General features: G+C 33.5%; 61 protein-coding genes (1 of these 61 only partly in view). 28 read left to right on the forward strand and 33 right to left on the reverse strand.

What is annotated here, in order from left to right:
- Positions 1-141: 141 nt before the first annotated feature.
- Positions 142-345, forward strand: a complete 204-nt coding sequence (locus tag AAGU07_RS14390) for a DUF2795 domain-containing protein (RefSeq protein ID WP_069584377.1) — start codon at positions 142-144, stop codon at positions 343-345.
- 204 nt (positions 346-549) lie between these two features.
- Positions 550-924, forward strand: coding sequence for a hypothetical protein (locus AAGU07_RS14395; protein WP_342459781.1), 375 nt, complete (start codon positions 550-552; stop codon positions 922-924).
- Positions 925-965: 41 nt separating this feature from the next.
- Here AAGU07_RS14395 and AAGU07_RS14400 read toward each other — a convergent pair whose 3' ends face one another.
- Both AAGU07_RS14400 and AAGU07_RS14405 read right to left on the reverse strand, forming a co-directional pair.
- Entirely contained in the window at positions 966-2,330 is a 1,365-nt protein-coding gene (locus AAGU07_RS14400) for a radical SAM protein (RefSeq protein ID WP_342459782.1), read from the reverse strand.
- 303 nt (positions 2,331-2,633) lie between these two features.
- Positions 2,634-4,220, reverse strand: a complete 1,587-nt coding sequence (locus tag AAGU07_RS14405; protein WP_342459783.1) for a thiamine pyrophosphate-binding protein — start codon at positions 4,218-4,220, stop codon at positions 2,634-2,636.
- A 427-nt stretch (positions 4,221-4,647) separates the two neighbouring features.
- On the opposite strand from AAGU07_RS14405, the gene AAGU07_RS14410 reads away from it, so the two are divergent.
- Complete coding sequence (locus AAGU07_RS14410) at positions 4,648-6,171, forward strand: LytS/YhcK type 5TM receptor domain-containing protein (RefSeq protein WP_342459784.1); 1,524 nt, start codon at positions 4,648-4,650, stop codon at positions 6,169-6,171.
- A 417-nt stretch (positions 6,172-6,588) separates the two neighbouring features.
- Entirely contained in the window at positions 6,589-8,541 is a 1,953-nt protein-coding gene (gene acs, locus AAGU07_RS14415) for an acetate--CoA ligase (protein WP_342459785.1), read from the forward strand.
- A gap of 15 nt (positions 8,542-8,556) precedes the next feature.
- Here acs and AAGU07_RS14420 read toward each other — a convergent pair whose 3' ends face one another.
- Entirely contained in the window at positions 8,557-9,393 is an 837-nt protein-coding gene (locus AAGU07_RS14420; protein ID WP_342459786.1) for a hypothetical protein, read from the reverse strand.
- 153 nt (positions 9,394-9,546) lie between these two features.
- Positions 9,547-10,002 (reverse strand): deoxyuridine 5'-triphosphate nucleotidohydrolase, encoded by a 456-nt coding sequence (locus tag AAGU07_RS14425; protein WP_342459787.1) that lies wholly within the window; start codon positions 10,000-10,002, stop codon positions 9,547-9,549.
- A 333-nt stretch (positions 10,003-10,335) separates the two neighbouring features.
- Here AAGU07_RS14425 and AAGU07_RS14430 point away from each other — a divergent pair, with 333 nt between their 5' ends.
- Positions 10,336-11,127, forward strand: coding sequence for an ion transporter (locus AAGU07_RS14430; RefSeq protein WP_342459788.1), 792 nt, complete (start codon positions 10,336-10,338; stop codon positions 11,125-11,127).
- 11 nt (positions 11,128-11,138) lie between these two features.
- On the opposite strand, the gene AAGU07_RS14435 is transcribed toward AAGU07_RS14430, so the two are convergent.
- The 3 genes from AAGU07_RS14435 to AAGU07_RS14445 all read right to left on the reverse strand — a co-directional run bounded on the left by AAGU07_RS14435 (position 11,139) and on the right by AAGU07_RS14445 (position 13,648).
- Entirely contained in the window at positions 11,139-12,221 is a 1,083-nt protein-coding gene (locus AAGU07_RS14435; protein WP_342459789.1) for a type I restriction endonuclease, read from the reverse strand.
- A gap of 387 nt (positions 12,222-12,608) precedes the next feature.
- Positions 12,609-12,968, reverse strand: coding sequence for a hypothetical protein (locus AAGU07_RS14440; protein WP_342459790.1), 360 nt, complete (start codon positions 12,966-12,968; stop codon positions 12,609-12,611).
- 476 nt (positions 12,969-13,444) lie between these two features.
- Positions 13,445-13,648 carry a hypothetical protein gene (locus AAGU07_RS14445; protein ID WP_048080964.1) on the reverse strand — a complete coding sequence of 68 codons (204 nt, stop codon included), beginning with the start codon at positions 13,646-13,648 and terminating at the stop codon, positions 13,445-13,447.
- 162 nt (positions 13,649-13,810) lie between these two features.
- Between AAGU07_RS14445 and AAGU07_RS14450 the strand changes: the two genes are divergently transcribed.
- Positions 13,811-13,963 carry a hypothetical protein gene (locus AAGU07_RS14450; RefSeq protein ID WP_342459791.1) on the forward strand — a complete coding sequence of 51 codons (153 nt, stop codon included), beginning with the start codon at positions 13,811-13,813 and terminating at the stop codon, positions 13,961-13,963.
- Between the two features lie 37 nt (positions 13,964-14,000).
- Here the strand turns inward: AAGU07_RS14450 and AAGU07_RS14455 are convergent, their stop codons facing one another.
- Positions 14,001-14,699, reverse strand: a complete 699-nt coding sequence (locus AAGU07_RS14455) for a phosphoribosyltransferase family protein (protein WP_342459792.1) — start codon at positions 14,697-14,699, stop codon at positions 14,001-14,003.
- A gap of 437 nt (positions 14,700-15,136) precedes the next feature.
- Between AAGU07_RS14455 and AAGU07_RS14460 the strand changes: the two genes are divergently transcribed.
- The gene (locus AAGU07_RS14460; protein WP_342459793.1) at positions 15,137-15,850 is read left to right on the forward strand and encodes a hypothetical protein; all 714 of its coding nucleotides are present in this window, start codon (positions 15,137-15,139) and stop codon (positions 15,848-15,850) included.
- Between the two features lie 148 nt (positions 15,851-15,998).
- On the opposite strand, the gene AAGU07_RS14465 is transcribed toward AAGU07_RS14460, so the two are convergent.
- Positions 15,999-16,904, reverse strand: a complete 906-nt coding sequence (locus AAGU07_RS14465) for a DMT family transporter (RefSeq protein WP_342459794.1) — start codon at positions 16,902-16,904, stop codon at positions 15,999-16,001.
- 252 nt (positions 16,905-17,156) lie between these two features.
- On the opposite strand from AAGU07_RS14465, the gene AAGU07_RS14470 reads away from it, so the two are divergent.
- The 7 genes from AAGU07_RS14470 to AAGU07_RS14500 all read left to right on the forward strand — a co-directional run bounded on the left by AAGU07_RS14470 (position 17,157) and on the right by AAGU07_RS14500 (position 21,927).
- The gene (locus AAGU07_RS14470) at positions 17,157-18,251 is read left to right on the forward strand and encodes an FtsX-like permease family protein (protein WP_342459795.1); all 1,095 of its coding nucleotides are present in this window, start codon (positions 17,157-17,159) and stop codon (positions 18,249-18,251) included.
- Positions 18,244-18,912, forward strand: coding sequence for an ABC transporter ATP-binding protein (locus AAGU07_RS14475; protein WP_342459796.1), 669 nt, complete (start codon positions 18,244-18,246; stop codon positions 18,910-18,912). The genes AAGU07_RS14470 and AAGU07_RS14475 overlap by 8 nt, the downstream gene beginning before the upstream one ends.
- A gap of 100 nt (positions 18,913-19,012) precedes the next feature.
- Complete coding sequence (locus AAGU07_RS14480; RefSeq protein ID WP_342459797.1) at positions 19,013-19,423, forward strand: hypothetical protein; 411 nt, start codon at positions 19,013-19,015, stop codon at positions 19,421-19,423.
- Position 19,424: 1 nt separating this feature from the next.
- Positions 19,425-19,763, forward strand: a complete 339-nt coding sequence (locus AAGU07_RS14485; protein WP_342459798.1) for a hypothetical protein — start codon at positions 19,425-19,427, stop codon at positions 19,761-19,763.
- Positions 19,764-19,885: 122 nt separating this feature from the next.
- Positions 19,886-20,092 (forward strand): helix-turn-helix transcriptional regulator, encoded by a 207-nt coding sequence (locus AAGU07_RS14490; protein WP_342459799.1) that lies wholly within the window; start codon positions 19,886-19,888, stop codon positions 20,090-20,092.
- Positions 20,093-20,183: 91 nt separating this feature from the next.
- A complete protein-coding gene (locus AAGU07_RS14495) occupies positions 20,184-21,275 on the forward strand; it encodes an FtsX-like permease family protein (RefSeq protein ID WP_342459800.1) in 1,092 nt (363 codons plus the stop codon).
- Positions 21,268-21,927: an ABC transporter ATP-binding protein gene (locus AAGU07_RS14500; protein WP_342459801.1), complete on the forward strand. Its 660-nt coding sequence runs from the start codon at positions 21,268-21,270 to the stop codon at positions 21,925-21,927. The genes AAGU07_RS14495 and AAGU07_RS14500 overlap by 8 nt, the downstream gene beginning before the upstream one ends.
- Positions 21,928-23,451: 1,524 nt before the next feature.
- Here AAGU07_RS14500 and AAGU07_RS14505 read toward each other — a convergent pair.
- Positions 23,452-23,913, reverse strand: coding sequence for a MarR family transcriptional regulator (locus AAGU07_RS14505; protein WP_342459802.1), 462 nt, complete (start codon positions 23,911-23,913; stop codon positions 23,452-23,454).
- A gap of 443 nt (positions 23,914-24,356) precedes the next feature.
- On the opposite strand from AAGU07_RS14505, the gene AAGU07_RS14510 reads away from it, so the two are divergent.
- The 3 genes from AAGU07_RS14510 (at position 24,357) to AAGU07_RS14520 (ending at position 28,127) form a co-directional block, all read left to right on the forward strand.
- Positions 24,357-25,448, forward strand: a complete 1,092-nt coding sequence (locus AAGU07_RS14510; RefSeq protein WP_342459803.1) for an ABC transporter permease — start codon at positions 24,357-24,359, stop codon at positions 25,446-25,448.
- The gene (locus AAGU07_RS14515; protein WP_342459804.1) at positions 25,441-26,100 is read left to right on the forward strand and encodes an ABC transporter ATP-binding protein; all 660 of its coding nucleotides are present in this window, start codon (positions 25,441-25,443) and stop codon (positions 26,098-26,100) included. Before AAGU07_RS14510 ends, AAGU07_RS14515 begins: the two co-directional genes overlap by 8 nt.
- Positions 26,101-26,438: 338 nt before the next feature.
- Positions 26,439-28,127, forward strand: a complete 1,689-nt coding sequence (locus tag AAGU07_RS14520) for a SulP family inorganic anion transporter (protein ID WP_342459805.1) — start codon at positions 26,439-26,441, stop codon at positions 28,125-28,127.
- A 33-nt stretch (positions 28,128-28,160) separates the two neighbouring features.
- Here the strand turns inward: AAGU07_RS14520 and AAGU07_RS14525 are convergent, their stop codons facing one another.
- Genes AAGU07_RS14525 through AAGU07_RS14535 form a run of 3 tightly spaced genes read right to left on the reverse strand, consistent with a single transcriptional unit; the run spans position 28,161 to position 30,217 of the window.
- Positions 28,161-28,880 (reverse strand): CDGSH iron-sulfur domain-containing protein, encoded by a 720-nt coding sequence (locus tag AAGU07_RS14525; RefSeq protein WP_342459806.1) that lies wholly within the window; start codon positions 28,878-28,880, stop codon positions 28,161-28,163.
- Positions 28,881-28,937: 57 nt separating this feature from the next.
- Entirely contained in the window at positions 28,938-29,339 is a 402-nt protein-coding gene (gene tsaA, locus AAGU07_RS14530; protein WP_342459807.1) for a tRNA (N6-threonylcarbamoyladenosine(37)-N6)-methyltransferase TrmO, read from the reverse strand.
- Between the two features lie 41 nt (positions 29,340-29,380).
- Positions 29,381-30,217, reverse strand: coding sequence for a UbiA family prenyltransferase (locus AAGU07_RS14535; RefSeq protein ID WP_342459808.1), 837 nt, complete (start codon positions 30,215-30,217; stop codon positions 29,381-29,383).
- A gap of 135 nt (positions 30,218-30,352) precedes the next feature.
- On the opposite strand from AAGU07_RS14535, the gene AAGU07_RS14540 reads away from it, so the two are divergent.
- Positions 30,353-30,637 (forward strand): hypothetical protein, encoded by a 285-nt coding sequence (locus AAGU07_RS14540; RefSeq protein ID WP_342459809.1) that lies wholly within the window; start codon positions 30,353-30,355, stop codon positions 30,635-30,637.
- Positions 30,638-30,853: 216 nt separating this feature from the next.
- On the opposite strand, the gene AAGU07_RS14545 is transcribed toward AAGU07_RS14540, so the two are convergent.
- The 15 genes from AAGU07_RS14545 to AAGU07_RS14615 form a co-directional block, all read right to left on the reverse strand.
- The gene (locus AAGU07_RS14545; RefSeq protein ID WP_342459810.1) at positions 30,854-31,618 is read right to left on the reverse strand and encodes a hypothetical protein; all 765 of its coding nucleotides are present in this window, start codon (positions 31,616-31,618) and stop codon (positions 30,854-30,856) included.
- Between the two features lie 263 nt (positions 31,619-31,881).
- Complete coding sequence (gene ftsY, locus AAGU07_RS14550) at positions 31,882-33,114, reverse strand: signal recognition particle-docking protein FtsY (RefSeq protein WP_342459858.1); 1,233 nt, start codon at positions 33,112-33,114, stop codon at positions 31,882-31,884.
- Between the two features lie 42 nt (positions 33,115-33,156).
- A complete protein-coding gene (gene pfdA, locus AAGU07_RS14555; RefSeq protein ID WP_069581860.1) occupies positions 33,157-33,591 on the reverse strand; it encodes a prefoldin subunit alpha in 435 nt (144 codons plus the stop codon).
- 4 nt (positions 33,592-33,595) lie between these two features.
- Positions 33,596-33,820, reverse strand: a complete 225-nt coding sequence (gene rpl18a, locus AAGU07_RS14560) for a 50S ribosomal protein L18Ae (protein ID WP_069581863.1) — start codon at positions 33,818-33,820, stop codon at positions 33,596-33,598.
- Complete coding sequence (locus tag AAGU07_RS14565) at positions 33,817-34,491, reverse strand: translation initiation factor IF-6 (protein WP_342459811.1); 675 nt, start codon at positions 34,489-34,491, stop codon at positions 33,817-33,819. Before AAGU07_RS14565 ends, rpl18a begins: the two co-directional genes overlap by 4 nt.
- A 9-nt stretch (positions 34,492-34,500) precedes the next feature.
- Positions 34,501-34,746 carry a 50S ribosomal protein L31e gene (locus AAGU07_RS14570; RefSeq protein WP_069581870.1) on the reverse strand — a complete coding sequence of 82 codons (246 nt, stop codon included), beginning with the start codon at positions 34,744-34,746 and terminating at the stop codon, positions 34,501-34,503.
- A gap of 12 nt (positions 34,747-34,758) precedes the next feature.
- Complete coding sequence (locus AAGU07_RS14575) at positions 34,759-34,917, reverse strand: 50S ribosomal protein L39e (RefSeq protein ID WP_048080993.1); 159 nt, start codon at positions 34,915-34,917, stop codon at positions 34,759-34,761.
- Positions 34,918-34,945: 28 nt separating this feature from the next.
- On the reverse strand, positions 34,946-35,542 hold the full coding sequence (locus AAGU07_RS14580) for a 7-cyano-7-deazaguanine synthase (protein WP_342459812.1): 597 nt from the start codon (positions 35,540-35,542) through the stop codon (positions 34,946-34,948).
- Positions 35,539-35,874: a DNA-binding protein gene (locus AAGU07_RS14585; protein WP_342459813.1), complete on the reverse strand. Its 336-nt coding sequence runs from the start codon at positions 35,872-35,874 to the stop codon at positions 35,539-35,541. The genes AAGU07_RS14580 and AAGU07_RS14585 overlap by 4 nt, the downstream gene beginning before the upstream one ends.
- A gap of 42 nt (positions 35,875-35,916) precedes the next feature.
- Positions 35,917-36,354 (reverse strand): 30S ribosomal protein S19e, encoded by a 438-nt coding sequence (locus tag AAGU07_RS14590; RefSeq protein WP_342459814.1) that lies wholly within the window; start codon positions 36,352-36,354, stop codon positions 35,917-35,919.
- Between the two features lie 15 nt (positions 36,355-36,369).
- Positions 36,370-36,603, reverse strand: a complete 234-nt coding sequence (locus AAGU07_RS14595; protein WP_342459815.1) for a YhbY family RNA-binding protein — start codon at positions 36,601-36,603, stop codon at positions 36,370-36,372.
- Positions 36,596-36,967 carry a ribonuclease P protein component 4 gene (locus AAGU07_RS14600; RefSeq protein WP_342459816.1) on the reverse strand — a complete coding sequence of 124 codons (372 nt, stop codon included), beginning with the start codon at positions 36,965-36,967 and terminating at the stop codon, positions 36,596-36,598. The genes AAGU07_RS14595 and AAGU07_RS14600 overlap by 8 nt, the downstream gene beginning before the upstream one ends.
- A gap of 331 nt (positions 36,968-37,298) precedes the next feature.
- Positions 37,299-37,838, reverse strand: a complete 540-nt coding sequence (locus AAGU07_RS14605) for an adenylate kinase family protein (protein ID WP_342459817.1) — start codon at positions 37,836-37,838, stop codon at positions 37,299-37,301.
- An 8-nt stretch (positions 37,839-37,846) separates the two neighbouring features.
- Entirely contained in the window at positions 37,847-38,626 is a 780-nt protein-coding gene (locus AAGU07_RS14610) for a sulfide-dependent adenosine diphosphate thiazole synthase (protein WP_342459818.1), read from the reverse strand.
- 34 nt (positions 38,627-38,660) lie between these two features.
- A complete protein-coding gene (locus AAGU07_RS14615) occupies positions 38,661-39,758 on the reverse strand; it encodes a GTP-binding protein (protein WP_342459819.1) in 1,098 nt (365 codons plus the stop codon).
- A 371-nt stretch (positions 39,759-40,129) separates the two neighbouring features.
- On the opposite strand from AAGU07_RS14615, the gene AAGU07_RS14620 reads away from it, so the two are divergent.
- Positions 40,130-40,510, forward strand: a complete 381-nt coding sequence (locus AAGU07_RS14620; RefSeq protein ID WP_342459820.1) for a CBS domain-containing protein — start codon at positions 40,130-40,132, stop codon at positions 40,508-40,510.
- Positions 40,511-40,591: 81 nt separating this feature from the next.
- Here the strand turns inward: AAGU07_RS14620 and AAGU07_RS14625 are convergent, their stop codons facing one another.
- The gene (locus AAGU07_RS14625) at positions 40,592-42,964 is read right to left on the reverse strand and encodes an STT3 domain-containing protein (RefSeq protein WP_342459821.1); all 2,373 of its coding nucleotides are present in this window, start codon (positions 42,962-42,964) and stop codon (positions 40,592-40,594) included.
- Positions 42,965-43,211: 247 nt separating this feature from the next.
- Positions 43,212-45,347, reverse strand: coding sequence for a DNA topoisomerase I (gene topA / locus AAGU07_RS14630; RefSeq protein WP_342459822.1), 2,136 nt, complete (start codon positions 45,345-45,347; stop codon positions 43,212-43,214).
- Positions 45,348-45,706: 359 nt separating this feature from the next.
- Between topA and AAGU07_RS14635 the strand changes: the two genes are divergently transcribed.
- The 3 genes from AAGU07_RS14635 (at position 45,707) to AAGU07_RS14645 (ending at position 47,532) form a co-directional block, all read left to right on the forward strand.
- A complete protein-coding gene (locus tag AAGU07_RS14635; RefSeq protein ID WP_342459823.1) occupies positions 45,707-46,231 on the forward strand; it encodes a metallophosphoesterase in 525 nt (174 codons plus the stop codon).
- A gap of 51 nt (positions 46,232-46,282) precedes the next feature.
- Positions 46,283-46,888, forward strand: coding sequence for an RlmE family RNA methyltransferase (locus tag AAGU07_RS14640; protein WP_342459824.1), 606 nt, complete (start codon positions 46,283-46,285; stop codon positions 46,886-46,888).
- A 410-nt stretch (positions 46,889-47,298) separates the two neighbouring features.
- Entirely contained in the window at positions 47,299-47,532 is a 234-nt protein-coding gene (locus AAGU07_RS14645) for a hypothetical protein (protein ID WP_141705138.1), read from the forward strand.
- A 101-nt stretch (positions 47,533-47,633) separates the two neighbouring features.
- Here the strand turns inward: AAGU07_RS14645 and AAGU07_RS14650 are convergent, their stop codons facing one another.
- The gene (locus AAGU07_RS14650; RefSeq protein ID WP_342459825.1) at positions 47,634-48,071 is read right to left on the reverse strand and encodes a hypothetical protein; all 438 of its coding nucleotides are present in this window, start codon (positions 48,069-48,071) and stop codon (positions 47,634-47,636) included.
- Positions 48,072-48,193: 122 nt separating this feature from the next.
- Between AAGU07_RS14650 and AAGU07_RS14655 the strand changes: the two genes are divergently transcribed.
- From AAGU07_RS14655 to AAGU07_RS14675, 5 genes are all read left to right on the forward strand, one after another.
- Positions 48,194-50,197, forward strand: a complete 2,004-nt coding sequence (locus AAGU07_RS14655; RefSeq protein WP_342459826.1) for a minichromosome maintenance protein MCM — start codon at positions 48,194-48,196, stop codon at positions 50,195-50,197.
- Positions 50,198-50,436: 239 nt separating this feature from the next.
- Positions 50,437-50,844 (forward strand): translation initiation factor IF-2 subunit beta, encoded by a 408-nt coding sequence (locus tag AAGU07_RS14660; RefSeq protein ID WP_342459827.1) that lies wholly within the window; start codon positions 50,437-50,439, stop codon positions 50,842-50,844.
- Positions 50,845-50,908: 64 nt separating this feature from the next.
- The gene (locus AAGU07_RS14665; protein WP_342459828.1) at positions 50,909-51,967 is read left to right on the forward strand and encodes a 60S ribosomal export protein NMD3; all 1,059 of its coding nucleotides are present in this window, start codon (positions 50,909-50,911) and stop codon (positions 51,965-51,967) included.
- A 217-nt stretch (positions 51,968-52,184) separates the two neighbouring features.
- The gene (locus tag AAGU07_RS14670) at positions 52,185-53,141 is read left to right on the forward strand and encodes a tyrosine--tRNA ligase (protein ID WP_342459829.1); all 957 of its coding nucleotides are present in this window, start codon (positions 52,185-52,187) and stop codon (positions 53,139-53,141) included.
- A gap of 8 nt (positions 53,142-53,149) precedes the next feature.
- Positions 53,150-53,347, forward strand: a complete 198-nt coding sequence (locus AAGU07_RS14675; protein WP_342459830.1) for a hypothetical protein — start codon at positions 53,150-53,152, stop codon at positions 53,345-53,347.
- 171 nt (positions 53,348-53,518) lie between these two features.
- Here AAGU07_RS14675 and AAGU07_RS14680 read toward each other — a convergent pair whose 3' ends face one another.
- Together AAGU07_RS14680 and tmk are read right to left on the reverse strand one after the other, a co-directional pair.
- Positions 53,519-53,962, reverse strand: a complete 444-nt coding sequence (locus tag AAGU07_RS14680; protein WP_342459831.1) for a hypothetical protein — start codon at positions 53,960-53,962, stop codon at positions 53,519-53,521.
- A gap of 158 nt (positions 53,963-54,120) precedes the next feature.
- A complete protein-coding gene (gene tmk, locus AAGU07_RS14685) occupies positions 54,121-54,696 on the reverse strand; it encodes a dTMP kinase (RefSeq protein WP_342459832.1) in 576 nt (191 codons plus the stop codon).
- 484 nt (positions 54,697-55,180) lie between these two features.
- On the opposite strand from tmk, the gene AAGU07_RS14690 reads away from it, so the two are divergent.
- A protein-coding gene (locus AAGU07_RS14690) for a U32 family peptidase (RefSeq protein WP_342459833.1) crosses the window boundary here: on the forward strand, positions 55,181-57,671 show its 5' portion. It continues 170 nt past the right edge of the window; only the first 2,491 of its 2,661 coding nucleotides appear in the window; it begins with the start codon at positions 55,181-55,183; its stop codon lies beyond the right edge, outside the window.

Genomic DNA, 57,671 nt, shown 5'->3' on the forward strand with positions numbered 1-57,671 from the left:
CAACTTATTTTAATACTATATAACAACATATTAATAATTCAAACTTCAAAAATAACTGTAGACTGGTAATCACCGATTATAAATGTAATTTCAGTCTACAATCCCCATTAAATTATAATTAAATGATAAAAGGTGAAAATTATGCCCTGCGGGACGATTGATGAAGTAGAACCATTTTTAAAGGGTCTCCTGTATCCTGCAACTAAACAGGATATAATGGAACAAGCTAAGAAAAATAATGCAGATTATGTGGTTTTAGAAACATTAGATAGTATGGACGAAAAAACATATTATGATCGTAAAGGTTTAGTGGGAGTACTTAGGAAAACAATTGCAAAAAGCTGAGAAACAATCATTCCACATTATAAAGCATCGTTAAATAGCCTATAAACATATTTTTTTATATTTTAAATAAGAGTTGCTAATTTTAAACACACTTTTTAAACGCTTTTTAATCACTCCAAGCCAGCTTCTATTTTAGATCAGTTACCACAATATTTATTCATATTAATAACAGACTCATAAAAGTAGAATATTAATGGTGAAATTATGGGTTATCTTGTATGTAAAGATTGTGGAGATTATTACGAGCTTCAACCTGGAGAAACTGCCAACGATTACCATCGGTGCCAGTGCGGGGGAAAACTCATATATAAAAAATATTTAAACAGTGGTATTGATGACTTTAATGTTTCATCTAAAAAAAGCTCTAAAAGCAAACTGCATAGTTCAAAAATGATTAAACCTTTAGGACTGGGTATATTGTTTATATTTGGATTATTGATTAAATTTCATGCCTTTAATTACATAATATACTATTTTATGCGTTCTAATTCCAACTTTTTATTTTCGTCACCGGTTTATATGGTCCTTTTAATAGTTTTAGGGTTCTTTTTAAGTTATCTGGGAAGATACGTCCGGTGATAATCACCTAAAATAAAATAGTTACTGTAAAAACTTACAGCCTATTTATGTTTACTAACATCCTTAAGAATAGCAAGTATTGTCTTTAAAATAATAGGACCATCCATACGCGTCTGGCGTAAAATATAACCTGGCCTGAGATAAAATTCCCTGAAAGCCTTTCTTTGCATTTTTCTAAGCTCTTCAAGAGAACAGTCCACAGTTTCAAGGACAGGTGTCATTAAGGAATATTTAGACCAATCATTTATCTTAATTAAGTTCTCTTCCTTTGCTTTCATGTAAAATCGAGTGCCTGGATACGGTGTTGCCAGTGAAAAAATAGCATAAGACGGGTTTAAGTTTTTAACGAAATCTATTGTATTTCTAATGCTTTGTTTAGTATCACCCGGCATTCCAAGCACTGCAGATGCTATGGTCCGGACATCAAGTTCCCTTGTAAGTTCAAATGTCCTTTTAATTTTTTTAATTGTTGTTTGCTTATTTAAATTATCTAACTGCTGCTGATCTGCAGATTCAACACCTACAAAAAGGGTTATGCACCCTGCATCCTTCATTTTTTCCAGAATACCCCTTGACAGAGTATCTACCCTGGCTGTACATCCCCAATATACATCTAAACCTCTTTCTTTCATGCCCTTGCATATCTCTTCAACACGCCTCTTGTTTACGGTGAATGTATCGTCCATAAATGCTATCATATCTGCATCATGGTCGTTGATCAGGTGTTCCATTTCATCGACAATATTTTCAGCAGACCTTAATCTCAACTTATGGCCGTGCATAGCTGCTGATGAACAAAATGAACATTGAAATGGGCATCCCCTCCCGGAAATAAGTGTGCCTACAGGTAATTTTGAATTTAAAATTTTATACTTGTCCATAGGGAGAAGGTGCCTGGCAGGAAATGGAAGTTCATCCAGGTTTTGAATAATTGGCCGTGGAGGTGTCTTAAAATCTTTAGTGGCTATTCCTTTAACTTTTCTTAAATCACCGCCGCTTTCAATAGTTTCTGCAAGTTCAAGCATGGTATATTCACCTTCACCACAAACTACAATATCTACAAAATCATTTTTTAAAACTTCATTATAGGTAAAAGTAGAATGATATCCTCCTAAAACAATATATGCATCAGGACACACCTTTTTTCCAATTTTAGCAGTCCTGAGGCCCTGATCAATTGCAGGTGTCACTGCAGTAACGGCTATAATATCTGGTGAATACTTAGGAATTTCTTTTTCAAGTTCTTCCCAGCTCATTTCAAGGGCAGAACCATCTATGATCTTAACATCAACACCATTTTCTTCAAGAACAGCTGCTATATATGCTATTCCAAGTGTAGGGGCGACAAGACCTATGAATTTATATTTTGAAGCAGTATCTGGCGGATTTATTAATAAAACTTTCATTGTATCACCATTCGCCTTTTGTGTAAAATATTATAAATTTAAATCAATTCATTTAATATCGCATCATTCTAAATAATATTATTGTTTTAAGTAAATCAGTTAGTCATTTTACATAATAACTTAATAAAACATTTTTTTCTACTTCTTAGGTGAAGTCATTCTTTTACAACTATTCAAATAATGCCAATAATTATGTTACACTTCAATAATTAAATTAACGATATATAAAATTGCTTCAGAAGATAATTTGAATAATCTACCCTTTTGAACATTACAGGTAATATAAAATAATTAATTAATAAGTTAAGGTTTTACTTTAGGTAAAATTATGCCTTCTTCCGTATCTACCATGATATCAATTAAATAGGGTTCATTTAAATCTAAAGCATTTTTAACTGCATCAAATATTTCACCCGGAGCATTTACACGTTTTGATTTGATCCTGTATGCATCTGCAATCTCACAGAAATCAGGATTTTCAAGTTCAACTTCATATCTCTCCCTGTAATGCATGTCCTGCCACTGTTTTATAATTCCAAGGCAGCAGTTGTTTATGATACAAATTAAAATAGGAAGATTCTCCTGAGCAATTACTGCAAGTTCCTGTAATGTCATCTGGAACCCGCCGTCGCCGACCACCAGAACTACCCTTTCAGCAGGGTCTGCAAGTGACGCACCAATTGCTGCAGGCAGACCATAGCCCATAGGCCCAAAACCTCCTGAAAAAAGCAATGAGGAAGGTCTCGTTACTTTCTTAAGTAAAGTAACCCACGTGGTATGTGTTCCTGCATCACTTATTATTGTTGAATCATTTGAAGCATCCAGTATCTCTTTTACAGCCCTTTGAGGTTTAACTGGAATATCATTATAATTAGTTTTAATTTCATAGGTTCTTTTATGATTATCTAATTCCTGAAGCCATTTGCCAGTGTTTTTAACAGTTATACCTTTCATTTTATCTAAAAACTGGCCAACATTTCCCTGAATCTTAACATTTCCTTCTAAAACTTCGCTGTCAAGATTTACATGAATTATTTCAGGGTCTCCAATTCCGAGTACAGTCCTTTCTGAGAATCTACAGCCAAGTGCTATCAGCAGATCACAGTTTTTACCTGCAAAATTTGCAGCGGTTGTGCCTCTAAGTCCAATCATTCCAAGACAAAGTGGGTGATCTTCAGGCAAAACACCCCTGGCAGAATACGTTGTCGCAACTGGAATGTTGTAGTTTAAAGAAAAATCTCGCAGTTCATCTACAGCATGTGCCCAGATTATCCCAGTTCCAGCAAGAATAAGTGGTCTTTCAGACATTTCCATCAATTTAATTGCATCATCAACATCAGTTAAGGAAATATCTTTATCTTCAACATTTTCAGCTGTGGGTGCGGATGTATCAACATAAGCATTTAAAACATCTTTTGGAAAGTTTAAATGAACCGGTCCAGTTTTCCCATGCTTTATCATTTCAATTGCTTTTTTTAATTTCAACGTACCATCGTCTGGGTCTTCAATATGGAATGTTTCCAGCGTAATTGGCCTGAAAACACTTTCAATGTCAATATCCTGAAATACATTCGTTCCTTTAAGATCAGTTTCTACATCCCCAGTGATTACAATCAGTGGTATCGAATCTTTAAAAGCAGTTGCAACGCCCATTACTAAATTTAAAGCTCCAGGACCGGCAGTTGAAACACATACCCCGAACTCACCAGATACCCTTGCATAACCGTCTGCAGCATGCACTGCTCCCTGTTCATGGCGCATTAGAACATGTTTAATCTTGGAACTCCGCAGTGCATCGTAAAAAGGCAAAATCTGCTCTCCAGGATGCCCAAAAATAAATTTAACACCATTTGATTCTAAAATTTTAATCAGTGCATCTGCACATCTCATTTTATCTTTCCGTAGATTCATCATGAATAAATATGGTTTTTATATCTATTATAGTTGCTGTTAGCGTTATTATTCCCATTAAATTCTTTTCCAGCCACTATATTACCCCCATTACTGCAAACATTTTTATCTTGACTATTTTCATGTTTAAACAAAATAATTGTACAATTTTACTAAATTCAAAACTTAAGATTATTTAATTTATATTCTACTTTAAAACAAGCCTCCAAAATATTCCCATGTTAAAGTCCACTATACGTTTGAAACTACATATTATAATATTAATTTTCATTCCGATTAACTAAATTAATTATTTAATTAATTAAATTTATATATTCTAATTATGAATATCCTTAAATTGTAGCAGGTTTATTTATAATTACAAACCCCTAGAAATAAATTTTATGTTAATATAAGGTGCTTATTAATGTCTGAAATTCCGAAAAAATACATACAATTTGATTTTTCAAAAATTAAAAATTATTTAAGAGCTAATGAAGAGCATAATATATTGTATCTCCATGCATTAATTGCAGTAATAGGAAGTTTAAGCGCGTTGCTCATTTTAGAAGGTGGAAAAGAATCATTACCTTCCACCATACATTACTTACTTGTACTTATAGAAAAAACATGCGTAATTATCGTAATTGCTTATATTGTTTCACGTATTAAATATTTCCAGGAGATACTGGCAGGTAAATTCACCATTAAAAATCAAGCTGTAGTTATTTTATTATTTGGAATAATTTCCATTTTTGGTTCATATTCAGGGATAGATGTATTCGGCGCCATTGCAAATGTTAGAGATCTTGGCCCAATGATAGCGGGTTTAATTGGCGGGCCAATAGTAGGTTTAGGAACTGGACTTATTGGCGGGCTTTACAGGTACTTCTTTTTAGGAGGACCAACCACAGTACCCTGTTCAATAGCTACAATTCTTGCAGGATTATTTGCAGGAATTATATTTATAGCAAACGGGCGTAAATTCATCGGAATCCTGGGCGCGGTGATCTTTGCAGTTTTAATGGAACTGTTTCATATGTTACTGGTTATTCTCCTTATACATCCCTATTCACAGGCACTGGCAATTGTTGGAGAAGTCAGCGTCCCCATGATCTTCGCAAATGCCATGGGAATACTTGTTTTTTCGTTTATAATATCAAACCTGCTGAGGGAACAGAAAACTACAGAAGAACGCGACCTGTATTTTGACGAACTGGAGCGGAAAAAGAATGAGCTAAAAGTGGCACAAAAGATTCAGCAGACTTTTATACCAGATACAATTCCGTTATTAAATGATTATGACATCTCTGCTTTTAATATACCTGCAAAAGAAGTTGGAGGCGATTTCTACGATTTTATTCCAGTTACAGATGATAAACTTGGTATTGCAATTGCCAATGTTTCTGAAAAAGGTGTCCCTGCAGCCCTGTTAATGGCCCTCTCCAAAACTATTGTCCAGACAAAAGCCAGGGAAACTCAACATGTTTCTGATGTAATGGAGTATTTAAATAAACTTGTAATGATTGAAGCGGACTCTGGAATTGATTTAGCACTATTTTATGCAGTGCTGGATATGAAAAATAAAACTCTGCGTTATATCAATGCAGGTAACGATTCTCCACTGCTCTTTATAAAAGACAGTGAAAGTATTGTAAAGCTCATAAATGAGAACTTCCATTTAGGTAAAATAATAAACAGGGAATTTGAAGAAAACGAAATAGACTTAAATTCTGGAGACATACTTATTTTCTACACAGATGGTGTTATTAATGCTTTAAATGAAGAAAAAGAGCATTTTGGAATTGAAAGACTTAAAACCATCCTCAAAGAAAACTACAATCTAAAACCAGAAGAGATGATCCAGAAAATAAATCAGGAAATTTCATCTTTCAGTAAAAATAAGTTTCAAATCGACGATATGACCCTAGTTGTCCTGAAAGTTAAATAAATCGACTTTTGATAAATTCTGGAAAACATTATTTCAGCTTCTTAACTCAATTCTTATTTTTAAATTTTATTTTAAATAAATGACAGAAACACCTTGTTTTGTCTGCAAAATCAAATATTTACAGTTCTGAAAATCCTTGATTTCCCGTAGCATGCAAAAATTTCTAATTTTGCAATTACGAAACACTGGTTTCGTAAACATTGAAAATCATAGATTTTTGACATAAATTTAACATTACAGAGACTAAGTTTGCGAAAGTTAAAAGATCGGAAATTTTTAACATTGAGGAAAATCTTTTTCAAGATTTTCTGAAGGTTAAAAATGGGAAATTTTTAACCATCTATAAAACAAAAATAGTATTACTGTAAAATTGAGGATAAATTTAATCACATGATTTCAAAAATCTTGAGGGATAAAATGCCAAAGGATTTAGAAGCTTTACTCAAAGAAGAAAGGATATTTAAGCCTACAAAAGATATTGTGGAAAAAAGCAACATCAAGCAGTGGATGAATAAATATGAAATAAAAAATTATGATGAATTACTCAAAAAAGCTAATGATAATCCTGACTGGTTCTGGGATGACCTTGCAAAGGAACTTGAATGGTTTGAACCTTATAAAAATGTATTAAAATGGAATCCACCCCATGCAGAATGGTTTCTAGAGGGCAAATTCAACATAGCCCATAATGCATTAGATAAACACATTAAAAATGGCAAAGGAGATAAATTAGCTTATATTTGGGAAGGAGAAGACGGGAAAACCAGAAAAATAACTTACCGTCAGCTTTGGCGTGATGTAAACAAATTTGCCAATGCATTAAGGGAGTTAGGTATTGGGAAAGGAGATACTGTAAGCATTTATCTGCCGATGATACCTGAACTCCCAGTGGCAATGCTTGCATGTGCCAAAATTGGAGCTGTGCACTCAGTTGTTTTCTCAGGGTTCTGGGCAAAGGCATTTCAAGAGAGGGTAAACGATTCAAAATCAAAAGTGGCTATAACCACAGATGGATTTACAAGAAGGGGAAAATTAATACCTCTTAAAGAAAATGTGGACGATATACTCCAGAATACACCTACAATTAAGAATCTTATTGTCATCAACAATGCAGGCATAGATGTTGAAATGCAGGAAGGTAGAGACCTCTGGTGGCATGAAATTACAGAAAATATGAGTGAAGAGTGCGAAACTGAAGTTATGGACTCTGAAGACCCATTATTTATTTTATACACCTCTGGGACCACAGGAAAACCAAAGGGAGTTGTACACGTTCACGGGGGGTACGCAGTTGGAATTTATACCACTTTAAAATTCGTTTTTGACCTTAAAGAGGATGATATATGGTGGTGTGCTGCGGATATTGGGTGGATAACAGGCCACAGTTATATAGTCTACGCACCGCTTTTACTTGGAGTGACATCCATCATATTTGAAGGCACCCCCAATTATCCAGACCCCGGAAGACTGTGGAAAATGGTAGAAGATTATAAAGTAAATGTCTTCTATACTGCCCCTACAACAATACGAATGTTTATGAAATACGGCCCTAAATGGCCCCAAAAATATGATTTAAGTTCAATAAGGCTCCTTGGATCTGTAGGTGAGCCTATAAACCCTGAAGCATGGGTATGGTACTATAAATACATAGGCCGGGAGAAATGCCCCATAATGGACACGTGGTGGCAGACAGAAACTGGAATGCACCTCATAACCCCTTTACCAATATCACCGCTTAAACCCGGCTCTGCAGTTATGCCTTTCCCAACGGTCCAGGCAGATATTCTGGATGATGTAGGCAGGCCTTTGACTGAAAAAGGAGGGCACCTTGTAATCAAAACTCCATGGCCTTCAATGCTTCGAACCATTTACAGGAACCCCCAGAGGTACATCAAAACATACTGGAGCGCATTTAAAAACATGTACCTGAGCGGGGACGTGGCAAGAAAAGATTCTGACGGTTATTTCTGGATCCAGGGACGTGAAGATGACGTTTTAAGTGTTGCAGGGCATAGGATAGGTACTGCAGAAGTAGAATCCGCCCTTGTAAGTTATGAAGGAGTGGCAGAAGCTGCAGTGGTGGGGAGACCAGATGAAATAAAGGGCGAAGAAATTGCAGCATTTGTTATACTCAAGGATAATTTTAAACCCACACCGGAACTCAAAGACACCCTTAAATACCATGTTAGAGTCGAAATAGGCCCTGTTGCAACGCCCAAATACATAAGTTTCGTTGATGACCTCCCAAAAACAAGGAGCGGAAAAATAATGAGGAGGGTCATAAAAGCCAAGGTTAAAGGTGAAGATGTGGGAGACACAAGCACCCTTGCAAACCCTGAAGCTGTTGATGAGCTTGACAGGGCATTGTAAATTTTAATTCAAATTTCAATAACCATAAACATCAGTATTAGAATCATGCTGACCAGGTTTTACCAGGTAAAGCCCTTTAAATCCTTGCTCAACAAAATTTAGACCGTTGACTTTAATAATCTGGTAAATTTCACTATTTTTTAGAGTATTTTCATCTAAATATTTTTCAAAGTTTTCCACCGCTTTCTTTTCAATACCTAATGCCATTCCATAAACCAAAAACTGGTTAACCTCATCAGGAGAAATATCCGCATTAGTTATATCCCTGCCAGAAACATACGACTTAAAATCATCCAATTCATTCATAAATTCAGTTGAATCTCCCGAAAAGAATTTATTATTCAGATATTCATTTTTAAGATGCTTTTCCCAGCTGTTGTATCTGCTTTCGAATTTTTTGGAAGCTTTTAAATTTTTTAAATCATTCTCTATAAAGTATAATGAAATTACTCCTTTTTTATCATACCGCTTCAAAAAGTTAATTACATCTAATTCATAGGGTTTAAGTTTATTTATGCTCTTTTTTTTATTTATTTTAACGAAAGGGCCGGAAGAATGATTATTTTTTTTAGCCGAATTAGAATTAGTTGGATTTGAGAAAATAATATAATTTTTATTTATTAAATCAAGTAAAGTTGCCTTAAATCCATCTTCATATCCATTTAAACCTGTTTTTTCATTTAAATAAATATTTAACAACCCTGGAGAGTAGTTAAACATGTTTTTTGGAGTAAAAATAAAATTTGAATTATTTGATGACGCTTTCTTTATATACTTTGTATAGACCATGTAAATAGCAAAAATAATTATCAATAATACGAAAAAAACCTCTAAAAAAACACTGAATTCCATTTAATACACCTTTTCATTTCAATTATCTAAATATTGTGATAAGGCACTATTTGTAAAATAAGTAATATAAAATTATCTATTTTTGTTATATTCAAAAAAAAGGAATTTAAAATGTATCCAAATAAAAAAGGAACTTAAAATATTTAAAAAATGTTATTCTTCCTCTTGATAACTTCCGTTATATTCTCCAGAACCGCTGACCTTAAATACAACTGCCTGGGCAATCCTTTCCCCTTTTTTAATCTGGTAGTCAAATTCACCGTAGTTGTAGACCATGAACTGGAGTGTTCCATAAAATCCAGGGTCACCTACTGCAGTGTGGACTGAAATAAAGGACCTGTTAAGGGTGGAACGCGGGCGGTAAAGCATTGAGTATCCCTTTGGGATTTTAACCTTGGGCGCCACTGTAACTGAATAAGCTGTTTTTGCTTTTAAAGTGTAGATTGGACCTTCAAGCTTTTCTAATTCAGGTAAATTTTTTTCATTGTCAATTAGAGAGCCTGCACTCTTTTGAATGAACACGTCTTCTAACGGTAAATCGATCCCTGAAGGCTGTATGAGCCCTTCAAAATCTGGAAATAGTTTGATTAATTCTTTTTCGCCTAGCATGATTATCGCCTTTTAAAAATATTTGAATATCTTATAATTATCTTAAAAACTAATAAATACTTTGTTTCAGTCAGATCTAGAGCATGCCTGCTGTAATTAATTAAAAATAGATTAAATTTAATAAATTCATTTTAAACTTCCAAAAAATAAGCACTTTTCAAATTTTCCAACTCAAAAACATTGAAATTTAATACAAGCAATTAACTGAATCACTGAAAATAAAGTAGGTGTATTCTAATAATCATGATAACTTTCTTCGACAATTATAAACTCGTTCACTGTCATAACTGTGATTAATTATATTATTATAATAGAATATACTAATAAAAATTTATGTCTGAAAATAACATAAAATCACAATTAAATATAAATTTTAAAGTTATAGCAGACTTTATTATCATTTGTTTAATTATATCTGATACATTTTTACTTATATTATCTGATTTTTCTACTTTAAGCCCAAATCTTACAGAAGATATTGTTTATTTTGATTTATTTGTTTGTTTTGTTTTATTTTGTGAATTTATGTTCAGATTTAAAAATGCTGAGAATAAAAAAGATTTTTTTAAGGATAAATGGGTATGGCTAGATATAGTCGCAATGATTCCCCTTAATTTCTTCGCATTTAGATTATTCCGTTTTGCAAGATTAGTCCGAGTATTGAGGCTTTTAATGTTATTAAGGTTCTTTGCACTATTTAGAAAAAGCTTTACTAAGTTTAATAAGTTTATTAAAGAAAGCCATCTTGATTGGAGTTTTGGAGTACTTATTTTTTCAGTTTGTGCAGGAACAATCATATATTGTATTGTAGAATTTGGAAATAAAGCTAATACATACGATATTTGGGAATCTTTCTCCTATGTAACACAAAATATCATAAATACCGGATCTGTAGATGTAGCTCCACACACATTAATAGGTAAAGTACTTGGAATTATTTTAATGGTAACAGGTGCAATATTCTTTGGAATGTTCACTGCTTCTTTAGCTACATGGCTTGTAACAAGATCAAAAAATGATCAAGATGCTAAAAATGAATCTGAACTTAATGAATTAAAAGAATTAGTTATAGACATGCAATCTGAAATCAAAGAATTAAAAGATTTAATTAAAAAAAACAAATAAATTAGAGATTATTATGATTTATCATAAAATTTTATAGTATCTTTTAATCTTTCTGAGTAATTATAGATATCTTTAATATTTTCAATAGGTATCTTCTCTTCTTTTTTATTTTTATCAAATAAACCTATATACTTCTGTTTTGTGTTAAATCTGAGCCTACAGATAGGCTTTATTGTATTATCCAGATTTACAGCACAATAACTTAAAGTATCCTTTATTAACACCCTATCAGCATCTATTATTTCATGAAGAATCGCCTTTACAATATAATATCCTTCCCATTCGTCTTCTGTTGTTATAATCTTTTTTGTATCATTATTAACTGTCTTAGATTCTTCCTCTTTTGATTTAGTATCAGAAGTATCAGAATTAGTAGAAGCAGCATCTAATGCAGATTTTAGTCTAGCACTAACTTGGTCTTTAATAATTTGATTCATTGCTGTTTTTGTAATGCCCGTGAATTTTAGACGTACTTTTTCTGTTATTGGTTTTTTGTATACCTTTTTAGCCATGAATTTAACAAAATCTTCCGATGGGTCGTTTATTTCTTTTTGAATTATTTTTTTCATCTCATTTATATATTTAAGTTCGCTTGCGATTTTAGATATCTCATTAGGGTCAAATTTATCTTTTGTGAATTTTTTAAGTTCTTTTACTTCTAATTCTTTAAGTTCACACATGTTAATTTCAAGAAAGGGTTTGTTATCCATAATATTGGGCTTATCAATATCTGTAAAAAAACGGTAATTAATACCATTAGTTAAAATAGCAAATTTAGCAGGAGTATTCGCCGCGAAATATCTAAAAAGTTGCGATGCGTGCTCTTTGTCTAAATCACTATTACACTGTTTACATTCAATTAATAATGTTGGCTTTCCATCTTTCATTATCGCATAATCCACTTTTTCGCCTTTTTTAGTACCAACATCACATGTAAATTCTGGAACGACTTCTGTTGGGTCAAACAAATTATATCCTAAAGCACTTATAAAAGGCATTATAAGTGCCGTTTTAGTGGCTTCTTCAGTTTCTATATGTTTAATTTGTTTTGGTATCGATTCTGAAATGTTTTTTAGATCGTCAATTAAATCCATTTAGCTCTCCCCTTCATACAATATCAATTGATGTTATATTTATTTTATAATTATTTAAACATGTATCTACTTTATTAACTACATAATATTTTCAATCATGTAAAAAAAGTTGCTAAAAAGATCGTATACCCTTATTGAAGTTAACATCAGTGAAGTTGACCTTAGAAAGTCAAAATATGTACAATGTAAAAGAATTCAAACGAAGAAATCAATTTTTATCCAGCCAAAAGAATAAAAATACTATCAAGCAATTTAGACGAATATTAAAAGTTTATATACAATACTATAATTTTATGCCCTGAAAGTCTACATGATGACTGTAAAGGAATATAAATTAAAATAAAATGCATATAATCTTTTACTTCATAATATACAGGTTTATCGAAGCTAAAAAGTTATATTAAATACTACAACTATTAAGATAAATGCACCTAAAAAGATAGCACAACCAAGCATTATATATCTAGAAATTCTCATAAACTTGTAAGCAGATGTTTTTTTATACATTTCACGGTGTTTCTCCAATTTTTCCAGATATTCCTCTCGATTTTTCTTTATTTCAGGGTGTTTATATGAAATATATTTGGAGTAACCAGAGATTATAATAAAAATTACAAAGGCTATTACTAACAGAAAGCTAATAAAACCATAGATAGCACCCATAATACCAATAATTCCTAAAATAAATGGAAATATAGTAGATATCAAAGTTCCTTCACGGTTTCTTATATATTGATTGACAGCCAAACAGCCTACAATTATAAAAAAAATACCCATTATTAAAGAAATTATTAAATAAAATATAGCGGGGATTACCATAATCAATCATTTCGAAATAAAATATAAAAATTTTTCGACAATCTCAAAAACAAGTAACAGGTAAACCTACCGTGACCCAAAAATTCCAAATACACCATCTATTAAAAGAAACCTTCAATTTAATTCTATTTAAACCATTTTTAACTTAATGTCGACATATTTATCTACCAAATTAAAATCATTCCAATAAATTTAATAAAAAATCGTTCAGACTTAAAACTAATTAATCCAGTTTTCCAAGGTAATATCCTACCTTTTTCTCATTAAATTCAAAATCTTAACCAGTAAATCAGGAAAAGTGTAGTACACATAAAAAATCAGCAAACTAATTGCAATTATAATAGACACAATAACTATTGATGATTGGTTCAGGAAATTAAGCACCATTACAAAGAGCAGAGCCTTTACGGCCTGCAGTGTGCTCTTTCTGAATTTTTAAACTTGATTTCAGTACGTAAACTGTTAATCTTTCCCATAATTTCTGAATTTTCTGCATTTCCTATACTTACGCCCCTGCTTGTAAAAAGTTCATTTTGAATATGTTTAATCTCATTTTCTAAATTATCTATTTCTTTTTCTAAATCCGAACATTTAGGCATACCCTGCATAACACTTACCCCCTTATTTTCAAACATGTTGATAATACACTACATATTTTTATTATTAATAATTATTAAATTTAATTGCCAGATAAAACTGTTACTTTTCAAGCCATTTAGCTCAAAGAACTTAAAACAGAATTTCTTATTTACAACTAGTGCCTTTGTAATATGATCGATAAGAGTAATTTTAAACTTAACATGGTAATTTCGCCTGAAACAAGATATATGCACATTATAGAAGCAATCAGAGAAGCCGAACTTAGATTTTGGCTTACGAGTTTAAAAGGTGAAACTTTTCATGTTTGCGAAGGGGCAGTCTAAAATTTCAAGTAAAAAGTGGGAAAAAACCCTAAAATGTTTAAAGGTTCCTAAATGAACCCAAAAGTTCCTTTACCTCCCCTTCACTCACATCAGACCAGTGCTGGTACGCTTCAGCTACAGCAAATGCCCATTCGCTCCTGAGATTTGCACAGTACACCTCTTCAACATTTGGGAGTATAAATTCCACAGCGTCCAGGTTAGCAGTTGGCACTGCAACAATTATCCTATTTGCACCTGCCTTTCTCAAAGCTTCCACAGCAACTAGCATTGTAAAACCTGATGCAATTCCATCATCCACCAGTATAGCAGGGCGGCCGGCTGCTTGAATATGAGGTTTCCCTCCCCTAAATTCAGCGACTCTTTTATTAACCTTACTGCGTGTTTGCTCAATTCCTTCCCTGACAACTTTCTCATTAAGTCCAAGGCGTGACGCCATATCTTCATTCAAACGCACTGTACCGTCGAAAGCTACTGCACCATAACCTGCTTCAGTATTCCATGGAAGTGTAATTTTACTTACAACTGCAATATCAAGCGGAATTTGGAGCTTAGAAGCCACTACCGCCCCAACTGGAACTCCCCCTGCAGGAATCGCAAAAACAATAGCTTCTGTATTTTTATACTGCATTAACATTTCTGAAAGAATTTCTCCTGCATGTTCACGGTTTCGAAAAACAGCAGTCCTATTTCTAAAGTCTGGGACGTCAAAAAAGTTATCCTCCAAATGAATTACCATAAAAACACTCTCCAGCCATTTTAATGAAATACTTTACCGTTGAAATGATATTAATTTTTGAAACTGCACTATTTAGATCGTTATTACAATATCAGTGAAATTATGAGTTCCTTAATTAATACTTTATTTAATTTTATTTATTTTTTACTAAAGCTGGACTTTGTATTAAAAATATTAACAGCTGCCCCTTAAAAATTAGCTGTAATCACTGCTTCCCAAATATTTCAAGGGATACTGCAATTCCAGTCGTATTATTGTAAAATCACCAGCTAAACACGATCATACTTTAATAGCATAATTAGATGTAATTCCATACCAAAATATAAAATTTAAAATAGTTATTAAACCAAATAAAATAGTAATATTTAAATTATTGACAATCAAACATTCATAAAACATTTCAGTAATTGTATCATAATCTATGAGGCCGTAAAAATATGACTGGTCCAAAACCAAAGGTACATAAACCAAAAATCCCATCCTGGGAAAAGAATCTGTTAAGGGGAATGAGCATATTCCTTTTAATCGCTGGTTTCTATATTATGATATTTGGCGGTGTAAACGGTACTGAGAGAATCTTTGGACTGCTTATCCTTATTGCACTTGTTATAATTTATACCCCCTCCTTTTTTACCCGCGGAAGGATACGTGCTATACCTGTAGAAATTGAAATTTTAATTTTATTGATGGTTTTATTTGAGCTTGTAGGCGGTGACGCCCTCGGGCTTTATGTCAGCATTCCACATTACGACGATTTCATGCATTTCATGCTGCCGCTGTACATTGCTTTAATAGGCATGATGATTATTTACACCATGTACTTCTACGGCAGGCTAAAAGCAACCGTAACTGCCATGGCTGTGCTTATTGTACTTGTAACTATAGGATTAGGGGGAATATTAGAAATGGGAGAGTATACTTACGATAAATATCTATCCCACACAATTATGGGGCAAATTACAGGGAATACCCAGATGCAGGGTTCTCCAACACAGAACGCCCTTGATGATACCATGAGTGATCTTTTTACAGATACAGCCGGTGCAATTGTTGGAGCTATTATTGGCGTTTTATTAATTAGAAGGGCTGAAAAGAGAGGTTCGCACTGGGAAGTGGCTGACGAAATTGAAGAATTGATAGAGGAACAGTGAAATAAACTATCTATTTTTTCTAATTTTAAAGTGCAGCGCATCTAATGACAATATCCTTAAAACCCTTATTAAATCTTTTTTTTCATACTACGCCCCTAAATGTTTTAAATCTTTAAAAAAAAGAATACCCAGATTATAAAAATGGAAATTATTGCTCTTTATACAAAATTAAAACACCTACTAACATTAAAATTCCAAACAATATTCTTAAAACAGTTAAAGGCTCACCAAGTGCAAAATAAGCAGTTATGGCCCCAAAAAGCGAACTAAGAGCAAATATAGATCCAGTCCTTGTTGAACCTATAGTCCTGAGTGAATAATAGATCAACACAAGCGAAAAGCTCACAGCAACAATTCCAATAAAAAGTAAGAGAGGTAACCTGAATAAAGGTAAGGTAAAGTTCAGTCCCAAAATTAGAGATAAAACTAATAAAATTGAGCCCCCAATTCCTGATTTTAAAGCAGTTATAAATATTATATCCTGTTTATGGCTTAAAAATTTGCTTAAGCTGGTATCAAGGCTCCAAAAAAACGATGCTGAAATTACAAGGAGACTTCCAAACAGGCCCTGGTTAAAGGAAAGATCCCTCAGGTCATTTGTGCTTAAAACTATTGCCCCTATTAACAAAAGGGCAAACCCCATAATATCTTTTTTATGAACTTTTTCTTTGAGGAAAAAAATTCCAATAATGATAATAAATAGTATCTCTACATTTGTTAAAAGAGCAGCGTTTACCGCAGTTATTCTATTTAGTCCACTTAAATATAACGCTGGAGCTATAACTGAGCCAAAAATTGCAGTTAGAAATAGAATCAAATATTCTTTTTTAGATATGAAGTTTTCCACCCTGCTTTTCTTGTTTATGGTGTTCAATATTCTATTTTTAAGGGGAGAAATGTAAACAAAAAACAGGAACACACTTGCTATTAAATATGTAAGTGCTGCAAGGGCAAAAGGGTGAAGATATCCAAGCAGTATCTTGTCCAGTGAAAACCATACCCCAAAAAGAAGGGCCACCATTAATGCGCTTAAATATCCCCATGAACGATTCATACTACCCCACAGCTTTGAATTTAATTAAAACATATTTTTTTTGTTTTGCTGCAAATACAGCTTAGACCTTTAATATTTTGATTCACGTTAATCTTTATAATTTCCTTTTTTAAACATGGCGCCCCTTTCAAAACATTTATATATTATGTAATATATTTCTTACATTAGATGTAATATATTTTTTACATGAGGTGAAAAAATTGTTAATTCAGAGGATAAAATGGTTTAAAGAAAATGCAAGGGGAGAATTAAATGAGCATCTACAAATTATCATTTAAAAATTTTAAAAGAAGAAAACTGAGAAGCGCTTTGACAATGTTAGGTGTGATAATCGGGGTAACTGCCCTGGTAGCACTTATGGGCATAGGTACAGGAATGTCATCATACATGAAATCACAGACAGAGACCATGATGGGTGATGTAACGATTGTAAACGGTTCTGGTGGATCAGGATTCATGGGATCTGCGGGATCTAGTTCCTATTTAAATTCAAAAGCAGTTTCCCAGATAAAAAATATGTCAGAGCTTTACGATTTTAAAGAACAAACCCAGTTCAATAGCCAATTAGGTAACATGCCCATAGTAGTAGTTGGGACAAACCAATGGGACCAGGTAAAAATTAACGGGACCCCAGGTGTTGTTATCAGTAAGTCAATTGTAGACGCTTTGGGTTACAAAATTGGAAGTAATATAACTATTGAAGATAAAAAGCTTACAGTAACAGGAATAAGCAACGAAAGCGGCTTTGGAGCAGGGATTATAATTTTAAGCATGGATAAAGCCCTTCAGATGAACGACGGTAAGATGTCAGTTATTACAGCAAATACCAAAGGCGATCCCGATACTGTAAAAAAAGAAATTGAAAGCACAGTAAATGGTACCAGCGCTATAACCAAATCAGATTACAGCAAACAGATCGATACCATGATGAACGGAATAACTATGTTTGTAGGTGCAATTGCCAGTATCGCACTACTGGTAGGGGTTATAAGCATTATAAACATCATGCTGGTTAATGTTTCTGAGAGGACAAGAGAAATTGGAGTGTTAAAAGCAATAGGATTCAAAAATAGAGAAATATTAGGCAGTATACTTGCAGAAGCTGGATTTTTAGGATTCATAGCATCAGTAATAGGTGTAATAATAGCTGCAGTTTTAATGCAAATTGGAATCATGCTATTTGCACAGCAACTGGGTATGGGAAGCATTAGTTTAACCCAAATGTTACCTGTATGGCTGGTGGCAGGAGTAATTGCAGGTGCTACTGTTTTAAGTATTTTAGCAGGTTTATATCCTGCATGGCACGCTTCAAGATTAAACGTAGTGGAGGCGCTGAGATATGAATAACAAAGTGCTGGAATTTAATGATGTATGGAAAACATATAAAATGGGAACCGAAAATATACAGGCACTCCGCGGTATAAACCTAACCATAAACAAAGGTTCATTTATTGCCATAATGGGGCCTTCTGGATCTGGAAAATCAACACTACTTCACCTGGCTGGAATTCTTGATATACCAAGTAAAGGAACTGTTCTACTAAATGGAAAAAATATTAAAGAGTATACAGGGAATGAACAGGCCGAACTTAGAAGAAAAAATATTGGGTTCATATTTCAGCGTTATAACCTAATGCCACAGCTTACAACATTAGAAAATGTTATGCTGCCTATGATTTCACCAGATTCCGAAAAAGCAAAAAAACTCCTTGACAAGGTAGGATTATCCGACAAATACGACCGTTATCATACACAGCTTTCAGGTGGAGAACAGCAGAGGGTGGCCATTGCTAGGGCTTTAGCCAATGATCCATCTATTTTACTTGCCGATGAACCTACAGGAGAACTCGATACAGTAAATACACGTAAAATAATGGGATTACTAAAAAGTCTAAATGAAGAAAAGGGATTAACTATTATTATAGTAACCCACAATCCTCTCGCTGCAGAATTCGTAGAGGAAGTGATTAAAATGCAGGATGGTGACATTTTAGATTTAGGATGGTAATTTTGGGTTTAAACCCATTATCTTATTTTTTTAGGAAAAATAAGATTTGAATAATTAGAATCCAAAATCAAACTTGTAAACCAATGATATGGTGAAAAAAATGGTAATTGCAAAACCTGAATGGTATAATCGGAGAAATAAACCTTTTTACAGCTATGGAATGACATGGCAGGGATGGATCTACTTTATAGTTACAATTTCAGTGCTTCTTACTGGAATAATGCTGCCTCAAAATATGATAATCAGTATAATAATTACAGCTGTGTTTTTATTTTTGTTTATGGATATGATAATGGCATCTTACAAATCAATGGATGAAAGGGGAAAAGACCATTATTCCATTGCCATGAGAAATATGGCATGGGCCATTATAATAACAATGATTATAACTTCCATTATTCTTGACTACACCAACATGAAAAACAATATAAGCATCCTAATTGTATCAATTACACTGGTAGGTGCCTTAACAAATATTTTAACTAGACATAAACTTGAAAAGGAGAATTAAAATGAAAAATGCATTATGGTACTTAGGATTTTTGAGCCCGCTGAGTTTGCTGTATTTTGTAACTGGAAATATTGCATTTGCAGGCTTTGCAGCATTTGTGGTCTATTTCACAATTTACGGCGAAAATGATGAAAGGTTGCAGGCAAATGTTGGACTGGCAACTCGAAATACATTTCTTTATATCATATTTGCAGGTGCAATATCCTTAATTTACATAAGTACAACTAAAGATATATCTTACTTCCCACAAGCATTCACTCTGCTTTTTTCAGGCAGTATAATAATCTGTGTACTCTCATATCTCTTTTACAACTTCCAGGAAGAAAGAATAACAAAATAATTTTTTTATAATGGTGCTTTACATATGTTAGTACAGCATAAATTCGGCAGGAACCTCCAAACATATTATTTTAATCATCTGCGTGTTTTTGTGTCTGTATACAATTTCATGGAAGAACACCTATGAAAACAAGAATTAAAGAATATAGAAAAGAACTTAAAATGACTCAAGAGGAGTTAGCAGAAGCTGTTGAAGTAACACGGCAGACAATTATAGCTTTAGAACAGGGTAGGTATAACCCCTCTCTAATTTTAGCCTACAGAATTACTAAAGCTCTCAAAAGGGAATACATTGAGGAGGTATTCGAACTGGAGGACATAAGAATATGATAATTAATTCTGTAATAAGTTATTAAATAAAATATAATATTTATATAATTAAATGTATTACTTAGATTTATTGTATGTTTGGAGGTTTCAAATGAGCATTTACAAGCTATCCCTTAAAAATTTTAAACGAAGGAAACTTAGAAGCGCCCTAACTATGTTAGGTGTGATTATAGGCGTTACTGCCCTAGTAGTCCTCATGGGTATTGGTACAGGGATGACATCCTACATGAAAGAGGAAACTGAATCACTTATGGGAGATATTACGATAGTAAACAGCTCTGGTGGATCAGGAATCACCGGATCTACCGGCGACACATTTTTAAATTCTGCTGCAGTTTCCAAAATAGAGAACATGCCTCAACTTTATGATATTAAAAAAGAATCACAATTCTACAGCGAATTAAACAACATGCAGATAGTTGTTGAAGGAATCAGCGACTGGAATCAGATAAAAATTAACGGTACTCCAGGCGTTGTTATCAGTAAATCACTTGCTGATGATTTTAATTATAAAATTGGAAGTAATATAACTATTAAAGACCATAAATTAACAGTAACTGGGACAACTAACGAAGGAGGGTTCGGAATAGGGCTTGTATTCATAAACATAGATACCGCTCTTGATATGAACCATAACAATGTATCTACTATTTCTGCAAATACTAAAGGCGATCCAGATACTGTTAAAAAAGAAATAGAAAGTTCTATAAATGGTACGAGTGCATTCACAAAAAATGACTACACAAAACAGATAGATAATATAATGCAAACGGTAACTCTCTTTGTAAGCGCCATAGCCAGCGTTGCGTTACTGGTTGGTGTTATAAGCATTATAAACATCATGTTGGTTAATGTTTCAGAGCGGACAAGAGAAATTGGAGTACTTAAAGCTATAGGTTTTACAAACAGAGAAATATTGGGAAGTATCCTTACAGAAGCAGGTTTATTGGGCTTTATAGCTTCAGTAGTAGGCATAATTACAGCTGCAATTTTAATGGAAATTGGAATTATGTTATATGGACCTCAGTTAGGTCTAGAAAATATGAGCTTTACCCAAATGCTTCCATTGTGGTTAGTTGTAGGTGTAATAGTAGGTGCTACAATTTTAAGTGTTTTAGCAGGATTATATCCCGCATGGAGGGCATCTAAACTAAACGTTGTGGAGGCACTGCGATATGAATAACGATGTACTGGTATTTAATCATGTCTGGAAAACGTATCAAATGGGAGCAGAAGAAGTAATGGCACTTAAAGGTGTTAATTTAATTATAAATGAAAGCACTTTTACAGCATTAATGGGGCCTTCTGGATCTGGAAAATCAACACTGCTCCACCTGGCAGGAATACTCGACACACCCACAAAGGGAGCTGTTTTAATGAACGGGAAAAATATCAAAGAGTATTCATTAAAAGAACAGGCAAAACTCAGGAGGGCTAACATAGGATTTGTATTCCAGCGGTTCAATTTAATGCAGCAGCTTACAGCATTAGAAAATGTTATGCTGCCTATGATTTCACCAGATTCCGAAAAAGCAAAAAAACTCCTTGACAAGGTAGGATTATCCGACAAATACGACCGTTATCATACACAGCTTTCAGGTGGGGAACAACAGAGGGTTTCCATTGCACGTGCCCTTGCAAATGATCCATCACTTTTACTAGCTGATGAACCAACAGGAGAACTAGATACTCAAAATACAAGGATAATAATGGAATTACTTCAAGAATTAAACCAAAATGACGGGTTAACAATTATAGAGGTAACACATGATCCACTATGTGCAGAATATGCAGACAGGGTAATCAAAATGCAGGACGGCAACATACTCCGTTAATTAATTTTTTTTTGACTAATAAATTTTTCATTTAAATTCTATTTTTAACCAGTTAAAAAACGTATTGAATTTAAGATCAGTATCTTTTTTACTTAATTCAAGCACATCAACATAATTTTAATCACTCAAGTCTATTATTATGTGCATGGTTTATACATAACATGTTTACTGGTTAATTTAAATTGAACTTGTTTTAAAAAAAATTCCATTTATTTAATCAAAAATTAGATAATAATTTAATAGTACTATTTGCACAATACTCCCAACATGAGCGATTTTAATTAATTTATAATTTGATTAAAAATTCCAATTTAAAAAAGTAATTAAAGGAATATAGGCCTATCCCACTGCCAGATATTCCTTTAAAGAAAATGTGTTATGATGAGTGGGAATTTGTATGGGATAGACCTATTATTATACATTAAACATGTTATAGTACCAATCCTATATTGAAGCTACTAAATACTTACTGAAGATATGACTGGCCTTAATAAATCCAGTAAACTCATTATATATTTTTAACCCCATTAAAAGGACTATAACACGATTACAGTATTAAAATAACAAACACACTAAGGACTGTAATAAACCTCCTAATAAATCTAACAGCTGGTATAAAAAGCCACAGCAGTCTACCATATTTCTCACCTCCTTTAAATTAATTTTATATTACGCTGATGGCACTAAAATAAAATACCTAAAAGGGAACCTAACAAACCTCCTAATAAATCTAATAGCTGGTATAAAAAGCCACAGGTTTCTATCATGCTTTTCACCTCCTTTAAACTAGTTTTAATACTTCACAGTATTAAAATAACTAGCAGTGCCTGTAATAAATCTTTATTAAACATAAAGGGTGTAACAAGTCTGATAAAATGTTTTATCACACTTTTCACCCCATAAAGACTCCATTACGCCTCAAATACTATAATATAAGTCCTAATAAAGGACTTACTAGCCCGCCTACTAATGATATAACAGGGCTTAATAAAGCCAATAAAGCTTCCAACATATTTTTCACCTCCTATAAATCCGTATTTGATTTTATTTAACACATTCCTAATAAACATTGTTTAAGTATTAATATTTGACTATTCAAAGTTACAATGAGTCAAATCGTGGAATTATTAGGATTTATAAAAGGTTAAATAGAGTTATTAACTCGTTTTTATTTATATAATTTCAAATTCATACCTATGAGAGGACATATAAATGAATATACGTTCTATTGCTCATTATGACTACACTGGTACTATTTTAAAATTTGCAACTTTTCAATAAGGGTCCCTTAAATTATACTAAAAATCTAAAAATAAGATATCACAAAGGCAAAATTTCCTATTAAAAAATAAAGTTAATTTAAAACATGAAATAGAAAGCTCTATCATGTGTTAGCTAAAAGTATATCAGTTCAGTTAGTTAGTAAAACATACTTCACTATATTTAAAGAATGATTTACTATCTTAACTGAACTTTTGCAGTAGAATTAAAAAATTCTAGGCTTGACTTACTGCTTGCAGATACTTAAAAATTTTTTCTTCCATTATCTATTCTTAAGAATACCTGCTTGATATTTTCAATTGATCTGCAAATTTCATTCATATCTTTATCATTGTAAAACGAAAAATCTTCTTTCGTTTCTTCAATTTTATTTTTACGCCATTTATCCAGATATTCATCACCTTTACCCGTAAGGGCAATTTTAATTACCCTCCGATCGCTCATATCATGCAATCTCTGGATCAACCCATCTTCAACAAGCTTATTGGTCAGATAGGTCATATTTTGTTTTTTCATTCCAATCAAGTTTCCAATTTCAGATATGGATAGTTCTCCCCTTTCCTTTAATATTATCAATGTTAAATAATGGGCAAATGACATTTTTATACGCCCATTGCTGGTCTTATACTTCAAAACGTTTTTTTGAAAAAGCTGGTATAACAAAAATAAATTATCCAACATTTCTCCTAATTTTTCCTCATCCATTAATAATGCCTCCTCTATTCATATTATGATGTTCTATATAAATATTAATGTGATAATGTATTACACCTCCCATAATGTCCAATGTAAGATGTTAATAGAAACTTCAGCAGTTAAGCACATATTCATATTTTCATTCTTGAAAATCTAAAGCTTAATCAAAGTATTTTTGTACATTATTTATTTATTAAGTCTATTTAAATACATAAATATGATATTTTTAAATAAAAACATTATTAAGCTATTTAAATAAAAATTAGACTGAAATTTAGACTATTAATTTTTTAATGAAATGACTAATTATGTATTAAATGCTAAAAATTCAATTCATACAAAATTAAAAAAATTTAATAGTTAATACGTTAATAGTATTAAAGTAAGATAAAGAGTTGCATCCAAAAAATGCAACATTATTTCAGGCAAGTATCTACATTCGGAGGAATCAAATGAGCATTTATAAACTATCCTTTAAAAATTTTAAAAGAAGAAAACTTAGAAGCGCCCTAACCATGTTAGGAATAGTAATAGGAGTAACTGCCCTAATTAGTCTTATAGGTATTGGTACAGGAATGTCGTCTTATATGAAAGATCAAACAGCTTCCCTTATGGGCGACGTTACCATAACAAATAGCTCTGGAGGGTCAGGAATTACAGGATCTACGGGTGATTCATTTTTAAATTCTGCCGCAGTTTCCCAAATAGAGAATATGTCAGAGCTTTACAACATTAAAAAAGAAACACAGTTCACTACACAAATGAATAACATACAGCTAATGGTCATAGGAATGAGTGACTGGAACCAGTTGAAATTTAACGGGACCGCAGGAGTTGTTATTAGTAAATCACTTGCAGATGAATTAAATTATAAAATTGGAAGCAATATAACCGTTAAAGATCAAAAAATGACAATTACCGGGATAACTAACGAAGGAGGAGACAATGGGGCATACGTGTTCATGAATGTTGATAAAGCCCTCCCTTTAAACAACAACAAGGTATCAAGCATAACTGCAAATACTAAAGCAGACCCTGACACTGTAAAAAACCAGATCGAAAGTGCTGTAAACGGTACAAGTGCTTTAACAAAGTCAGACTACACCAAACAAATCGATAACATAATGCAAACAGTAACCCTCTTTGTAGGTGCTATTGCAGGTGTTGCATTACTGGTGGGTGTTATAAGCATTGTAAACATCATGTTAGTCAATGTTTCAGAGCGTACAAGAGAAATTGGAGTATTAAAAGCAATTGGATTTAAAAATAGAGAAATATTAAGCAGCATACTTACAGAAGCCGGTCTTTTAGGTTTATTATCTGCCATAGTAGGAGTAGTTGTAGCTGCTGTCATACTCGAACTTGGAATTATGTTCCTTGCACCACAATACGGCATTAGCGGCATTAAACTCACCCAAATGTTGCCTTTATGGTTAGTAGCTGCAGTAATTGGAGGTGCTACAATTTTAAGTGTTTTAGCAGGATTATATCCCGCATGGAGGGCATCTAAACTAAACGTTGTGGAGGCACTGCGATATGAATAACGATGTACTCGAATTTAATGAAGTCTGGAAAACATACAGAATGGGATCAGAGGACATACAAGCACTTAGAGGGGTTAATTTAACAGTAAGCAGCGGTTCATTTATTGCCATAATGGGGCCTTCTGGATCTGGAAAATCAACACTGCTCCACCTGGCAGGAATACTCGACACACCCACAAAGGGAACTGTCTTGCTGAATGGGAAAAATATCAAAGAGTATACCCAAGATGAACAGGCAAATCTCCGGAGGGCCAACATAGGATTTGTATTCCAGCGGTTCAATTTAATGCCACAGCTTACAGCATTAGAAAATGTTATGCTGCCTATGATTTCACAGGACTCAGGAAAAGCAAAAAAACTCCTTGACAAGGTAGGATTATCCGACAAGTACAACCGTTATCATACACAGCTTTCAGGTGGGGAACAACAGAGGGTTTCCATTGCACGTGCCCTTGCAAATGATCCATCACTTTTACTAGCTGATGAACCAACAGGAGAACTAGATACAGAAAATGCAATGATAATAATGGAATTACTCCAAGAATTGAATCAAAATGATGGGTTAACAATAGTAGGAGTTACACACAATCCACTATCTGCAAAATATGCCGACGAAGTAATCAGAATGCAGGACGGAAATATAATCAGCTGAAAAAAATAGGTTTAAACCTTTATTTATTTCTTTTAATTTTATTATAATCATCATAAACAGAACACAAGTCTCTTTTTCAAGAATTATTTATAAAAAACGTTGTTTTATTAGAGAAAATATGCTGTAAAAACACAGTTTATTGATAATTTTCACCCAATGGTAATAATTATCTCATGAAAAATCAATAATAATGCATAATGCAATTAGTCTGCTATTAACTTATATAATAAAATAATTCCATTAAATTTAGTATTTAGCAGTTTTAACTGGATATAGCTAAAATTTATTTTTAGTAACTTAAAATCATTATCCAGTTATATACCATTAAAAAAGAGAATATGAAGAAACTAAACAAACCAGATATGAAAAATAAGTTTCTTTTAGAGGGAGTATTGCCTCTTAAGGCCCCATTTACTTCTGAGATTATAGCAGGTTTAATATTAGCCGCAGTAGGGATTCCAGAAGTCATGGGATATGCTAAAATAGCAGGAATGCCTGTTATCACCGGCCTTTATACCATCTTACTTCCGATTGCCATATTCGCCATTTTCTGTTCTTCACGTCATTTGATAGTCGGAGCCGATTCAGCAACTGCAGCAATTTTATCAGGTACGCTTGTTTCTATCGCAGCAATAGGAAGTCCCAACTACATTGCACTGGCATCTACAGTTGCACTGCTGTGTGCAGTTTTTTTAGTTATGGCACGTGTATTGAGGCTAGGCTTTATAGCTGATTTTATGTCTAGAACTGTCCTAATTGGTTTTTTATCAGGAGTTGGAGTCCAGGTAGCCGTAAGCCAGCTGGCAAATATGCTGGGGATATCTGGAGAAGGAGGATTAAACACAATTCCCCAGTTAATCAACGTTTTTACACATTTATTCCAGATTAACGCATATACTCTTATATTATCTGCGATTGTTGTAGCTGTAATTATCGGGACGCGCCGTATTTCACATAAAATTCCAGGAGCATTAATAGCTGTTGTAGTTACAGTTATAGCAAGCTTTTTATTTAATTTTCAAGCAATTGGAATTTCAATTTTAGGAAATATACCCAGTGGACTTCCCAACTTTGGAATACCTGCTGTAGATATAAACATTTTACCAAATTTAATGATAACCGTAGTTACCTGTTTTATAGTTATATTATCTCAAAGTACTGCTACCGCCAGAGCATTCACAATCCGTTACTCAGAGAGTGTTGATGAAGATAAGGACATATTTGCCCTTGGCCTTGCTAATGGAGTTGCAGGTTTAACCGGCACATTTGTAGTAAATGGAAGTCCTACAAAGACAGAGATAGTGGATGATGCAGGAAGCCGTACACAGGCCGCTTCACTTATAACTGCATTTGCAGTTTTTATAGTTCTTTTATTCATGACAAAAGCTATGTCTTTTTTACCAAATGCCACCCTTGCAGGGATTGTTTTTGTAATAGGTATTACCATGATTGATATATCTCATTTGAAGGATATTCGTCATAAAGTAAAGTCAGAATATTTTTTAGCTATCATAACTGCTGCCACGGTAGTTGTCATGGGTGTTTTATGGGGAATATTGCTTTCGATCATCCTTTCTATTATTTTACACTTAAGTCACAGCTACATGCCTACTAACAGTATTTTTACAAAGAATAAAAAGGGAGTATGGTCCTTTGAACCTGTTAAAGTTGGTAGATCAACTGAAGAAGGATTACTTATATACAGGTTTAACCGCGACCTGTACTTTGCCAATTCTGACAAGCTAAAAGAAGAAGTACTTAAACTGGTAAAAGGGGCTGATCCTCCACTAAAATTGTTTGTATTGAACACGGCAGGATTTTCGAGGGTTGATTATACATCTGCAGAAATGTTTAAGGATTTGTACAGGGAGTTAAAAGAAAGAAATATTAAATTCGCATTAACCTCCATGTTACCTGATCTTAAAGACCAATTCGATCATTTAGGGCTAACCCGCCTTATAGGCGAGGAAAATATTTATGAAAACGTGCTTGAAGCGCTTAGTGCTTATGAAAGTGGAAATTACTGAATTTATCAAATAAAAAAAAGAAATATTCAATTTTTAATCATCAGGAGAAATCCACTTATCCCTGAATGCCTGTTTTTCTTCTGCACTCATCCAGTGTCTCCCATCACAAAATGGCTTATTTTCAGATTTTCCGCACCTGCAAAGTGTAACTCTATTTCTAACTTCATAGGTGCTTCCATCAGCAGATTCAATTGGGATTCCTCCCCTCACCCAAACAGGACCATCACATTTTTTCTGTGGATCATTAACCAGGACAATAGATGGTTTAAATTCAGGTTCAACAGGTTTTCCTGTCTTTTTATCCTGCAGCACAAGCCGCCCTGAGGGGCAGCTTTTAGCTTCTTCAATTGCAAGTTTAATGTCTTCTGGATCTTCAGACTTTAACAGTTCTCTTATACCCCCTCCACGCAGGCAGAAGCGGGAGTGGTCGCATAGGTCCCATACGTCGTTCAGTATAAAATCTTTTGTTTCAAGTTTCCGGGCCTTTTCCATGTACTTTTCTTTACTTGCCACTTCAGTTCCATCAAAATTAATTTTTATATGTGATCCATCACAGAAAGGTTTCCTTTTGGATGCACCACAGCGGCAAATGGTATATCTTTCTTTAAGTGGATATTCCTTGCCTTCGCTCCATTCACACACATGTCCCTCTTCATTTGTCACCATTATTTGTTCAAATAAAGGGACATTTCCTGAAACCATATAAGGTCCATTTTTAAGTATTTTTATTTTCATTGGATCTTTATCTGCCATATTATATCCTCCACTTTGTATATTACACAACTTAAAGCTAAATTTATGAATTCAAATTTACTTTTCAATACAGTCCACTTCAGGTAAAAATGGTTTAATATCAATTAAAGGAGAGCCGTCAAGGGCATCCAGCCATTTCACTGTAAGAATATTTCCTTCTACTTTTATCAGTTTGACCATACATAAAGCAATCGGATTTGGCCTTACAGGAGCCCTGGTAGAAAATAAACCCTGTTCTTTTGTTTTTCCAGGGGGAATTACCATCAGTTTATAATCTTCAGCTCGATCTAATCCATATAAAATAATCAAATGTTCACGTTTTTCTATATCCTGCAAACCCTGAGCATATTCATCAAAAACAGTTATTTGGCTTAATTTTTCTGAAAAACGGCCCTGGCGAGGCGAATCTCCTTTTACATGGTAAGGAGAATTTATGATACCTATTGGTTCAATTTTCATGTACAAATATATGTGCTTAAAAATAGTTAAAAATTGTGGTTTTAAATTAAGGAAGCTAAGAATGGAGATCCCACAGCAAATGCCAGAAATGTTATACCCATACCCATTTTAATCCTTTTTGAAACCTTTGCAGTATTTTGGATAGATTGATCCTTTAATATAGACGCTGCAGATATCAGAAATACCACAATTGCAGCAAAAAGTGGTGCTAAATAAAGCATATTAAATATACCTATAAAATAAAGCACAGGACTTGCAACACTTGCAATTATCATGAAGAATGCTGCAAGGATTGATGACAATTTCATCCCGTAGATTATTGGTAGTGTGGCTGCTCCCTCTTTTCTGTCACCATCTACATCTTCCATATCTTTAACTATCTCACGGGCCATTGTCATCAAAAAAGCAAAGAACCCCAAATAAATCGAAGTCTCCATCGCACCAACTACTACGCCTCCAAAAACAAATGTGAGCCCTGTAAAGAATGAAACCACGATATTCCCAATAAGGGCTATTTTTTTAAGGTTATAAGCGTACAGCACCAGCAAAATCGATGTTGAAAGGGCTATGATTCCTGGTAAAGGCCCCATTATAAAAGCTAGGATTGTTCCAATTACAAAAAGGGCCGCAGAATAAATTTTAGCTGCATTTAAAGAAATTCTTCCAGATGGAATTGGACGGTTTGGTTTGTTGATGGCATCTATTTTATGGTCAAAATAATCATTTATTGCATTTCCACCGCCTATTATCATAAAAACCACAATGCAAGCTAAAAATGCACTTAATGTAAAGTTTCCACTTATAAATATGACTAAAATCACGGCTATAACAGCCATCACTGCATTCCCTGGCCTTATTATCTCTAAATATGCATTCATGAAATCACTCTAAAATTAATTCGGTTATCGGATAATTTAAAACTAATCTGTCAAATCTGGTTATTTAAGTTAATGCAATTACATTCTATAAAATTAAATAATCCAAAAAACTTAGTAATAATATAAGGTGATTTAATGTTATTTACTGCAGTTAGTAAACATGACTCCAAACAATGCCCCCTTAAAACAGGTGAAGGAGTGAAAATGCTTAAAGAAATTTTTTCCGATGAAAACCTGAAAAAACGGAATATTGATCTATTAGATGCTTATATCAGCTGCCCCCTAGAAAAACATTCCACACACTCCTGTGTTTTTATACTCCGTGCAGACAGCATGTTCAATGTAAAAAATCTGTTCCGGTCAATGGACGCTGAGGTAAAAGAAGTGGCGTCGTTTAATGAGATTGCTAAAAACTTTTAAATTAAATCAAAAAATTATAAAATAGCTTTTCAATAATTTATTACAGTAAAAATGCATATTAAACAATATAATAAAACTTTTATTGGCTCTAAAAAAGTAATTTAAAAAATTAAAGTAAACTAATGAATTTCTAGTTAAACTAGATCGTATAAATTCTTAATTAAAGCCAGTTTTTATCCATATATATATATATATTTTAATAAACACCATTAAAAATTACATCTTATCCATTTTTTTTAAATATTCACCAGAATAATTGATAAATACTTCTAATTCTCCTTTTAATTTATTATCTAACTGACATAATTGTTTAAAATAAGGGTTATGTGTATCAAAGATGCTTTCTTGATTAATAAGTTTATTCCTTTCAGATAATTTTTCATTCAATTCAGATGTTAATGCCTTTATTGATATTAACTCTTCTAACATTACAGGATCAAAATCTGCAGTGATAATGTTATAAGCAAAAGTATCCCAAACTCCCATTTTAAGAACCTTAAAATTTACTGGTGAATTTTTTTTAATATCATTTAAAATACTTTCCGCACTTTTTTTATTGTCTTCTACAGTCAGTTTTAATGCTATAACTATTCTTTTTATTTGTCTTTGTTCTTTCTCCAGCCCTATTTTATGGTTTAAATAAAGACCAATGATGGCCACAATTATTGAACCAAGCAGTATATAGATAGAAGCAAAAACACCTGAAATCCACTGCATCCCCAGTAAAGTGGTTAAAATGAGGATACAAACAAATACAGCCCCAAAAATCGCCTGAGTAATCTTTCCAATGAAATTAGTAATGACTGAACTCCTTAAAATAATTAAAATCATCCATAAAAATAAAAAGAACACTGCAATTAACAAAAAAATCAGTATATAAACTCCAAGTGTTTTTTCACTGCTAAATAAGAAACCCAAAATGAGCAGTAATATAAATACTAATGATGCTCCTCCAATAGACATTATAACTTTATTCTCCATTTTAGCTCCCTCAACCTGAGTTAATAAACATTATTTTTTAATATTAATAAGGCTTTTTAAGCATTTATCTGATCCCATAGTTAAAATGTTCAATAAATCAAAAATAATAGAAATTTTTATCTAGTTATACATCTTATTTTTAACCTATTAATACGCAAACATGGTAAATAAACTTTTATAAAACATATAACTTCCAGTTAAAAATAGAATTACCATAACTTAAAAAAAACTCAATAAAATAATAAAAGAAAAGAAATTTCTACTTAAAACAGCTGGTCAACCATCCATTCCGGTTTAAATTCCATTATATCTTCATATGACTGGCCGACACCTAAAAACAGGATTGGCTTATTAATCACATAACCAATGGAAAGTGCTGCTCCGCCTTTTGCGTCTGCATCTGCTTTGGTTAAGACAATTCCATCCACGCCAACCGCTTCATCAAATTTTGAAGCCTGTTCTACAGCATCGTTTCCTGTTAAGGAATCACCGACGTAAATGATAAGATCTGGTTTTACAACACGCTTGATTTTCTTCATCTCATCCATGAGATTCACATTTGTCTGCATTCTACCTGCTGTGTCGATTAAAACTATCTCTTTTCCTTTAGCTTTTGCGTGTTCAACTGCATCATATGCAACTGCTGCGGGATCTGCACCTTTTTTGTGCTTTATAATCTTTACACCAATATTTTCGGCATGATGGCTTATCTGTTCAATTGCACCTGCCCTGAAAGTGTCTGCAGCTGCAATAACTGGTGTGTATCCCTCATTTATAAAATAGGTAGCCACTTTAGCTATGGTGGTTGTTTTACCAGTACCATTTATCCCCACAAACATGATTTTAAGGGGTTCGCCAGATTTTCGTGCGTTATCAGCCATTTCTTTGAGGTCTTTAGTTTCAACCCCTAATATTTCAGAAATAGCTTTTTTAAGGGCATCTCTTGTAAATTCTGCAACGTCGCTTCTTCTTCTGATTTTTCTACCCACTAAATCTTCTTTTACAGAATTAATTATTTTTTCAGCGACTTCCATTGCAACATCACTTTCCAGGAGTGACATTTCAAGTTCAAAGAGTATATCATCAATATCTTTTTCAGATATTGTTTTTTTGGTAACAAACGAGAACATTCCTGATTTTTCTTCCGCTACTTCTTCGGGCTCCTCATGAGTTTCCACAGGTTTTTCTTCTACCTTTTCCTCTACTTTTTCGTCCTTCTTTTCTCTAGAAAAAATTCCAGATAATTTCCCTCTAACTCCAGTTTCAGACTCTTTTTCTTCAATTAGAGGCTCTTCAGTCTCAAGCTCTTTTTCTTCAGCTGAAGGTTCTTCAATTTTTTCCAGTTTCTCGAAGGTTTCAGTAGTTTCTGGTGCAGTTTCTTTGGTTTCCCCTGAAATTTCTTCTTGGTGAGTTACTTCTGCTTCCTCTTCACTCGAGAGTTTATCACTTAGTTTTCCTATTGTGCCGCTAAATTTCTTTTTAAGTGATTCAAACAAAATGTTCACGTCCTCATTTACCAGTAATTAAAAAAAGAAAAGTTATTGCCTTTGGGCTTCTTCACTTTCAACTTTTTGAAGTAGTGCTTCAGCTTCAGGACTTTTTCTCATAATGAACTCAGTTAACTTCTGTATATCTCCAGACATTTTGTCCACTAACTGTTCCAGCTCTTTTCGCTGGGAAGATATACTTTCTTTGGCTTCATCTATATTTTTCTTTGCAGCAGCGCCTGCTCCAAGTCCCATTATAACTTGATCAGTATTTTTAATTTCTGCAATAAGAAAAGAACCTGCACCTACAGGTACAAATGTTTCTGTACCTTCTTTTCCTTTAACCGCTTCTAAAGTTTCTTCAGCTGATATTAATTCAGCTATAGAAGCATTGACTGATTCAATTTGCTGTTTTAAAACGTCCAGTTGGCTCTGGTACATGTTAATTTCATTTACCATCTGTTCGAGCCTTTGTCTGTCTTCCATGAGATCACCCTAAGGCTTTAATCATTGGATCCTGAACGTCATCTTTTGAGATTTCTTTGATGTCTTCTATGACTATTTTGTTTCTGTTTATTCCGTGTTTGCTTCCAAACTCTGAATAAATTTTTTCGTGTATATCTTCTTCACTTATGGCTTTCAATTCCTTTGTAAAAGGTTGAAAGGCGTTTCCCATCATAAATTTACCTTGAATTCTAAATATTTTTGTTCTCATTCATATCCCTCAAGAAAACCTAATGCTTCTTCAATTCTTGCAAGTTCAGGACCTGTAGTGTTCAATCCTACAATCACACCGTTAGAATTTGCAACTGCACATGCTCCAACAAGCATTACACCCTTATTCACTGTTCCAACATCTGCAGGAACCTTCATTATACCTTCTGCAAAGGCGAGTTCTTCTTCAGTTGCAGAGGGGTGTGCCAGTATTCCTTTATTTGTCGCAGTAGCAACAGACCCTGTAATTTTATAGTTAGCTATACTTCCTCGTTCGACTTCAACGTCTAAAACGTCACTAATTGTTTTTAATGATTCATCAGAAAGCAGTGGATTAGCAATAGCTCCAAAATCATTTGCAAGTATGATATTACCTACTGCAGTGAACTTATCAGCAATTCGCTCTACTTCCACTCCAGATTCTTTAATGGCTTTTATCTCGCTGTCAAGAGCATATGGTGTTACTATGAATCCATTTGAATTCCCAACAGCCAGTGCTCCAGCAAGGTTACTTCCACCAATTGGAGTTTTAACTACAGGAACTCCTAAAGTATCCTCTACAAGACTCTCCAGTGCTTCTGATAAATTAGAGGGAACTATTGCAATTTTATCGGTTGTAGAAATCGCAACACCAAGATTGGGGTTCCCATTCAAATTAGCTCTTCTTATCATCACGTTCACCTATTCAACTAAGGTGACTGCAACTGAACCATCTTCTTCCTGTACAGCTTTTACTTTGATTTTAGGAGGTATTTTTTGAATTCCTCTTTCCCATATTTTTTCATTAACAGATGCATCTATTTTGATGTCGTCTGTCTTCATATGTTTTCCTATGAATTCTTTCACGTAACGTACTGCTCTTGGGGACCTGATAGTCCTTGGAACATTTTTTACTTTTCTTAATGGTATAACATAGACTCTTTCCATGTGAAAATCCCCTTAAACTTTTAAGCTACTTCTTCTCCAATGTCTTCTCATTTTTGGATGAGACATTACTTTTCTATTGGTTTTAATCCGTACCCATACTGGGACAGTTCGGCTCTGCTTGTTAGCTTTAGCAAGCCTTAGTTTTTTAGCTAATGGCCTATTTCTACTCATTTTTTCACCACATTAATATTGATTTGTGTTAAATTTTATTTTTCCAGCCCACAACTCGAGATTGGATATGACTTGGAAATATTTTGCTCGATGCGCTTTCGCCTTCAATTTCATTTATGAGGTATCTGATTTCAATCTCATAATCGGAATTGTTTTCCATACTGGTACTTTCCTTTTTGACTTCAAAAAGCACATCTGAGAGATTATTGATGGTCTTGTGACCAAATCCACGGAGGGTTATATATTCAACGTTCTGTCTGCCTTCAAGACTGTTGATTTCGTTTCCTTTAAGTTTAGGGATTCTGTCATCCCTTCTTGTACCATCTGCAACCACGTTATAATCACGTGAAACAAGGTCTAATGCTTCTTTATGAATATAATTTATTCCATTATTTGGAAATCCATCATTAATGATAATATCAGTTGCATTTTCCAGTATCTTTTTATCGGCTTTAAAAACGAGGTGTTTAAAACCAAGCGCAGATGCTGATTTTGCTGCAGGTTTAAAGGAATCGAATATCCCAAAATTTATGGTTACAAGTTCAACCTCATATCCCAATTTTGTAAGGATTACAGCAATAAGCGAACTATCTTTTCCTCCGCTGTAGAGAACACACGCTTTCATTTTCTTGTTATGTTAATCTCTCTTTTTTGACCAACAAGATTTGTCAGGAGATGTTTGAGCTGATCATCAGTTATTTTAGATTTGACCCGCCCCATTTGAGCAAGCTGAATAAGTTGAAGTTCTATTTGTTCAACGAGTTCAGGTTTAGTGAGTCTCAAATTCGCAAGTCTGCCCCTAGCTTCAGGAGTTAATATCTGCATCATAGCCTGCTTTTTTTGAGCTTCCATCTCTTGGCGGGCTTGTTCTTGTTGTTGGGATGATGCCTGCTGCGTTGCAGCTTGCTGCTGTAACTCTTGCATCCTTTTACGTCGTAGTTCTTCAATATCGCTCAAAATTCAACCTCCATTATCTATTAAATTTAATGAAAACCTTACTTAATATTTAGCAAGTTCAGGAATATCTTTTTTAACGATGTTTGATGCTTTGTCAACAAAGGATTTTCCTTCAGGAGTTATGATTCTTCCTTCTTTTATTTTGGCAATGAATCCAGCATCTTCAAGTTGATGTAAAGCTGTTCTTATTACAGAACCGCTGCCTTTCCTGAATTTTTCTGGTTCGCATCCTCTATCTTTTTTTCCACCATAATAGGATCTTAAACTGTTCAGTCCAACAGGGCCATCAATGTACACCTTTCTTAAGATTGATGCACATCTTGTGTACCACCAGTCTGCATCTTCAGGCCTTCTTTCTTTGTGAACTCCGGTTTTAACAAATTTTGCCCATTCTGGCGCGTTTATACTTTTATTTTCATTTAAATCCTTTGCAATTGCACTTATAAGCAAATCTGCAGGAACATCATAAACTGTAGTCATATTTAGCCTCCTAATTTACCTGTTTTTTTTATAAATTACAGCAACGTTACCTCTTAAATCAACAAGTTTAGACTTTGATTTTTCGGTTATCTCAGTTATATAATTTTGTTTTTCTGAGGATATAGTTTTTGAAAATTTCACTTTAATTACTTCGTGAGCTTTAAGCTGTCTTTTTATTTCATCAATAACATTTTCATTTATTCCAGATTTTCCAATATTTAGTGTGAATGTTGAAAGTGATCTATTCATTAATTCCTTCTTTGATAATGTGGGACTCAACTCTTCTCCTCCTTTTATCTTTCTGCTCTCTTATATATGGAAGGGTTACTACATTTCCACATTCAAGGCATTTTATAATAACACATGAATTTTTCAACCGGATTTGACAATTTTCTCCGGGTTTCAGGAATTTATAACATTTTTTACAGAATCTTCTCTTCCAGATTCGCGGCATTCTTATATTATATTTTGTTGCAATGTTTCTTGCCATTTCTACATAGCGATCTGACCGGTGTGGATGAGTACTGTACGATTCTTCTGCAAGTTTAAACAGGATATCTATTCTTTCTTCTGCTATTTTCAGCATCCATCTTGGTCTTCTTCCCCTTCTCAAAGTCTAGCCTCTAATGAGTCATTAGTTAATGTTAGAATATAGAAATGGATCTTAAGTTCTTGTGTAGGGTTGACTTGCTGAATCAATAATTAACACAGTGATTTACAATTGAATCTGCATTATCCGTAATCCTAATACAACATATAATCTACTTAAGAATAATATTATAATTTATCTGGTATTCTATTTAAAAAGCTTTTCCCTCTACTCTACAAAACTTTCAAACCTAAATGAAATTTGCAAAAAGGTGAATCAAAATATGGAATATCAAAAATGATTGATTAAAATCATAGGATTGAAATTAACTATTTGATACACCATCAAATTGAAATTATTTTAAATAATCCAGAAAATCCACATTTCCTACAGGAAAACTTTTATCGCCGTTTATCACATCGATTATCAAATCTGCGACATGGTCCGGATGAATATCACTTGTATCTATTTCATTGACTTTATCGCCGTGAATTTCGAATGATTCATAGGAACATATATCAATAGCTTCAGCTTCAATATTTTCACGTATTTTAGCTGCTTTCCATCCTTTAATCTTCATACGGTCACGCAAAACATCAGGATTCGCTCTTAAGACAATTACAATATCTGAGTTTTCAAAAAGATGTGAAAGATGCCCTTCAACAACCACATGCTTGTCATGATCATCTATATTCTTAATTATCTTGGCTATCTCATTAAATAGAGCATCCAGGTCTACTATTTTGTATCCCCTCTCTTCATCAATTCCAGTATAAAGATGTTTTTCATCAACGAGTTCATTGATGTTAACAAGGCATGCATCTATTTTTTCTACAAGTATCGATGATACAGTAGTTTTTCCAACACCAGGCGTTCCTGTAATAAGGATTATCATTTTTTCATTTATTTTAATTTTTCAATTAATATTTCAGCTATTCTTTCTCCTGAAAGGAGCATTCCACCAAATATTGGACCCATCCTTGGAGATCCATAGACGGCATTTGCTGCCATTCCGGTGACATACAAACCAGGATATACCTCTTTGGTGTTATCCATAAGAGCTTTTTCTCCAACTTCTGCCCACATTGGTTTTTCACCTATGATGGTACCTGTTTCAGTGTTGAGTTTTGGTCCTACTTTTTTCTCTACAACTTTTACAACTTCACAGTCGTGTCCAGTTGCATCGATTACTGCTTTAGTTCTTATGGTAAGCGGATCAACGTGTAATCTTCCCATTTCAACTGCACTCCAGTTCAAGACAAGACCCGCAACGTCTTTACTTTCTTTCATCATTACATCTTCAATGCTTATTAAATTAAAGATTTTAAGACCTGCTTGTGTTGCTTTAGAACACAATGTTGACACACATTCTACTGAATCAGCAACATAATAATCATCTTCATACTTTTGGGAGCCGATGCCAAATTCATCCAGAATTCTTTTACTTTCTTCCTGGACAACTATCTTATTGAACATCATACCGCCACCCCACATTCCGCCGCCGATGCTTAGTTTTCTCTCAAATAATGCAGCTTTAAAGCCTGCTTTTGCAAGGTAATATCCAGCTACAAGTCCTGATGGGCCTCCACCAACTATTGCAACGTCAATATCTGTGTAATCTATGAAATCTTCCATGAAACTTTCAATTATCGCCCGGGATATTTTTACGTCATCTAATTCCATTTTTTTTCACCACTGTTATCTAATTATTTGAGCTTTATTTCTTTTTAACAATTATCCTTAAAACATCACCATCATTCATCACATGATCCAGTCCAACTTTTTGACCTTCAAATTTTACTGATGATCCCCAGACTTTTGCATGCCTGAAATTCCTGACAAATTCACGGTGAAGTTTACCTGCCACGTCTTTCACTGTAGAACCTTTCCTCACAATAAGTGGTTCTTCATAATCTGCTTTTCTGCCTTGAGGTTTTAAATAAATACGGATAAGAGCTAACTTATTAAAAATTTCTCTTTTAAGTTCTTCAACATTAATTTGCTTGTTTGCAGATATAAATATTGCATCCGGCATCTGCGATTTAACTTCATTAAAATAATCTTCATCAATTAAATCTATCTTATTTACAACTTCTAACATTGGGATATAACGGCAGCTTACATCCATACTATCAATAAACTGGTCTACAGTTACATCATCTCTTATAAGGACATCTGCACTGTGAATTCCATACTCATTCAGCACCGACCTTATGGTTTTTTCATCTATGTGTGTAAGTTTAACAGTAGAAGAAACTGTTAACCCTCCCATTTTTTTTGGTTTTACAGTGACATCAGATCGGGTTTCATTAGGCCTTATCCCTATATTTCTAAGTTCATCAGATATAACAGCTATATGCTGGGGGTTAAAAACATCGAGTATTATAAGTATCAGATCAGCGTTTCTTGCAACTGAAAGGATTTCCCTTCCACGCCCTTTTCCTTTAGAAGCACCTGTTATTATTCCAGGAATATCAAATATCTGAATTTTAGCGCCTTCATACTCCATAACGCCTGGAACTATCTCTAATGTTGTAAATTCATATGCTCCAATTTTAGATTCAGCATTTGTAATATCGTTTAAAAGGGTTGATTTTCCAACCGATGGGAATCCTACCAGTACCACTGTCGCGTCCCCACTTTTTTTCACATGGAAACCTGACCCTTTGGTTCCTTTACTGCTTCTCTTTATAGACTCCTCCTTAAGCTGGGATAATTTAGCTTTAAGCTTACCTATATGATGTGAAGTCGCCTTATTATACGGCGTTTTCTTAATTTCATCCTCAATCTGTTTAATTCTATCTTCAAGAGCCATAATTCTCACATAAAATTAGTTCAAGTTATAAAAATCATTATAAATACATAAAATACCTATTTACATATAATACTGCAAATATGACACATTTCATAAAATGACAGTTCATTAAACGTTAACTATTAAATAGAATTACTATTAATAATTACTGTTAGCGTTTTCATTCTTAAAAATGTTTTTAATCATTTCATTTAAAATTACAGTTCCTTAAACATCATTTAATTAAATATAGTTACTATTAGCTCTTTCATACTTAAAAATGTTTTCAGTTTCAGATCATATTACCACCATAGAAAGTAATAATAATTAGTTGAAACTTAATATCAAGTGTTTGGGTAACATATTTTTATACGAGTTAATTAGGTGATACGATGGATGTTAAAGAAATTATGGTAGAGGGAGTAGAAACCATAGATGAAGATGAAAATCTAGAAATTGCTTTAAAAAAATCTACAGAGGAAGGCGAAGGAGGAAGCCTTATAGTAGAACATGATGGAGAAGTAGTGGGAATAATTACAACATGGGATGTTTTGGAAGAAATCGGTAATGACCGTAATTTAAAGGATATTAAAGTTCAAGATGCAATGGAAACACACCTTGTAACAATTCATACCGATGATACAGTAGAGCATGCTGCCAAAGAAATGGTAGACCATGGTATCTGGAGATTACCAGTAGAAGAAGCTGGTCAAATCGTAGGTATTGTTAGTGCAACTGATATTCTTGTAAATAGAATACGGAACATCATGTAAATCCTAATTTAGTCAATAAATATCTATAAAAGCTCGAATTTCCTAATTATAAATTAATAAAAGGAATTAGATCCACATGACCTAATTCACGTTCCAAACTACATATCCCCCTACAGAATGTGCAAATTTGAATCTACTTAAACCTGCGCCATTTTCAAAGTACAACCGTGTAAACATGGAATTTTCAAGTTCCCTGTTCATAGCCACAGCCAGGCAACTGTTATTGTCCATCGCTAAAAGTATGCTTATTTGGCTCTGATTAGAAACAATTTGATTCATTACTATTTGATTATTTTTAATTACAATCAGCTTATGAGGTGCCATTATTTGAGTTTGATTATTCTGAGTGTAGGCCAATCCCGCAGTTATCTGAGTTCCATTTATCTGCGCAACAATACCATTTTGCGCATGAATCGCTACAGTACCATCTAATGAGCTGACAGATGCCTGCTGTGCAGAATAACCATAACCCTGCCCAGTTCCATTTTGGAAATTCCAATTTCCAAATTCGGACCACACACCTGCCTTAATAATCATATCTGCACTTAATATAAGATTATATGGGGCAGGATTGGTAGGATGTGTATACTGTAACACATTTTGAGCCTGAACAGGAGTTAAATTGTAACTTTTTGTGAGTATAGTTTGGGCTGCCTGTTTATCAACTGGTAAAATTTTGTTCAATATTTCAACACTTTTACCAGTATCATGCGTACAATTTTCAATGGTTGAAATACCCTCCTCACCGCTTGAAGTCAGCATCCTAAGTATTCCAACAGATAGATTTTCGTTGCTCGTTAACAGAGCCCTTCCAACCCAGTATGCACGAGGAGTATTTTGAGATCCGCCGTCAAACGTGACAGGCCTGTCCCCTACTGCAGTGAAAAAATGGCCAAAATCCCACCATGAAGTTAAAACCGTATTTGGGGGCGTGTTATCTTTAATCCATGTCAATAGTTCATACATTGAATCATCCGCGCTTGGAATTATCTGATTTGAAAATGTATATGCTGTTGCTGCAGGTGAATATGCCACAACTGCAATTACAAATAAAATGGCCAGTGCAGAGTATCTGGTATCTTTTATGTATTCTTTGAAGTAAGGTACAAGTAAACCTATTAAAATTCCTGCACCTAATACTACTGGGACTGAAAAGTTTTCAATAAATCTTTGACCTTTGGTTAAAAGGTAACCCAATCCCAAAAGCCATATTGTAAATAAAATTGCGTATAAAAGGTAATTTTTTTTATCTTCTGTTATATGAGGATCCTCTACAGTATCCCTTTTTTCTTCAGCAACTTTTGCTCTTTTTTTAGACTTTCTTCTAGGTTTACTCTTCCTTTTTGGTGCTTTTACTTCTTTTGTATGAGTATTCTGACTTAGTTTCAATAAAAGGAAAGGAACAACCATAATGCCCAGTATAAATGGTAATATTCCACCTACCCCATCTACAACATTCCAGAATCCAGGAGTTAACATCTCTCTAACTGATAAATATACATTTGGATACGATGTTCCTTGAACTGAACTCTGTAATTGAGTAGCTTGAGAAATACTGGAAATAATACCCGTAAATTCGGAGAATCCCATGATGATACCTACTAAAAGAAATCCTGTAACCGCAAATACTACCAGTGAAAAGAGTACCGGCTGATCTAGAAACCATTTGAACTTATTAGGATACTCTTTAGATGGTTTAACTGTCTCCATTTTGAGAATATAATTTGAAATTAAAAGATATATAATCCCAGTACCTATCACAAGGTAAAACATATACCACCATTCTTGCCATGCCATTGAGTAAACAAGTACTGAAATAGCAGATAACATTATATAAATCGATCTAGTCTTGATATTCTTTGCAAGCGCACCTACAATAAAAAATCCGACAATCAGAATCGGGAATAGTACGGCAAACATGTCAGTGTCAAAAAATCCTGCAAATGTGTGGGAGAAATACCATGGCGCTAGACCAGCTAAAATTCCTGCAGTTATCCCCCCATAATCATTGGTAAGCCTCCTCACAAATAAATATGCAGGAATAACAGCCAGTGAAGCTACAAACGGAGCCAACCATACAGCAATTCCATTTAAAGGCACATTTGAAAATGAATTCACCAGCTTATATGCAAACGCAGTGATATAAATAATAAGCGGGGGGTACTCTGCTGATCTACCTGACGGATAATAAGAATGCAAATCCCATGAAGTGCCATTTATTATTGTATCTCCAAGATAGCCATGGTTAAGATAGTCCTGAGTCAATCGGTAGTTATAGTAAGAGTCCATTTCACTGAAGTATGGAAAACCGTTTTGATCTTCAAAATATGATTTATAATCATGAGGTACTCCAGATATAGATACTGCATCCATTCTAAGTAGAAATACAATTGAAAATAACAGGAGTATAATTAGTAATGGTTTAAGCTTGAATAAAGTTTCTTTTACATTCATATGAATCCTCTAATTACTATGAGTGAATTTTATTATACTCAGTTTAGTTAGAGGTGTTTAAAAAGGTATAGATACTACGGCTTTTGTACTTTCTAAAACTTATTCCTATTTATAAAAGCATCAAAGAATTAAAAGAATAAAATATAACAAAACAAGTCATTAAAAATAGTTTATAATGAAATAAACATCTGTAAAATCTATTTGAAAAAATCAATGCAAAAAATGGAAAATAAACTAAATAATTTAATTATTTAGCTTCCTGCTCCTCAACGGACTTGGTAAATCTGCATTTTGGGAACCCACTGCAGCCTATAAATTCACCATAACGACCCATTCGCTTAATCAGATGCTCACCACACTGTGGACAAACACCAACAACTTCATTTGTTGATTCTTTACCATTTCTACCGCATTTTGGGTCCAGACATGCTCTTTGGCGCGGTTTTCCAAATGATATCATTGGAAGCCCACATTTTTCACATTTGGTTTTAAGTACGTTGGTACCTCTAGGTATAGGGTAAGTTACCTTACATTTTGGATAAGCAGAACACCCCACAAATGTACCTTTGGTCCTGTAGGAATATTTCATAACAAGGTTACCACCGCATTTACATTGACCTACAATTCTGCTTTCCTGGTAAGCCTCATACAGTTTTTCACCAATCTTAGATTTATTTTCATCAATATCGTCGAGAATAGATGAAAGTTCGACTTTGGCTTCGTCTATAACGCTGTCTTTGGTAATTTTATCGGCCATTATATCTTCAAGTTCTGTTTCGAACTTTCTTGTAAGCTCCTCACTTGTTATATCTTCAGAATACTCTTTTAATGTATCTATAAGGTGTTCACCAAGTTCATTAACCTGTATCTTCTGACCTTCAATGTATTTTCTATCGTAGAGAATAGATATTATATTTGCTCTGGTTGATTTAGTACCTAGACCTCTTTTCTCGAGTTCACGTATTAAAGAAGCTTGATTGTATCTTGCAGGTGGTTTTGTTTCCTTTTCTTCGCATAAAATTTCATTAACCTTTAATGTATCCCCTTTCTTAATGTCAGGGAATTTTTCATCTTCAATTTTTCTAAATGGATAATGTTCAAGCCATCCCATTTTTGCCATTCTTTTCCTGCTGAATGAAAATTCCTGCGAATTAATATTTAATTTCGTTTTCATGGATTCTTGAAGTGCATCTTCTCCAAATACAGATATGAACCTGTAAACTATAAGTTCATACAGCTTCTGTTCATTTGTATCCAGCCCAGTAGGTAACGTACCTGTTGGGTGAATAGCAGGGTGTGCTTCATCTGTTTTTTTACCTTCATTTGGTTTTAAAGGTTTTTTGAGTGCATCTACATGCTTTTTGAACTCTGCATTTTTACTCAATTGTTTAAGTATCTTGTCGTATCCTATACTTTTTGGGAGTTTCTGTGAAGAAGTACGAGGATAAGAAGTATAACCTTCTGTATAAAGGTTTTGAGCAATTTGCTGGGTCCTTTTAGGGCTGAATCCAAATACTCCATACGCCTCTGACTGGAGACTTCCCAGATCGAAAGGAACTGGAGGTGTTCTTTTGTTTTCCCTTAAAGTAACATCTGTTACAACTGCATCTGCATTCCCACAGTCAGCTAAGATGCCGTCTGCTTCTTTCCTTTCAAATATTTTCCCTGCTTTATGATCAGCAATTATATCATCTTCAAGAGCAGCTTTTATAAGCCAGTAAGGAATTGGTTTGAAGTTTTTAATCTCTTTTTCACGGTCAACCAGTATAGAAAGTGTTGGAGTTTGGACTCTACCTGCAGAAAGCTGAACATACCTGGATGTAGCTTCCCTTACAGAATCAGTGAGATATTTGGATATATTAACCCCAAATAAAAAATCAAGTACGTGCCTTGCAATACCACTATCAACCTGATGAAAATCGATAGGTATTGGGTTTTCATAAGCTTTAACTATGTCTTCTTTGGTAAGGGTAGAAAATTTCATCCTTGTAGCTTTATCTATACTGTCTTCACCACATGCATACTTCAATGCATTATATCCGATTACAGTTCCTTCTATATCGTAATCGCAAGCATGAACAAATTTATCAGCGCCTTTTGCAAGCTTTTTTATGGCATCCACATAATTTTTAACATATTTTTTCTGTTTATCTTTATCATAAAGTGGAACCCAATCTATATCAAAAATTTTGTCCTGTCTTGAATTTGTAGGTGAAAGGGAGTATAAATGTCCTACCGCAGATAATACGGTTGTTTTTTTCCCATTTTCTTCAAATTCATAGTACGGAACCTTTTTATAGCTATTTTTAATTGTATTTCTAGAAAGCGCATTAGCTATTTTCTCAGATGATTTTGGCTTTTCACAAATTATGACTTCATGCATGATATCACTCAAAATAGTACTCAAATAACATTTTATATTATATGTATTATTATATTATATTGATTTAATTATTCTTAATATTAAGATAAATATATGTAATAATCATCTTATTTAATTCTATGATCTATTAATATAGTAACCTTCGCATATTTAAAGACATATCCAATTTATTTAATTATGAAATTTTTATATTTCAAGTCATGTAAAATAGTTAAATACTTCTTATTCAAGATTTAAATGATATACATCAAGTAAATTATATTTAAATTCATGAAATAATTAAACCCTGATTTTCAAGCAATGTACTCATAATCTTTTTCTACTACATATTGATATTATTAGATACAAAGGAGATTAAAATGTTAATTGGCGTTATATCCGATACTCACATTCCAGAGAGAGCTTCAAAGATACCTGAAAAAGTGTTTGATATATTTAAAGATGTGGATATGATCCTGCATGCAGGAGATCTGGTATCTTACGATGTAATGGAAGAACTTGAAAAAATAGCTCCAACTAAATGTTCTCAAGGGAATATGGACCGAGCTTGCGGTATTAAACTTCCAAAAAGTGTTGTTTTTGAGGTTGAAGGCATAAAAATTGGGCTCAACCATGGTCAAGTCTATCCAAGAGGAGATACCCAACAGTTAAAATATATTGCAATGGAACTTGGAGTTGAAATTCTTATTACAGGCCATACTCACTGGTCATTTATAACTGAATTAGAAGATGTGCTTCTTTTAAATCCCGGCAGTCCTACTGTTCCAAGGTTATCAGATCCATCAGTTATGCTTCTAAAAATTGAAAATAAAAAAGTTGATGTAGAAATAATTAAAATTGGAAAACCGGTATGCAAGGCCCTTAATTTCCACAAACCAGAATAAAATCAGTTTTATTATATCTGACAATATAAAATAATATTAAAGGAGTTTAAAATGAGTGAAAAATGGAAAATTGAAAGTAAATGTGAACATTACTATAAAATGGCAAAAAAGGAAAAATACCGATCCAGAGCATCATACAAATTAATACAGCTCAATAAAAAATTCAGGATTATTAAACCTCGAGATTACGTGATAGATTTAGGTGCTGCGCCTGGAGGCTGGTCTCAAGTAGCGCTAGATATAGTTGGAGATAACGGAAAAGTTGTTGCTGTGGATCTTCAAAGAATCAGGCCCTTTGAGCATGAAAATTTTATCCAGATTACAGGAGATTTCACAAAAAGTGAAACTGTAGAAAAAATAAAAGATGCACTTGAATGGAATGCAGATGTGATTTTATCTGATGCTGCACCTAAATTAACTGGAATAAAGGATATTGATCAACTCAAATCTATTGACATCGTGGAAAATGCCTTAAAAATTGCAGATGAAGTCCTTAAAATTGACGGAAGTATGATTATAAAGGTTTTTCAGGGAGAAGGCTTTCAATCACTTCTTAAGGAGGTCAAAAAGAAATTTAAAATAGTTAAAACAACAAAACCTCCGTCTTCAAGGAAGAAAAGTGTTGAAATGTATTTAATAGCCTTGAAGAAATATTAGTTTTTGGATAAGAATTAATTTTTATAGTAGGGGCACATGATCTAATGAGAAAATACATTCAAACAATAATAGGTCTATTGTTAACATTACTAATTGATAAAAATATATTAAAATGTAATTTATTCGATTAAATAACTAAATTTCAAGAATTTAAGGATAATTCAAATAAAATATTGAAATTATACCCAAAGATCATAATCATTGCCCCAAACATATTTTTATTCTTCTTTAAAGATCAAATAGAGTACTCGTTTTTTACTTGGAATTAGATTTTAACCTTTTTATTGTTATTACTTTATTGAATTAAATTATTATAATAAATGAATAACAGTAATATTTCTATTTGAAATAAGTATTATCTAAAAGCAGTGCATAAATTATATTAATGAATAAAAATAATATAATAATGTATGAAGCACATAGATGAAGAACTTTTTAAAAACTCATTTTATTTCTTGTTAGAAAGTGAAGAACTACCAAGAGACACGTTAATAGAACGTATCAAAGAATTACCCCGAGATGAGCTGGAAGATATGGCCCATAGAGCCATAAGTTTGGCATTGCGTGAACGAGAAGCACGTCATGCTCTGCAGTGCAAAATTAATCAGCGATTTCATGACACGTTAGAAATGACTTTTTACTAAGTCTTCTTTTATTCCTTTTTTGTGCTTAAACTAAAATAAATGTAAACAAGCCAGATCCGCTCCAGCTGTTCACCTATTTAAAAAATATTTATTTTTAGTAGTTAAGAAACTTCGCCAGTTACAGTACTTACACTTTTTTGAGTTTTCTGTAATTGAGCAATTGCTGCATTAAGTCTAGTGTTAACTACATCCTGAGGCTGATTTGTAGATAATGCACTTTCCACATCTGTTATTGCAGTCTGTGCTTTTACAAGCTGAAGTTCAGCATCAATGGTATCATTTCTAATTTTACTATTTGAAGATTTACCCGCTTGAGACTTAACTGTATTAAATGAATTGTTCAACGTAGAATACTCCGATTTTAACGACGCCAAAGTATCATAAGCAGAACCACTACCTACATTAGAGGAAACTTTAGATGATACATCAGCAACGACTATATACGCAACAACACCTATGAAAAGGACTAACAATATTATTCCTAGAACTGATATTGTCATTGATGTAAATTTGAATAAGTTTAACCTTGATCTTTTCATTATATCACCAGATTAACCGTTTTAGGTTTTATAAATTGATTGAAAATAAACTTCATTAATTAATTAATTTTTATCATTTGTATAGTAAAGGATATTATATTATACATAGATATACTTTAACAATGGACACCATAACCGAAAAATCAAAAACATCAGTAGCAAAATTTGAAGAGTTTTTCAGCACACCTGAATGCAAAGAGATTGTTTCTGAAGCGCTCGCCAAGTATCCTGACGAAAGATCTGTAGTAGTGAACTATCTACAGCTCGAGATGTTTGACCCGGACTTGGCGGATTTGCTGATCGAAAAACCAGAAGAGGTTATACAGGCAGCACAAAAGGCAATAAAAAACATAGATACAGCCAGAAAAAATGCGGATTTACAGGTGAGGTTTGAAAATTTAAGTAATGTAATTCCTTTAAGGGACCTAAAAAGTAAATATATCGGTAAATTCGTTGCAGTTGACGGAATTATTAGGAAAGCCAATGAAATCCGTCCGCGAATTGTAAATGCAATGTTTGAATGTCGAAGCTGCATGAGGCTTCATGAAGTTCCTCAAAAAAGCAACATGATAAGCGAACCTGCACTATGTCAAGAGTGTGGTGGCAGATCATTTAGATTAATGCAAGATGAATCTGAATTTATTGATACACAAACAACAAAGCTTCAAGAACCTCTTGAAAACTTATCTGGGGGAGAACAGCCCAGACAGATTAATGTAGTTCTGGAAGATGATCTTGTAGACACCATCACTCCGGGAGACATTATAAGAATTACTGGAACCCTGAAAACTGTTCGAGACGAACAGACAAAACTTTTTAAAAATTATATTTACTGTAACTACATTGATGCACTTGAACAGGAATTTGAAGAACTTAAAATAAGTGAAGAAGACGAAGAGAAAATAAAAGAACTTGCAGCCAATCCTGACGTTTACAATAAGATTATCAATTCAACAGCACCTTCTATACAGGGTTATAGAGAAGTAAAAGAAGCTATAGCTCTCCAATTATTTGGAGGATGTGTAAAAGAGCTTGAAGATAAAACCAGGATCAGGGGAGATATTCACATACTTATTGTTGGTGATCCCGGTATTGGTAAATCTCAAATACTTAAATATGTATCAAAACTGGCACCAAGGGGAATATATACAAGTGGTAAAGGTACAAGTGGTGTAGGACTTACTGCAGCTGCTGTTAAGGACGATCTCGGAGGATGGTCACTTGAAGCAGGTGCATTAGTCTTAGCAGATAGGGGTAATGCTTGCGTAGACGAACTGGATAAAATGAGGTCTGAAGACAGGTCTGCTATACACGAAGCATTAGAACAGCAGACAATAAGTATTGCAAAAGCAGGTATAATGGCAACTTTAAACTCCAGATGTGCAATGCTCGCAGCAGCGAACCCAAAATTTGGAAGATTTGACCGTTATAAATCTGTTGCAGAACAGATAAACCTTCCAGCCCCAATACTTTCAAGGTTCGACCTCATATTTGTTGTGGAAGATAAACCTGATGCTGACAGAGACCGGAAACTGGCAAGCCACATTTTGAACATACATCAAACCGCAGAAATTCCTTTTGAGATTGATCCCGAACTCTTAAGGAAATATATTGCATATGCAAGAAAGCAAAGCAGCCCAGAACTTACTGATGGGGCTATTGAAGTACTTAAAGAGTTTTATGTTGGAATGAGAGGTAGTGCAGAAGATGAGGATTCTCCAGTTCCAATTACAGCTCGTCAGCTGGAAGCATTAGTCCGATTATCAGAGGCAAATTGTAAAATACGCTTAGGAAAAGAAGTTACCTCTGACGACGCAAAAAGGGCCATTAAACTGCAACAAGACTGTATGAGACAAGTTGGTCTTGATCCAGATACTGGTAAAGTTGATATCGACAAAGTAGAAGGACGTACACCTAAATCCGAACGTGATAAAATTAAATTGATTATGAATATAATTAAAGAACTTGGAGAAGAATATGATGGTAAAGTTCCAAGAGACATAATTATAGAAGAAGCATCTGCTAAACATAATATAGGTGAAGATAAAGCTGAGCAAATAGTAAATAAACTGCATCAACAAGGAATGATAATAGAGTCAGGTAGAAATCATTACAGAGCAATTTAATATAGATATTTAAATTCATTCAGTAATTATGTTTAAAGCCGTGTGATTTATCCACACTCAATTTTTTTTTATTTTTCAAAATTTTGACTATTTTTCCATGTCCAAAGAAATTTATAATTTCATAGCCATGATCATTACTTTTTTAAGTCATGAAAAGTATAACTATGTTCATTATAATTTAAAATGTTATTTTTAAGATTATAACTAAAGCAATTCAACTTTATTGGAGGGTTGATAATATGAGCGATTACGATAAATTATTAGATAGAGCTATAGACCAGTTACCCCAAAAGGTTTTTGAAACAAAAAGATTTAGCGTCCCTAAAGCATATTCAGTAATTCAGGGAAACAGAACAATTATACAGAATTTTAAAGATATTACAGAAGCATTAAACAGGGACCCCCAGCATGTCCTCAAATTTTTACTTAGAGAATTAGGAACTGCAGGGAATTTAGAAGGAAGCAGAGCTATAATGCAGGGTAAATTTACACACTACCTCATAAATGATAGGATAGACGACTATGTAAAAAGATTTATCATGTGCCACGAGTGTAACAGGCCAGATACCAAAATAGTCCGAGAAGACCGTGTATTTTTACTTAAATGCGAAGCATGTGGTGCTAAAGCTCCACTTAAGACATTATAAATGGGTTTTTCCATTTATACATATTATTTTTAAATAAATTTAATTAAATTAACCAATGATTTTTATGTTCTGTCCAAATTGTGGAAAAACTGAAGAGAAACTTTTTGATAACCTCTGCAGGTCCTGTTTTTTAAAAGATGTTGTTTTAGCTGAGATTCCTGATCAGATAGAAATAACAATATGTGCCCACTGCGAATCCCGCCTTGAAAAAGGAAAATGGCATGATTTAGAAATATCAGACGAAGAAGTTATACTAAACACATTAAATGAGCATATAACCTTAAACAAATATGCTCAAGACGTTGAAATTGATCTTGAACTGATTTTAGAAAGAGGATCTACCCTTGAATTTATTGTACATATCAAAGGATCTGTTTTAGGGGAAATAATCGAGCAAGACTATAAGTTAAATGTTAAAATCAATAGAAATGTCTGCCCAGAATGCAGTAAATACATGTCAGGATACTATGAGGCTGTAATTCAACTAAGGGTAGATAACAGAAATCCCGACGAAGAAGAGATAAACTCCATTGACATGCTCATTGCAGACAGCATCAATAAAATTTCAAAAAAGAACAAAATGGCATATATAGCAGAGCGCGTCGTGCTTAAAGAAGGAATAGATTACTACATTGGCTCTCAAAAGGTTGCAAAAAGATTATCGAATATCTTGAAGAATCACTTTGGTGGAGTTATTAAAGAATCACCTCGACTAATGGGCCGTGACAAATCCGCTGGAAAAGATCTCTACAGGACATGGATTTCTTTTAGAATACCTTATTTCAGAGTTAATGACTTTATCAAATATGGAAACGTTTTAGGTCAGGTTACAAGCATAGAAGGTAAACGAATTTCAGTCCATGATTTAGTTTCACAAAACCAGACCTCAATCCAGTGGCGTGATTACGATAAAATAGAAACAGTTGCAAAGAAAGAAGACATTAATGAAACAACTGTAACTGCAAAATCTCCAAATTCAATTCAGATACTTCACCCAGTTTCATATGAACCGTTAGATATAGATATAAATCCTGAAATTGCTGATGTTGAAATTGGGTCTCAAGTACCTGTGATTGAAATAGAAGGGAATGTTTATATTTTAGGGAATTTTAAAAATATTTAAATGTGCAAAGTGATAATTTAAATATTAATATGAATTATCTGATTTTTATAGTGAATGACCCCTATTTTGACGCTATTTAATAAAGATAATTTGCTTATGTGCTTTGAATTTGAAGACGTAAATTTAATCAATTACTAAAATTTATAAGTTTAAAAGGTTACGTCATTCACTATATTACACTAATAAAATTCATTTTTAGATAATTTACGGTGATATAATGGACATAGATAATACAATAGACATGATAGAAAGAGGAACACTGGAAATAATATCCCACGATGAACTTAAAGAAAAACTTCAAAAGGATTCTCCTGTAGCTTATATCGGTTATGAACCCTCGGGAAAAGTCCATCTTGGACATGCTATCACCGTTAAAAAGATGATAGACCTGCAGAAAGCAGGGTTCAAAATTAAAATTCTTCTTGCAGACCTTCATGCATATTTAAATGAAAAGGGAACCCTCAAAGAAATTAAGGAAATTGCAGATTACATGAGGAAATGTTTCCTTGCCTTTGGATTAAGTGAAGAAACTGAATTCATTTTGGGTTCCAGTTTCCAAACATCAGAAGAATACACCTGTAAAATATACCAGCTTGCACTTTCAACTACTCTTGCACGTGCAAAACGAAGTATGGCACAGATAACAAGACATGAAACTGATCACCGCGTTGCAGAAGTAATATATCCTCTTATGCAGGTTATAGACATGCTATTTTTAGATGTTGATGTTGCACTTGGTGGAATGGAACAGAGAAAAATACATATGCTTGCAAGGGAAAACCTACCGAAAGTAGGGTCTTCTGTACCAGTTATAATCCACACACCACTTCTCCATGGAACTGACGGCTCTGAAAAGATGTCTTCAAGTAAAGAAAATTTCATAGCCATCGATGATTCTCCTGAAACTATAAAAAAGAAGATTAAAAACAGTTTCTGCCCAGCAGGAGAAGTAGAAGGAAATCCAATAATTGAAATAGCAAAACACTTCATATATGACCATAAAGACACCATGTTAATTGAAAGACCTCCTAAATTTGGAGGAAATCTTGAATTAAGTTACAATGAGCTTTTAGAGTCATATAAAGATGGAAAATTACACCCTCTTGACCTCAAAAATACAGTAACAAAGGAATTAATTGAAATTTTAGAACCTGTAAGGAACTATTTTGAATAGGTGATTTTATGGAATATGAAATGAGAATACCTCCAGGAACCCCATCAAAATTGGTGGAAGAAGTTATGGAAAAATACGACAAATTAGAATTTAAACAGACTGAACAAGGACCTGTAATTGTCGGTGAAAAACAGGACCTTGAAGGTGCGCAGGACATTATCATCAGGGGTTTAAACCAGAGAATAAAAGAATTAGAGGATAAATAATATATTATCCTTGAAATTTATTTTAATTAAAATTTAATATTTTGGACTATTTAAACCACTATAAATGAGTTTAAACCAACAAATAAAAGAATTAATGGATAAAAAAGTAATTATCCTTTAAATTTATTAGTTAAAATTTAAAATCTTGAATATCAAGATACACTCTTATTTTTATTGAATTTTTACAACATCTCGAATATCATCAATTATGTCTTCTACGATGTCATCTATACCGTTTTGATCGCTCCATGTGCAGAGTTCTGTTCCTGGAACATCACCAATATCTTCAAATGTGCTTTCATCACTCCAAGCCTTTTGTAAGTCTTCAGAACAAAAACTTAAATCAGTATCATGATTTTCATAAATAATACCCCAAGTTTCAGAGTCTCTAACTTCCCAGTACCAGCTGTAAGTAATAGCACATTTTTCCTCATCCATTCCACTGGTTAAATCTTTAGTTAACCCCTGACAAACTTTAGACTCCTCTTCATAGCCTACAACTAATGATTTACCCTCATCAAGATCAATCTTTTTTTCCCAGATATCTTTAGGGCCTTGAACTTTCTCTAAATCTATATTTATTATCATATCTGTAAGTTCATCTTCATTTACCATGCTTGTGTTCTCCGTAAATAGTAAATAAACTCAGAATTTCATTAGAGCTTGATTTTTGTACAAATGATATTTATGATTTAAATAATACTTAATTTTTGTGCATATTACAATTCTAGTAGAATATATTTATAATTAATATACCATACTATTATGTTTAACTAGATGCATCTGCCAATTTTAGGAGAGATTACCTTCTTTATGTCCTCACAGATTTTGTTGATCCCATTATTTGCATTTATAACAAAGAAATCATTCTTCCGAGCAAGTTCAAGGTACCTTTCCCTGATTTTTTCAAGAAAAGCCTTATTCTCAAAACTATCTTTACCATCACACCGTTTAAGGGCAGTTTCAACATCCAGATCAAGCAATATTACCATGTCCGGTATTTTAACGAATTTATTTAATTCATAAAGCCATGAAGGGTCATTTTGATAAACAATACTTGAATAAAAAGACCTGTCACTTATCACAATTTTACCTGATTGTTCTGCAGCCTCGATTTCATCCATAAGTACCATGCGGTCGGCAGCAAATAAAAGAGCCAGGGTTTTCTGGAAATTTTCTGACGTGGCATCAGGATCCCTGAGCATTTTCCTTATTAATCTCCCAATATCAGAATCAGTGGGTTCAAAAACCCTCATAACTTCAAATCCGCATTCATTAAGCCATTCTTCAAGAAGAAGAATCTGTGTTGATTTTCCCGACCCATCAATGCCTTCTAAACATATATACATACTGGTTAGTTATTTTCATAATCCTAAATATAGTTTGAGCTCAAGAATCTGTTTAAGCATTAAAAGTATAATTATCTAAAAACTAAATAAACTACTATACCATCTGAATTTATTTTAACGTTCATGTCCCTGATCCTGTGCACTGTTTATACTTCATGTTGTGGTACTGTTAATTTAAGTTGAACCTGTTTAAAAAAATCCATTTATTTAATCAATGATTAACATAAATTACAGCACTAAATTAACACCATGTAAAAATTGCAGATTTTACGGTCACAAAACTAACAGTCTTCAAAATCATGTGAAATCAAAGATTTTTTATGCGTAGAAAAATGCATAACATACGAAAATCGAAGATTTCCGCGGTTACAAAATCTCTGATTTTGTAAACATTTTTCTCTGGCTGTTAAAATTCCATACATGAACGTTTTGAAATTATTTATGATTATAAATCCTGTTATTTACATTTATCCGGAGAAATACAATGAAAATAGAAATACCAGAACTACTGGCACCTGCAGGATCTATGGAATCCATGAAAGCAGCTGTGAATGCAGGGGCAGATGCCGTATACCTTGCAGGGAAACAGTTTGGGGCACGGCATTATGCAGCTAATTTTGATAACACAGATTTAAAAGAAGCTGTTCATTACGCCCATTTAAGGGGCGTAAAAGTTTATGTAACAGTTAACACTCTCATTAAAGACCATGAACTTCCAGATTTAGCCAAATATTTATTATTTTTATATGAAAGGGGAGTAGATGCAATTTTAGTTCAAGATGTGGGTGTTGCACGTATTGCAAAAGAGCTTGTTCCAGATCTTAACCTCCATGCATCCACACAAATGACAATTCACAACACTGAAGGAGTTAAATGGGCAGCAGAATTTGGATTCAAACGAGTGGTGCTTGCAAGGGAAATGAAACTGGCAGAAATAGAGGAAATCAACAAAAATATTGAACCCGGAGAAATTGAACTTGAAATATTTGCACATGGAGCTCTATGTTACTCCTATTCCGGACAGTGTCTTTTATCTTCATTTATCGGCGGGCGCAGTGGAAACAGGGGTATGTGCGCACAGCCGTGCAGGAAACCATATGATCTAATTTTAGGCGGGAAAGATGGATACGGCAGGCCCATTAATACAACTAAAGTTGAGATAATGCAAAGCATTATCGAACATCAAAAATCAAAGATTTTTGAAGCGAAAATTAAAGAGAAGTATTTATTATCGACACGTGATTTAGCGATTTATGAATATCTTGATAAAATATCAAAATCATCTGTAAGTTCACTCAAAATTGAGGGCAGAATGAGGTCTCCTGAATATGTGGCAGTTGTTGTGAGCACCTACAGAAAAGCACTGGATTCGATTAAAAAAGGAAGATGGAAGCCCAGAAAAAAAGATATTGATGACCTTAAATTAGCATTTAACCGTGATTTTACAGGAGGGTACCTTTTAGAAAAAGACGAAAGTTCAGTAATGAGTCGAGATCGTCCTGGAAACAGAGGAGTTTATGTTGGGCCTGTCACTGATTACAAGAAGAAAGATAAAAAAGCTGTAATTGAAATTAAAAATCAGATTATACCTGAAAAGGGAGACGGCATCGTTTTTATAAATAAAGATCAAAATAAAAACGAGTATGGTATGGTAATACATGAATCTCCACATATTTATAAAAATAAAGCTAATTTCACGGTTCAACGTCCGTTAAAACCTGGAACTTTAGTTTATATAACACGCAGGAAATCACTGCTGGATAAAGCTCAAAAAATAATTAGTGATGATAAACATCAGATAAAAATCGATTTAGATATATTTATAGAAAATAATGGATCTATATCGCTCCAGAGTAGATTTAATGCTCCAGATAATGTTTTAATTGATCTGAAATTAGTTCCTGATTTTAAAATGGAAGCTGCCGTTAAAAAACCCGTAACTGAAAAAATAATTGAAACCCAGTTTAGAAAAACTGGTGGCACCCCCTTTGATATAAAAAATATGAATATACATTATCCCGGAGGCTTTTTTGCACCAGTCAGTGAATTAAACAAGCTCCGCCGGGAACTATTTGAAAAAATAGAAGAAAAATTAATTTCAGCATCCTGTCCAAGTAAAAATAAAATGAAAGAAGCGCATGATAAATTGAACAAGTTGCTCCCTCAACTGGACATAAAAGCAAATAATATTAAACTAGATAAAAAATCAATTAGTTTAGCTGTATATGCCGACGATCTAGATATCCTAAAAGGTGCCGCCAGTGGGAAATGCGATAGAATTTATTTTGACCCATTTACAGGGAATGCTGCATTGAACTGCAACTCTAATTTAAATACCGCATCAACCTTAAATTTAATCAATAAAGCTGTGTCGATCTGTAAAAATACAAATACTGAACTAATCTTAAAATTTCCCAAAATTACTTCAAGCTATTACTTATCCTCTTTAAATTCTTTTTTAGCTAAAGCTTTTAATTCAGGGATTAGTGGAGTTATGACCGATTCTATTGGAGCTGCAGAATTTATGTTAAATCTCAATTTTCAGATTAATCTTTTTGCATCTGCAGGACTTAATATATGGAATTATAAATCAGTTGAAGAACTGCAAAACATTCTTAAGAATTTTACTGTATCTCCTGAGCTTTCAAAAGATGAGATTAAAAGGCTTGCTTTCAATATTCAAACTAGAGGAATTGATTCAAATTTAGAACTTTTAGTACAGGGAAATGTGGAATCTATAGTTTCTAAAGACTGCATTCCCCATATTGCAGGAGATAAAGTTCTTAAAAATAAAAATGCTGAAAAATCATTTCTGGGAATTGAAGATACTAAAAACCATTTATTCCCAATAAGATTGGATAATGAATGCAGAACCCGCATTTTAAACTCAGTGGAGTTGTGCCTGGTAGACTATATGCCCCAAATTTCTAAAATTGGCATTGATACAGTTATAATCGATGCAAGAGGCAGAACAC

It is taken from the genome of Methanobacterium sp. (assembly GCF_038562635.1).
Lineage (GTDB): Archaea > Methanobacteriota > Methanobacteria > Methanobacteriales > Methanobacteriaceae > Methanobacterium_D.

Coding starts and splice junctions, on each gene's coding strand:
- AAGU07_RS14390 (WP_069584377.1), top strand. CDS start 142: ATGCCCTGCGGGACGATTGATGAAGTAGAACCATTTTTAAAGGGTCTC.
- AAGU07_RS14395 (WP_342459781.1), top strand. CDS start 550: ATGGGTTATCTTGTATGTAAAGATTGTGGAGATTATTACGAGCTTCAA.
- AAGU07_RS14400 (WP_342459782.1), bottom strand. CDS start 2,330: ATGAAAGTTTTATTAATAAATCCGCCAGATACTGCTTCAAAATATAAA.
- AAGU07_RS14405 (WP_342459783.1), bottom strand. CDS start 4,220: ATGAGATGTGCAGATGCACTGATTAAAATTTTAGAATCAAATGGTGTT.
- AAGU07_RS14410 (WP_342459784.1), top strand. CDS start 4,648: ATGTCTGAAATTCCGAAAAAATACATACAATTTGATTTTTCAAAAATT.
- acs (WP_342459785.1), top strand. CDS start 6,589: ATGCCAAAGGATTTAGAAGCTTTACTCAAAGAAGAAAGGATATTTAAG.
- AAGU07_RS14420 (WP_342459786.1), bottom strand. CDS start 9,393: ATGGAATTCAGTGTTTTTTTAGAGGTTTTTTTCGTATTATTGATAATT.
- AAGU07_RS14425 (WP_342459787.1), bottom strand. CDS start 10,002: ATGCTAGGCGAAAAAGAATTAATCAAACTATTTCCAGATTTTGAAGGG.
- AAGU07_RS14430 (WP_342459788.1), top strand. CDS start 10,336: ATGTCTGAAAATAACATAAAATCACAATTAAATATAAATTTTAAAGTT.
- AAGU07_RS14435 (WP_342459789.1), bottom strand. CDS start 12,221: ATGGATTTAATTGACGATCTAAAAAACATTTCAGAATCGATACCAAAA.
- AAGU07_RS14445 (WP_048080964.1), bottom strand. CDS start 13,648: ATGCAGGGTATGCCTAAATGTTCGGATTTAGAAAAAGAAATAGATAAT.
- AAGU07_RS14450 (WP_342459791.1), top strand. CDS start 13,811: ATGATCGATAAGAGTAATTTTAAACTTAACATGGTAATTTCGCCTGAA.
- AAGU07_RS14455 (WP_342459792.1), bottom strand. CDS start 14,699: ATGGTAATTCATTTGGAGGATAACTTTTTTGACGTCCCAGACTTTAGA.
- AAGU07_RS14460 (WP_342459793.1), top strand. CDS start 15,137: ATGACTGGTCCAAAACCAAAGGTACATAAACCAAAAATCCCATCCTGG.
- AAGU07_RS14465 (WP_342459794.1), bottom strand. CDS start 16,904: ATGAATCGTTCATGGGGATATTTAAGCGCATTAATGGTGGCCCTTCTT.
- AAGU07_RS14470 (WP_342459795.1), top strand. CDS start 17,157: ATGAGCATCTACAAATTATCATTTAAAAATTTTAAAAGAAGAAAACTG.
- AAGU07_RS14475 (WP_342459796.1), top strand. CDS start 18,244: ATGAATAACAAAGTGCTGGAATTTAATGATGTATGGAAAACATATAAA.
- AAGU07_RS14480 (WP_342459797.1), top strand. CDS start 19,013: ATGGTAATTGCAAAACCTGAATGGTATAATCGGAGAAATAAACCTTTT.
- AAGU07_RS14485 (WP_342459798.1), top strand. CDS start 19,425: ATGAAAAATGCATTATGGTACTTAGGATTTTTGAGCCCGCTGAGTTTG.
- AAGU07_RS14490 (WP_342459799.1), top strand. CDS start 19,886: ATGAAAACAAGAATTAAAGAATATAGAAAAGAACTTAAAATGACTCAA.
- AAGU07_RS14495 (WP_342459800.1), top strand. CDS start 20,184: ATGAGCATTTACAAGCTATCCCTTAAAAATTTTAAACGAAGGAAACTT.
- AAGU07_RS14500 (WP_342459801.1), top strand. CDS start 21,268: ATGAATAACGATGTACTGGTATTTAATCATGTCTGGAAAACGTATCAA.
- AAGU07_RS14505 (WP_342459802.1), bottom strand. CDS start 23,913: ATGGATGAGGAAAAATTAGGAGAAATGTTGGATAATTTATTTTTGTTA.
- AAGU07_RS14510 (WP_342459803.1), top strand. CDS start 24,357: ATGAGCATTTATAAACTATCCTTTAAAAATTTTAAAAGAAGAAAACTT.
- AAGU07_RS14515 (WP_342459804.1), top strand. CDS start 25,441: ATGAATAACGATGTACTCGAATTTAATGAAGTCTGGAAAACATACAGA.
- AAGU07_RS14520 (WP_342459805.1), top strand. CDS start 26,439: ATGAAGAAACTAAACAAACCAGATATGAAAAATAAGTTTCTTTTAGAG.
- AAGU07_RS14525 (WP_342459806.1), bottom strand. CDS start 28,880: ATGGCAGATAAAGATCCAATGAAAATAAAAATACTTAAAAATGGACCT.
- tsaA (WP_342459807.1), bottom strand. CDS start 29,339: ATGAAAATTGAACCAATAGGTATCATAAATTCTCCTTACCATGTAAAA.
- AAGU07_RS14535 (WP_342459808.1), bottom strand. CDS start 30,217: ATGAATGCATATTTAGAGATAATAAGGCCAGGGAATGCAGTGATGGCT.
- AAGU07_RS14540 (WP_342459809.1), top strand. CDS start 30,353: ATGTTATTTACTGCAGTTAGTAAACATGACTCCAAACAATGCCCCCTT.
- AAGU07_RS14545 (WP_342459810.1), bottom strand. CDS start 31,618: ATGGAGAATAAAGTTATAATGTCTATTGGAGGAGCATCATTAGTATTT.
- pfdA (WP_069581860.1), bottom strand. CDS start 33,591: ATGGAAGACAGACAAAGGCTCGAACAGATGGTAAATGAAATTAACATG.
- rpl18a (WP_069581863.1), bottom strand. CDS start 33,820: ATGAGAACAAAAATATTTAGAATTCAAGGTAAATTTATGATGGGAAAC.
- AAGU07_RS14565 (WP_342459811.1), bottom strand. CDS start 34,491: ATGATAAGAAGAGCTAATTTGAATGGGAACCCCAATCTTGGTGTTGCG.
- AAGU07_RS14570 (WP_069581870.1), bottom strand. CDS start 34,746: ATGGAAAGAGTCTATGTTATACCATTAAGAAAAGTAAAAAATGTTCCA.
- AAGU07_RS14575 (WP_048080993.1), bottom strand. CDS start 34,917: ATGAGTAGAAATAGGCCATTAGCTAAAAAACTAAGGCTTGCTAAAGCT.
- AAGU07_RS14580 (WP_342459812.1), bottom strand. CDS start 35,542: ATGAAAGCGTGTGTTCTCTACAGCGGAGGAAAAGATAGTTCGCTTATT.
- AAGU07_RS14590 (WP_342459814.1), bottom strand. CDS start 36,354: ATGACTACAGTTTATGATGTTCCTGCAGATTTGCTTATAAGTGCAATT.
- AAGU07_RS14595 (WP_342459815.1), bottom strand. CDS start 36,603: ATGAATAGATCACTTTCAACATTCACACTAAATATTGGAAAATCTGGA.
- AAGU07_RS14605 (WP_342459817.1), bottom strand. CDS start 37,838: ATGATAATCCTTATTACAGGAACGCCTGGTGTTGGAAAAACTACTGTA.
- AAGU07_RS14610 (WP_342459818.1), bottom strand. CDS start 38,626: ATGGAATTAGATGACGTAAAAATATCCCGGGCGATAATTGAAAGTTTC.
- AAGU07_RS14615 (WP_342459819.1), bottom strand. CDS start 39,758: ATGGCTCTTGAAGATAGAATTAAACAGATTGAGGATGAAATTAAGAAA.
- AAGU07_RS14620 (WP_342459820.1), top strand. CDS start 40,130: ATGGATGTTAAAGAAATTATGGTAGAGGGAGTAGAAACCATAGATGAA.
- AAGU07_RS14625 (WP_342459821.1), bottom strand. CDS start 42,964: ATGAATGTAAAAGAAACTTTATTCAAGCTTAAACCATTACTAATTATA.
- topA (WP_342459822.1), bottom strand. CDS start 45,347: ATGCATGAAGTCATAATTTGTGAAAAGCCAAAATCATCTGAGAAAATA.
- AAGU07_RS14635 (WP_342459823.1), top strand. CDS start 45,707: ATGTTAATTGGCGTTATATCCGATACTCACATTCCAGAGAGAGCTTCA.
- AAGU07_RS14640 (WP_342459824.1), top strand. CDS start 46,283: ATGAGTGAAAAATGGAAAATTGAAAGTAAATGTGAACATTACTATAAA.
- AAGU07_RS14645 (WP_141705138.1), top strand. CDS start 47,299: ATGAAGCACATAGATGAAGAACTTTTTAAAAACTCATTTTATTTCTTG.
- AAGU07_RS14650 (WP_342459825.1), bottom strand. CDS start 48,071: ATGAAAAGATCAAGGTTAAACTTATTCAAATTTACATCAATGACAATA.
- AAGU07_RS14655 (WP_342459826.1), top strand. CDS start 48,194: ATGGACACCATAACCGAAAAATCAAAAACATCAGTAGCAAAATTTGAA.
- AAGU07_RS14660 (WP_342459827.1), top strand. CDS start 50,437: ATGAGCGATTACGATAAATTATTAGATAGAGCTATAGACCAGTTACCC.
- AAGU07_RS14665 (WP_342459828.1), top strand. CDS start 50,909: ATGTTCTGTCCAAATTGTGGAAAAACTGAAGAGAAACTTTTTGATAAC.
- AAGU07_RS14670 (WP_342459829.1), top strand. CDS start 52,185: ATGGACATAGATAATACAATAGACATGATAGAAAGAGGAACACTGGAA.
- AAGU07_RS14675 (WP_342459830.1), top strand. CDS start 53,150: ATGGAATATGAAATGAGAATACCTCCAGGAACCCCATCAAAATTGGTG.
- AAGU07_RS14680 (WP_342459831.1), bottom strand. CDS start 53,962: ATGGTAAATGAAGATGAACTTACAGATATGATAATAAATATAGATTTA.
- tmk (WP_342459832.1), bottom strand. CDS start 54,696: ATGTATATATGTTTAGAAGGCATTGATGGGTCGGGAAAATCAACACAG.